This is a genomic window from Burkholderia reimsis (assembly GCF_003294055.1).
In the GTDB taxonomy this organism is placed as follows: Bacteria; Pseudomonadota; Gammaproteobacteria; order Burkholderiales; family Burkholderiaceae; genus Burkholderia; species Burkholderia cepacia.
This window is the reverse complement of the sequence record NZ_QMFZ01000054.1, coordinates 1-44,667: the sequence shown is the minus strand read 5'-3', so window position 1 is coordinate 44,667 and position 44,667 is coordinate 1. Positions and strand designations below refer to the sequence as shown.

The following is a 44,667-nucleotide window of genomic DNA, read 5'->3' as shown; positions in this document are numbered from 1 at the left end:
CTGCTTCGCCCTCTACTCGACTTCGCACGCGATGACGAAGGCGGGGGAACGGGGGAGGCGCCGGGCGGCAACCCGGCGCGAGCGCGGCGGGCCGGCGACACGCGCCGGCCGGGAAGACTTCAGCGGCCCGACGTGGTGGTCGTCGCGCCCGGCTCCTGGATGCCGAAGCAGCCGCGATAGGTCGCGTAGAACGAGCAGTACAGCATCGTGACGATGACGATCGTCAGCGGCATCATGATCGTCAGCGCATAGGCGCCGGCGCCGAGCGCCTGCAGCAGCAGCGACAGCGCGAGCGACGTGCCGAGCGCGACGCCGAACCACAGCGCGCCGTACACGACGAACGCGCCGCGATTGCGCCAGCAGCTGACGACGCTGAAGAACAGCGCCTTGGCGGGCGGCACGTCGTGCCACGCGACCAGCACCGGCGCGAACCAGAACAGCATCGCGACCGGCAGGTAGAGCAGCGTCGCGAACATCAGCGCGCCGAACGTGCCTTGCGCGGCGAGCGTTTCCGGCGTCGCGCTCGCTTCGTCGGCCGCGCCCATCATCACGTGGAACAGCGCGCCGCCGTCCACGAACGACGAGGCGGCGAACACGAGCACCATCGACGCGACGTAGATCACGCCGAGCACGAGCAGCCGCTGGGTCGCGACGGTGCCGTACGAGCGGAAGCCGTCGACGAGGATCGTCGGCATCACGGTCTTGCCGGCCACCGTGTCGCGGCATGCGGCCATGAAGCCGACCGCGATGCCGGGAATGAACACCAGCGGCAGCGCGGAGCCGATCACGGGCACCTGCGACACCAGCGTGATCGCCAGCAGGTACGTGAAGAACAGCGTGATGAACGCGAGCGGGTTCCGGCGGAACAGCCAGATGCCTTGGCGGAACCAGACATAGCCCGTTTTCGCGGGCACTTCGATCAGTTGCATGCGGTTTGGATCTCGGGAAGCGCGGGCGTATGCGCGATACGCTCGCGCAGGATGCGTTCGAAATGGCCGGGGTCGTGCGGCTTGAGCATCTCGGCCGCGCGCGGCAGGTAGAAGTCGTACAGGCGCGACACCCAGAAGCGGTACGCACCCGCGCGCAGCATGTCGCTCCAGTGGCGGCGCTCCTCGGCCGTGAACGGCCGCACGGTCTGGTACGCGCGCAGCAGCGCATCCGCGCGCGCGACGTCGAGCACGCCGGTCGCGAGGTCGACGCACCAGTCGTTGACCGTGACCGCGACGTCGAACAGCCACTTGTCGCAGCCCGCGAAATAGAAGTCGAAGAAGCCGCCGAGCCGCACGTCATGGCCGGTGTCGGGCGCCGCGTGCGCGAACAGCACGTTGTCGCGGAACAGGTCGCAATGGCACGGTCCGGCGGGCAGCGCCGCGTAATCGTCCGACGCGAAGAAGCTGGCCTGGTGCGCGAGTTCGCTATCCAGCAGCGCGCGCTGCGCGTCGGTGATGAACGGCGAGATCGCCGGCACGTTCTCCTGCCACCACGGCAGGCTACGCAGGTTCGGCTGGTTGCGCGGATAGTCGCGGCCGGCCAGGTGCATGCGTGCGAGCATCTGCCCGACCTCGATACAGTGTGCGACCCCCGGCGCGAGTTCCGCCGAGCCGTCGAGCTTCGTGACGATCGCGGCCGGCTTGCCGTGCAGCTCGCCGAACAGCGCGCCGTCGTCACGCGGGACCGGATCCGGCACCGGTACGCCGTGGCCGGCCAGATGGCGCATCAGGTCGAGGTAGAACGGCAGTTGCTGCGCCGTCAGCTTTTCGAAGATCGTGAGGACGTACTCGCCGCGCGTCGTCGTTAGGAAGAAATTGCTGTTTTCGATACCGGACGGAATGCCGCGGAACGCAAGCACGTCGCCCAGTTCGTAGTGGCGCATCCATTGCGCGAGATCGGAGTCGGAAACAGCTGTGAAAACGGCCATGCGGGATGCGTCAGGTCAGGGTGTCGGCACGCGGGCGGCGTGCGTCGCGACAGCAGGTGAAGGGAGGCGGCGCGCGGCGTTCGGTGCGGCGCGCCGCGGAATCAGTAGCGCAGGTTCAGCGACGGCAGGCGCGTGATCGGGATGCCCGCGTCGTGCGGCTTCGGCGACGTGTCGGGCGTCGAGCTCATCTGGTAGCGCGTGCCGAAGTTCGACTTCACGTCGATCTCGACCGGCTTGCCGCGATCGCGGTACTCGGTGACTTCGGTGCCGTTCTTGCTCTTTTCGTGGAAGCTCGGCGTGCGGCGGATGTCGGCGAAGTCGACTTTCGACGTGACTTCGGCGCCCGGCCGGTTGATCTTGCGGAGATCGGGCAGGCCGGCGGCCTCGTTGGCCTCGGCCCGTGCCTGCGCGTCGGCGTCAGGCGTGCCGCCGGCGGCGTAAGCGGCGCTGGCGGCGGCAAACGCGGCGGCAGCGACGACGAGAATGAGCGGCTTCATGATGAGTCTCCAGTGAACCCACCGATTTTAGCAAATACTGCGCACCATCCGGCCCTCGCGTGCGTGGGGGCAGCCACAAGGGCGACCGGGTTCCGTGGTAATGTCGTCGGATCAGACGAGGTGATGAAAATGAAGAACGATTTGAGCCGCCGGCACCGTGTGCTGACGCCCGAGAGCCCGTCGGTCGAGGCTTTCGACGATCCGATCGCCGCCGTCGCGCGGCTGTCCGCCATTTACGACACGAACACGGGTTTCCTGCGTGACGCATTCGCGCGCTATCGCCGCCACGAACCGATCACCGAGCACGTGCGCGCGTGCTACCCGTTCGTGCGGATCCGCACCGATGTCAACACGCACGTCGATTCGCGCCGCTCGTACGGATTCGTCGCGGGCCCCGGTGTGTTCGAGACGACGGTCACGCGCCCCGACCTCTTCGCGAACTACTATCGCGAGCAACTGCGCCTGCTGGCGAAGAACCACCATGTGAAGATCGAGATCGGCGTGTCGTCGCAGCCGATTCCGATCCATTTCGCGTTTCCCGAAGGCATCCATCTCGAGGGCGAGCTCGACCGCGACCGCCTGCTCGCGATGCGCGACATCTTCGATACGCCCGACCTGTCGTATCTCGACGATCGCATCGTCAACGGCACGTTCGAGCCGGCGCCGGGCGAGCCGCATCCGCTCGCGCTGTTCACGGCCGCGCGCGTCGACTTCTCGCTGCACCGGTTGCGCCACTACACGGCGACGTCGCCCACGCATTTCCAGAACTACGTGCTCTACACGAACTACCAGTTCTACATCGACGAGTTCGTGAAGCTGGGCCGCACGGTGATGACGGAGAGCGACGATCCCGAGGTGCGCGCGTATCGCAGCCAGTACAGCTCGTTCGTCGAGCCGGGTGACGTCGTGACCTACAACGCGAACCTCGGCAGCGAGCCGGCCGAGGGCGCCGCGCCGCCGCGCCTGCCGCAGATGCCCGCGTATCACCTGAAGCGCGCGGACGGCAGCGGGATCACGATGGTCAACATCGGCGTCGGCCCGTCGAACGCGAAGACGATCACCGATCACATCGCGGTGCTGCGTCCGCACGCATGGGTGATGCTCGGTCACTGCGCGGGGCTGCGCAATACGCAGCGTCTCGGCGACTACGTGCTCGCACACGGCTACGTGCGCGAGGATCACGTGCTGGACGCCGACCTGCCGCTGTGGGTGCCGATTCCGGCGCTCGCCGAAGTGCAGCTCGCGCTCGAGCGCGGGGTGGCCGATGTCACGCAGCTCGATGGCGTCGAACTGAAGCGCGTGATGCGCACGGGCACCGTCGCGAGCGTCGACAACCGCAACTGGGAGCTGCGCGATCATCGCGAACCCGTGCAGCGCCTGTCGCAGAGCCGCGCGATCGCGCTCGACATGGAAAGCGCGACGATCGCCGCGAACGGCTTCCGCTTCCGCGTGCCGTACGGCACGCTGCTCTGCGTGTCGGACAAGCCGCTGCACGGCGAGCTCAAGTTGCCGGGCATGGCCGACACGTTCTATCGCGGGCAGGTCGACCAGCATCTGCAGATCGGCGTGAAGGCGATGGAGATCCTGCGCACGAACGGGCTCGACAAGCTGCATAGCCGGAAACTGCGGAGCTTCGCGGAAGTGGCGTTCCAGTGATGTGAACGGCGGCCCCGGGTGCGGTGTGCGTCGCGATGTCAGGCGCAATCGCGAACCGGGGCATGACGGGCTTCAAGGCGGCAGGCGTGCACTTGTACCTCTCCGTCTCACCGTGCGTAGCCACTCGCGGTGGCCGCGTCGCGGCCTTAGTACTGGAACGCGATCATTTTCTGCAATTTGGAAGTTGTCCTATTGGTTGCCCTTGTCATCGAGAATATGCTCTCCTGCGTGGCGTTATTCGACGCCCGTACGAAGGAACGGCGAACAGTCGATCCGATCGATTCCTATCGAATTGAAAGAGGGCATACCTGATGAAAATCAATTTCTTGCTGGCTTCCCTGATGCTCACCACATCTCTGTCGGCAATGGCCAGAACCGCGGTGATCGGTCCGTCCAATCCCTGTGCACCCGTCGCAGTAATCGGCCCGTCCAACCCCTGCAAACCCGTCGCGGTGATTGGCCCCGGCCCTGTCAAAAAGTGTCCGTGCTACTGACCGAATAAGTGATTAAACGGGTGCGCTCGCCCTTGGGCGCATCTTGTCCGTGTATTGCTTTCTCGTGCCGTCCGGCACGCTGCCGTGCGTGTCGGACAAGCAACTGCGCGCCGGCGTCAGCGTACGGCTTTAGCGGCCGGTTCGAGCGATCCACTCCGAGCCGTTTCCAACATCGAATCTCGCACCGCATCGATAACCCGACCCGCATCCGCCTGTCGCTTGATCGCCAGCCGCCATTCCCCGAGCGCCCGCAGTTCGGCGCCGCCGAAATATTCCATGATGTCCGGCAGGCGGCGCACGACGCCGCGGCTGCCCCAGCAGCCGTCGTCGATTTCCGTTGGAAAGACCCACACGCGCGTCGCGACGGCATCGACCGGCAGGCCCTCCGCGCGCGCGACGGCAGCGGTCACGTCCGCGATCAGCCCGGCACGCGCGGCATCCGTGTACTGACCTTCGGGCACGGTCGGCACGATCCGGTAGATCGGCGCAGGCGCGACAGCCCCGGCGCGATACACGGCTGCCGGCCGATGGACGAAGATCCAGGTCACGTCCCGCGTGCGCGGATTGTCGGGATCGAGTCCCTCGTGACGGATCAGCGTTCCGGTCAGTTCTTCCATCAGTTGGGCTTCGGCCTGCGGTGCGAGCGCACCTTCGGGAATGTAGACGTCGATCATCGGCATGATGGTGTCCTGGTTCGGTGAGGATGGCGTCGCTCCGATGCCGGGCGACGTGAATCCAGTGTACGAACCGCATGCCGGCGCGCGGAGTGGCGAAACTGCCATTCGACGATGCCATTTCCGACACCGCACCCGACGACGGTTGCGCGCGCTTATCGCGTGAAGCGACGGCGATACTCGCCGGGGGAGATGCCGGTCTCGCGCTTGAACAGTTGCCGGAAGCCGCTGATGTCCATATAGCCGACGCGCTCGCAGACGGTGTCGATCGCGAGCGTCGTTTCCGCGAGCAGCCGCTTCGCGACTTCGATCCTGAGCGTCTGCAGATACCTGAGCGGCGGCGCGCCCACGGCGTCCCTGAAACGGCGATGGAGCGTGCGTTCGCTCATCGCGACGTGATCGCTCAGCCGGGCGAGGCTGAACGGCTCGCGCAGGTGCTTTTCCATCCAGCGTTGGGCGCGTGCAATGGCCGCATCGTCGTGCCCGTCATGCCCCATCCGGCCGAGATCGATGAATGAATCCTGCGACACGCGGTTCACGTCGATCAGCATGACCTTGGCGACGGCCGCGGCAAGGCGCGCGTTCGCGAGTTTGTCGACGACCCGCAACGCGAGATTCTGATACGACGTGATGGCGCCGCCGCACAATATGCCGTCCTGTTCGGTCAGGACGTCCGACGCGCGCAATGCCACGTCCGGATAGCGTACGCGGAAGCTCGATGCTTTCGACCAGTGCGTCGTGGCGACGCGGCCGTCGAGCAGCCCGGCTTCCGCGAGCAGGAACGCGCCCGTGCAGTACGTCGCGATCAGTGTGCCGCGCGCATGTTGCCGGCGCAGCGCGTCGAACAGCGGCGCGAGTGACGCGGGCCGGGCGAGCAGCCGCTCGAGATCGGCGACGAACGGAGCGGTGAGCCAGATCGCATCGGCGGTGCCGTGACCGTCGATCGTGCCGTCGACCGCGGCGGCCTGGCCGGAAGCCGTGCGCACCGGCTTGCCGTCGATCGATTCGATGCGCCAGCGAAACGGGGCCTGCGGCCGGCCGTTACGTAATGACGGGGCGAGATGATTGGCTGCCGTGAAGATGTCGGTCGGCGCGGCGATGCCAGACGCAAGGGCATGGTCGACAGCCCAGATCCGGATGAGTGGCATGGGTGGCGGGAATGGCCATGGACAGGGTCGATCCTACCATCGGTGCCACGCGGTCATGGAGGCGGTTGCAGGCGCGCGATGCGCCGGCTCGCGGCGTGCGCGGCAGTCGGGCTTTCCGCTCGCATCGTCGGTAGGGGGGCAGGGATGGCACGGAACGCGTCGCTGAAAGCGACAAGGCCGCCCGGCGCTGAAGCGCACGGGCGGCCTTGCCGGTCAGGCGAGTGCGTTGTGGCTCAGCACTCGCCCTTCTTCGCGTGCCCCGGCGGGCAGTGATAGCCGCGGCGATCCGGGCCGTGTTCGCGGTCGCGATAACGCTGGTGATCTTCCCATTCGCGGCGTTCCCAGTAGCGGTGGCCGTCCCAGTAGCGGTCGCCGTGCCAGCCGACGATGACCGCGGGTGCCGGGGCGACTACGACGGGTGCGGGCGCGACGACGACCGGTGCGGGCGTGCCGATGTTGACGTCGACGTTGACGGCGTGGGCGAGGCCGGACAGCGAAAGGCCGAGGCCGGCGAAGGCAAGGGCGATCAGCGAGCGTTGCATGTTCTTTTCCGTGATGTCGTTGTGAAAGGCCGGCGCGACGCGATGGAAGCGAGGGGGGATCGTTCCACCGGGGGAAACGCCGCACCGACACATGCAGTGTGCTGGTGCGCGACGGAAAACGCGAGGTGGGTTTGTTACGGCGGATTGGCGGCCGGCAGGGGCAGGGTACAGGCGCCGGGTCGCGTCATTTGACAATGGCGGCCCGCGTTTGCGGATGATTGCGCGCGTCGCGCGGCACCGGCCTCGCGAATTTGACATTCGACGGCGAACGGCGCGCCAGGCGCGATTAATGGCGCGTTACAAAGTGACACGCGGCAGGTGGCGGGATCGCCACGCCTGCCGCGCGGAAAGCGGGATGCCGGCCCTCGGGCCGGCGGTCTTCATCGACCGGTTACAGGTAGAACATCCGGTCTTCTTCGGGGCGCGGCGGATGGCCATCGTCGTCCGAACCTTCTTCCTCGCCGCTGTCCTCGTAGAACGCGAGCACGGCGTCGAGCACCTGGTCGGGATCGTCGATCACCTGCATCAGGTTCATGTCTTCCGGATTGATGAGGCCCATCGGGATCAGCTGGTCGCGGAACCATTGCAGCAGCCCCTTCCAGAACTCGCTGCCGACGAGGATGATCGGCACGAGGCGCGACTTCTTCGTCTGGATCAGCGTGAGCACTTCCGACAGCTCGTCGAGCGTGCCGAAGCCGCCCGGCATCACGATCACCGCATCCGAATTCTTCACGAACGTGACCTTGCGCGTGAAGAAGTGGCGGAAGCGCAGCGAGATGTCCTGGTAGTGGTTGCCGGCCTGTTCGTGCGGCAGCTCGATGTTCAGGCCGACCGACGGCGCCTTGCCGGCGTGCGCGCCCTTGTTCGCGGCTTCCATGATGCCGGGGCCGCCGCCGGAGATCACGGCGAAGCCTGCATCGGACAGCTTGCGCGCGATCTGCGCGGCCAGCTTGTAGTGCGGCGTATCGGGTTTGAGGCGGGCAGAACCGTAGATGCTGACGGCCGGGCGGATCTCCGACAGGTACTCGGTCGCCTCGATAAACTCTGCCATAATCGTGAACATCTGCCACGATGCGCGGGCCTTCTTGGCTGTCGCGCGCTCTTGATCTGCGAGCGAACGCAGACTCGGAATCACTTTTCTCTTGTTCATAATGCCTGAAGAACGAAATCTGGAAGGTAAGACCCTGCTATTGGTTGACGGTTCGAGCTATCTGTATCGGGCTTACCATGCGATGCCTGATTTGCGTGGCCCTGGCGGGGAGCCGACCGGAGCGCTCTACGGAATCATCAACATGCTGCGCCGTATGCGCAAGGAAGTCAGTGCAGAGTATAGCGCTTGCGTGTTCGATGCAAAGGGCAAGACGTTCCGTGACGACCTTTATGCCGACTATAAGGCAAACCGTCCGTCGATGCCGCCCGATCTTGCGTTGCAGGTCGAGCCGATCCACGGCGCCGTGCGTGCGCTCGGCTGGCCGCTGCTGATGGTCGAAGGCGTCGAGGCCGACGACGTGATCGGCACGCTCGCGCGCGAAGCCGAGCGGCACGGGATGAACGTGATCGTGTCGACGGGCGACAAGGATCTCGCACAGCTCGTGACCGACCGCGTCACGCTCGTCAACACGATGACCAACGAGACGCTCGATCGCGACGGCGTGATCGCGAAGTTCGGCGTACCGCCCGAGCGCATCATCGATTACCTCGCGCTGATCGGCGACACCGTCGACAACGTGCCGGGCGTCGAGAAGTGCGGGCCGAAGACAGCCGTGAAATGGCTGGCCCAATACGACAGCCTCGACGGCGTGATCGAGCATGCGGGCGACATCAAGGGCGTGGTGGGCGACAACCTGCGTCGCGCGCTCGACTTCCTGCCGCTCGGCCGCAAGCTCGTGACCGTCGAGACGGCCTGCGATCTCGCGCCGCACCTCGAATCGATCGAAGCGTCGTTGAAGACGGACGGCGAAGCCCGCGACCTGATGCGCGACATCTTCGCGCGCTATGGCTTCAAGACCTGGCTGCGCGAAGTCGACAGCGCGCCGCCCGAAGGCGGCGGCGCCGATGCGCCGGAAGGCGAGCCTGCACCGGTGGTGGCGGCCGACATCGTGCGCGAATACGACACGATCCAGACCTGGGAGCAGTTCGACGCGTGGTTCGCGAAGATCGATGCGGCCGCATTGACCGCGTTCGACACCGAGACGACTGCGCTCGACCCGATGCTCGCGCGGCTCGTCGGCCTGTCGTTTTCGGTCGAGCCGGGCAAGGCCGCGTACCTGCCGGTCGCACACCGCGGCCCCGACATGCCCGAGCAACTGCCGATCGACGAGGTGCTTGCGCGCCTGAAGCCGTGGCTCGAATCGGCCGATCGCAAGAAGGTCGGCCAGCACCTGAAATACGACGCGCAGGTGCTCGCGAACTACGACATCGAACTGAACGGCATCGAGCACGACACGCTGCTCGAATCGTACGTCGTCGAATCGCACCGCACGCACGACATGGACAGCCTCGCGCTGCGCCATCTGGGCGTCAAGACGATCAAGTACGAAGACGTGGCCGGCAAGGGCGCGAAGCAGATCGGTTTCGACGAAGTGGCGCTTGCGGAGGCCGCCGCATACGCGGCCGAAGATGCGGACATCACGCTGCAGCTGCATCACGCGCTGTATCCGCAGGTTGCACGCGAACCGGGCCTCGAGCGCGTGTATCGCGAGATCGAAATGCCCGTGTCGCTCGTGCTGCGCAAGATGGAACGCACGGGCGTGCTGATCGACGATGCGCGCCTGCAGGCGCAGAGCACCGAAATCGCGACGCGCCTGATCGAGCTCGAAGCGCAGGCGTACGAACTGGCCGGCGGCGAATTCAATCTCGGCTCGCCGAAGCAGATCGGGCAGATCTTCTTCGAGAAGCTGCAGCTGCCGGTCGTGAAAAAGACGCCGAGCGGCGCGCCGTCGACCGACGAGGAAGTGCTGCAGAAACTGGCCGAGGACTACCCGCTGCCGAAGCTGTTGCTCGAGCATCGCGGGCTGTCGAAGCTGAAGTCGACCTATACCGACAAGCTGCCGCGCATGGTGAATCCTTCGACGGGCCGCGTGCATACGAACTACGCGCAGGCCGTCGCGGTCACGGGCCGTCTCGCGTCGAACGACCCCAATCTTCAGAACATTCCGGTGCGCACGGCCGAGGGCCGGCGGATCCGCGAGGCGTTCATCGCGTCGCCGGGCCACCGGATCGTGTCGGCCGATTATTCGCAGATCGAACTGCGGATCATGGCGCATATCTCGGGCGACGCGTCGCTGCTGCGCGCGTTCTCGCAGGGCGAGGACATTCACCGCGCGACGGCCGCCGAGGTGTTCGGCGTGACGCCGCTGGAGGTCAATTCCGACCAGCGCCGGATCGCGAAGGTGATCAACTTCGGGCTCATCTACGGGATGAGCGCGTTCGGCCTCGCGTCGAACCTCGGCATTACGCGCGATGCGGCGAAGCTCTATATTGACCGCTATTTCGCCCGTTATCCGGGCGTCGCGCAGTACATGGAAGACACGCGCTCGGCGGCGAAGGAGAAGGGCTACGTCGAAACCGTTTTCGGTCGCCGCCTGTGGCTGCCCGAGATCAACGGCGGCAACGGCCCGCGCCGCCAGGCAGCCGAGCGCGCGGCAATCAACGCGCCGATGCAGGGCACGGCGGCCGACCTGATCAAGCTGTCGATGATCGCGGTGGACGACTGGCTCACGCGCGACAAGCTCGCGTCGCGGATGATCATGCAGGTGCACGATGAACTGGTGCTCGAGGTGCCCGACGAGGAACTGTCGCTGGTGCGCGAGAAACTCCCGGAAATGATGTGCGGCGTCGCGAAGCTCAAGGTGCCGCTCGTCGCCGAAGTGGGGGCCGGCGCGAACTGGGAAGAGGCACACTGACGCACCGCCACGCGGTTCCCGATTCCTGCGGCATATTGTTGCAGGGATGCTGAATATCGAGATGGTTTGCTTGTGGTCAACGCGCAAGCTCCCGGACAATGCATGTCATGGACACGGGGGCTTGCGCACCCCGCGTTCCCGGGGCGGTTGCATCGAAGTGCTTCGAACTGCACATCGATGATGTCCGAACCGGTTAATCCAACGGGTGGCGCGAATGCATCGCGTTCGCGCTGTCCGGCGGCAGCAGTGTCGAATCGCAAAGGGGGAACAGATGCATCGGATCATCATCGTAGGCGGAGGCGCGGGCGGCCTTGAACTGGCGACGCGGCTCGGCGACCGTTACGGCGCGCGCGGCAATCGTCCCGCGCGTGCGCTTGTCACGCTCGTCGACCGCAATCCGACCCACATCTGGAAACCGCTGCTGCATGAGGTCGCGGCCGGCAGCATGGATCCGTTCACGCAGGAGCTCGAATATGCGGCGCAGGCGCGCTGGCATGGCTTCGAATTCCAGCAGGGCGAGCTGACCGGGCTCGACCGCGCGGCGAAACGCTTGACGCTGTCACCCATCAACGACAGCGACGGCGAGGAACTGTTGCCGGCGCGCGAGCTGGAATACGACACGCTCGTGATCGCGATCGGCAGCACGACCCACTTCTTCGGCGTGCAGGGCGCGTCGGAAAACGCGATCGCGCTCGATACGGTCGGCGAGGCCGAGCGTTTCCGCAAGCGGCTGATCGCCGCGTGCATGCGTGCGGAACATCAGGCGCCAGCGCCGACCGCGCCGGGCGAGGCGGCCGAGCCGCGCATCCAGGTCGTGATCGTCGGTGGCGGCGCGACGGGCGTCGAGTTGTCCGCCGAGTTGCGCAACACCGCGCAGGTGTTGTCGGCCTACGGGCTGCACAAGCTCGACCCGCGGCACGACGTCGGCATCGTGCTGATCGAATCGGGGCCGCGAATTCTCCCGGCGTTGCCGGAGCGCGTGTCGTCGGCGACGGCCGAACTGCTCGAAAAGATCGGCGTGCGGCTGATGCTTGCCGAGCGCGTGACCGAGGTGGCGCCCGGCGCCGTTCATACGGCGAGCGGCAAGACGGTGCGCGCCGATCTGACGGTCTGGGCCGCGGGCATCAAGGCGCCGTCCGTGCTCGCCAATCTCGATGGCCTCCAGGTCAACAAGCTCGGCCAGCTTGACGTGCGCCGCACGCTGCAGACCTTTACCGACGACAACGTGTTCGCGCTCGGCGATTGTGCGGCATGCGCATGGCCCGGCAACGAGCGCAACGTGCCGCCGCGCGCGCAGGCTGCGCATCAGCAGGCGAGCTTCCTGCTGAAGGCAATCGGCTGTCGGCTCGACGGGCGCCCGCTGCCCGAATTCACCTATCGCGACCTCGGCTCGCTCGTGTCGCTCGGCCACTTCAGCGCGGTCGGCAACCTGATGGGTGGGCTGATCGGCGGCAACATGCTGATCGAAGGGCTGTTCGCGCGCTTCATGTACATGTCGCTGTACCGGATGCACATCGCCGCGCTGCACGGCTATCCGCGCATGATGCTCGACACGGTTGCGCACTGGCTGCGGCGCACGACGCTGCCGCGCGTCAAGTTGCACTGAGCGCGCGTTCGCGCGGGAAGCGGGCGGGGAGCGCACGTCGTGCGTCGTCCCTGCCCGTCTTTTTTTTGCGTGCTGCCGTGCCGGCATGTGGCGGGCAACATCGACCGCGTGTTTTCCGTTTCAATTCGCCACCATCCGATCGCGCGACGGCGATCGACATGCGGCTTGTTGCATCGCGATTCGATGGGGCGCCTGCGGTTTTTGCGCGGCGATCGACGTGTCGAAGCAACGCGCCGTAATCGAGTCTTACATATCCGACAGTTGACGTGACAACGGATTATTGGGCATCTTGTCCGGGTTTCCGTTTGCGGCGGGGTGCCAACCGCCGCGACATCCGCGCCGCATGCCGGCGCGATGCCACGTCATGCCGTATCCGCGATCGTGACGGCGGCGCCCAATCGAGGAGTGCATTCATGTTGAAACCCGAAGTCGACAGCCTGGTTCCCCACGTTCCGTTCTCGCGCCGCAAGTTCATGCAGGCCGCGCTGGGCGGTGCCTTCGCAGCGGCGGTGCTGCCCGTGTCGGCGCAAACGGTCACGACCGACAGCGAAGGGCTGGACGTCGACACCGTCGAGATCCGCTCGGGAGACGCGAGCGTGCCCGCGTATCGCGCGCAGCCGAAGGACAAGACGAACCTGCCGGTCGTCATCGTGATTCACGAGATTTTCGGCGTGCACGCGCACATCGCCGACGTCTGCCGCCGCTTCGCGAAGCTCGGTTATCTCGCCATCGCGCCCGACCTGTTCGTGCGGCAGGGCAATGCGGCGAAGTATCCGACGATCAAGGATCTGTCCGAGCACATCATCAGCAAGGTACCGGACCGGCAGGTGACCGAGGATCTCGATGCGACCGTCGCGTGGGCCGGCAAGAACGGCGGCGACCTGTCGCGTCTCGGCGTGGTCGGGTTCTGCTGGGGCGGCCGTCAGAGCTGGCTGTATGCCGAGCACAACCCGCACGTGCGTGCGGCCGTTGCATGGTACGGGTTCGTCGAAGGCAAGACCGACGAGATGACGCCGTTCAACCCGGTCGATCATGCATCGTTGCTGAAGGTGCCCGTGCTCGGGCTCTATGGCGAGAAGGACGCGAACATCACGCAGGCATCGCTCGCGGACATGCGCAAGGCGATTCAGGCGAGCGATTCGAAGCTCGCGCGCGAATCGGAGATCGTCGTGTATCCGGATGCCGGCCACGCGTTCTTTGCCGATTACCGGCCGAGCTATGTGAAGGCCGATGCGGAGGAGAGTTGGAAGCGCGCGATCGCGTGGTTCCACAAGTACGGCGTGATGTAAACGGCAAGCGGCGGCACATGCCGCCGCTGCGTTGTGGCCGCGCTTACGGTGTCGGGCCGGTTGCGATCGGTCGCGACGGATCGGCGCTCCATTCGCTCCACGAGCCCGGATACAGCGACGCGCCGTGCAGGCCCGCCACCTCCAGTGCAAGCGCATTGTGGCAGGCGGTGACGCCGGAGCCGCATTGCAGGATCACGCGGTTCGGTTCGGTGCCCGCCAGCACCGCGGAAAACGCTTCGCGCAGTTCATGGCCGGTCTTGAAGCGGCCGTCCGCGGCGAGGTTGTCCTTGAAGAAGCGGTTGCGCGCACCGGGGATGTGGCCGCCCACACGATCGATCGTTTCGTTTTCGCCGCGGTAGCGGTCGGGTGCGCGTGCATCGATCACGACGCGCGTGGGTGTGCTCACGTTGGCGAGCACGGCTGCCGCGTCGACCGTCGATTCGAGCGGCGCCGCCGCGCGGAAATCGCCGGCGGCCGGGTGCGGCACGTCTGGCGCCAGAGGCTGGCCGGCTGCTTCCCAGGCCTGCAGGCCGCCGTCGAGCACGGCGACCGAATCGTGGCCGAGCCAGCGCAGCAGCCACCACAGGCGCGCCGCATAGGCGCCGCCCTGCGCGTCGTACGCGACGACTTGCTGGCCCTGCTTGAGGCCTCGGCTCGCGAGCAGCGTGGCGAGTGCGTCGCGGGTCGGCAGCGGATGGCGGCCGTTGGTGCCCGTCTTGCGGCCCGACAGGTCGCGGTCGAGATGAAGATACTGTGCGCCGGGGATATGGCCGGCCGCATACGCGGCTTCGCCGGCGGCGGGATCGACGAGATCGAAGCGGCAATCGAACAGTGCGACGCTGCCGGGCGCCGCCGCCAGGCGCTCGGCGAGATTGGCGGCGGAAATGAGCGTGGTGTAGTGGGTGTGTGGCATGACGGCTCCCTGGAGTGCGAATGGCCTGACATTCCAAGTCTAAACAAAAAAAGACGGGCCGAAGCCCGTCTTTTCGTCTGCCGGATGCCGTGCGGCGTCAAAGCGCCGCACCGGCTGTCAGATGTCGCCGAGGTGGCGGCGCAGGAACTCGTGGAAGTGCTGCATGCCGTCTTCCATCGGGCTCTGGTACGGGCCGACCTGCGACTCGCCGCGTGCCATCAGCGCACGGCGGCCTGCGTCCATCCGCATCGCGATCTCGTCGTCCTCGACGGCCGTTTCCATATAGGCGGCGCGTTCCGCCTCGACGAATTCGCGTTCGAACAGCGCGATTTCCTCGGGGTAATAGAACTCGACGATGTTGGTCGTCTTTTGCGGGCCTTGCGGGATCAGCCACGACACGACGAGCACGTGCGGATACCACTCGATCATCAGGCCCGGGTAGTAGACCATCCAGATCGCGCCGAACTCCGGCGGCACGCCGTTGCGGAACTTGAGCACCTGCTCGTGCCATTTCTGGTAAGTCGCGCTGCCAGGTTTAGCGAGGGCGTTGTGCACGCCGACCGTCTGCACGCTGTACCAGTCGCCGAACTCCCACTTGAGGTCGTCGCACGACACGAAGCTGCCGAGGCCCGGATGGAACGGGACGACATGGTAATCCTCGAGGTAGACCTCGATGAACGTCTTCCAGTTGTAATCGCACTCGTGCACTTCGACGTGATCGAAGTGGTATTCGGAGAAGTCGAAGTGATGCTTCGTGCCGAGATGGGCGAGATCGCGCGCGACATTCCGGCCTTCGGCTTCGAACAGCAGCCCCTGCCAGTTCTGCAGCGGGCTCTTGCCGAGGTTCAGGCACGGCTTGTCGGGGAAGTGCGGCGCGCCGAGCAACTGGCCTTCCAGGTCGTACGTCCAGCGGTGTAGCGGGCACACGATGTTCTGCGTATGGCCGCGCCCGTTGAGCATGATCGCCTGCCGGTGGCGGCAGACGTTCGACAGCAGTTCGATCTGGTTCGCGGGGTTGCGGACCAGCACGCGACCTTCCTTCTCGGACGGCAGCGCAAAATAATCCCCCGCCTCGGGCACCATCAACTCGTGCCCGACGTAACGAGGTCCTTTCTTGAAGAGGGTTTCGATCTCGCGCTCGAGTAGCGCCTCATCGAAGTATGCAGTGACTGGAAGCTGGCTGTGGGCCGACTTCAACTGAAGCGCATCGCTCAGATTGGACATTCCCACTCCCGGTGTTAGCGTGAAAGCAGTGAACAACCCAACCATCGAAAAATCGATTTAGGGAAACGGGGAATTATACCCGGTTCGCCTCGCAAGGCTAGGATTAAGTGCCTGATTTGTGTCAATTTTTTGTCGGGCGACCGCCGAAAGGCGCACACTGTGCATCGTAGATGGGGCCGGAATTGTGCGCGGGCGCCCACGACGGCAGGTCGGAAAATTCTCTTTTGCCGTAGAATGTCCGACTTGTTTTGAAATTTGACACCCTCGTCCATGGCGAAAACCGCATCCCCAGGCGCCACGCCGCCCGGCAATGGCACCGAACCGTTGCCGGACAATTATGAGATGGCGCTCGCGGAGCTCGAGACGCTGGTTGCCCGGATGGAAGGCGGCGCGTTGAGCCTCGAGGATTCGCTGTCGGCGTATCGCCGCGGCGCGACCCTCGTTGCGTTTTGCCAACAGCAGCTTGAGAAAGTGGAACAGCAGGTTCGCGTGCTCGACGGCGCGACGCTGAAGCCGCTTTCGTCCGGAACGGCCGCCACGGACGGCGAAGACGACGATCTATGACATTCGAACAATGGATGCGGTCCGTGCTTGACCGTGTCGAGGACGCACTCGGCCACTATTTGCCCGCTGAAACCGCGGTGCCGGTGAAACTCCACGAGGCGATGCGCTATGCGGTCCTCGGCGGCGGCAAACGCGTTCGCCCGCTGCTGTGCCATGCAGCAGGCGAACTGACCGGCGCGACGGAAGCGGCGCGCAATGCGGCGGCGGCGGCACTGGAGATGATCCATGTCTACTCGCTCGTGCACGACGACATGCCGTGCATGGACGACGATGCACTGCGTCGCGGCAAGCCGACCGTGCACGTGCAGTACGACGAGCCGACGGCACTGCTGGTCGGCGACGCGCTGCAGTCGCAGGCGTTCGTTGCGCTGACCGACGCCGCTGCGCTGTCGCCGGTGCAGCAGGCCGCGCTCGTGCGCGAGCTGGCGCTGGCGAGCGGCTCGATCGGCATGGCCGGCGGGCAGGCGATCGACCTGGCGAGCGTCGGCCTCAAGCTGACGCGCGAGCAGCTCGAGACGATGCACCGGATGAAGACGGGCGCACTGCTGCGCGCGGCCGTGCGGATGGGCGCGCTGGCCGGCGAGACGCCGTCGGCGGAAACGATGGCGGCGCTCGATGTGTATGCAGGGGCCGTGGGTCTGGCCTTCCAGGTCGTCGACGACATTCTCGACGTCACGACCGATTCGGCGACGCTCGGCAAGACGGCCGGCAAGGATGCGGCGAACGACAAGCCGACCTACGTATCGATCCTCGGCCTCGAGGCGTCGCGCGAGCTCGCAGCACAGCTGCGCGCCGAAGCGCACGACGCGCTGAAACCGTTCGGCGCACGCGCTCAGCGTCTCGCCGAACTTGCCGACCTGGTAGTGAACCGGGTCAGCTGACGCGAAAGCCCGCCGCCGCGCACATGCTACGGTGCGTGCAACAGAATGCGGGCGCGTTTGATTTCCTACAATGGAACGACGATGTACGACTTGCTGAAAACCATCGACGACCCGGCGGACTTGCGCCGCCTCGATCGTCGCCAACTTCAACCGCTCGCGGATGAACTGCGCGCGTTCGTGCTCGACAGTGTGTCGAAGACGGGCGGCCATCTGTCGTCCAACCTCGGGACGGTCGAGCTGACGATCGCGTTGCACTACGTGTTCAACACGCCGAACGATCGCATCGTCTGGGACGTGGGGCACCAGACCTACCCGCACAAGATCCTGACGGGGCGTCGCGACCAGATGCATTCGCTGCGTCAGCAGGACGGCATCTCGGGTTTCCCGCGCCGTTCGGAGTCGGAATACGACACGTTCGGCACCGCGCACTCGAGCACGTCGATCTCGGCCGCGCTCGGCATGGCGATCGGCAGCCAGCTGAACGGCGACGACCGCTTCTCGATCGCCGTGATCGGCGACGGCGCGATGACCGCCGGCATGGCGTTCGAGGCGATGAACAACGCGGGCGTGTCGGAAGACGCGAAAGTGCTCGTGATCCTCAACGACAACGACATGTCGATCTCGCCGCCGGTCGGTGCGCTGAATCGCCATCTCGCACGCCTGATGTCGGGCCGCTTCTACGCGGCTGCGCGCGCGGGCGTCGAGCGCGTGCTGAGCGTTGCGCCGCCGGTGCTCGAACTCGCACGCAAGCTCGAGGAGCACGCGAAGGGCATGGTCGTGCCGGCCACGTTGTTCGAAGAGTTCGGCTTCAACTACATCGGCCCGATCGACGGTCACGATCTCGATTCGCTGATCCCGACGCTGCAGAACATCCGCGAACTGCGCGGCCCGCAGTTCCTGCACGTGGTGACGAAGAAAGGCCAGGGCTACAAGCTCGCCGAAGCCGATCCCGTGCTCTACCACGGCCCGGGCAAGTTCAATCCGGCCGAAGGCATCAAGCCGTCCGCCACGCCCGCGAAGAAGACGTACACGCAGGTGTTCGGCGAGTGGCTGTGCGATGAAGCCGAGCGCGACACGCGCGTCGTCGGCATCACGCCCGCGATGCGCGAAGGCTCGGGCATGGTCGAGTTCGAGAAGCGCTTCAAGGATCGCTACTACGACGTCGGCATCGCCGAGCAGCACGCGGTGACGTTCGCCGGCGGCCTCGCGACCGAAGGGCTCAAGCCGGTCGTCGCGATTTACTCGACGTTCCTGCAACGTGCGTACGATCAGCTGATCCACGACGTCGCGCTGCAGAACCTGCCGGTCGTGTTCGCGATCGACCGCGCGGGCCTCGTCGGCGCGGACGGCGCGACGCATGCGGGCGCGTACGATCTCGCGTTCATGCGCTGCATTCCGAACATGACGATCATGGCCGCATCCGACGAGAACGAATGCCGCCAGATGCTGCACACGGCGCTGCAACAGCCGAACCCGACCGCGGTGCGTTATCCGCGCGGCGCGGGTACGGGCGTGGCGACGGTGAAGGAGTTCACGGAGATCCCGCTCGGCAAGGGTGAAGTGCGTCGCCACACGTCGCAGCCGGAAGGCAAGCGCGTCGCGATCCTCGCGTTCGGCACGATGGTCGCACCGTCGCTTGCCGCCGCCGAGGAACTCGATGCAACCGTCGCGAACATGCGCTTCGTGAAGCCGGTCGACGCGGCGCTCGTGCGTGAACTCGCCGAGACGCACGACTACCTCGTCACGGTCGAGGAAGGCTGCGTGATGGGCGGCGCGGGCTCGGTCTGCGTGGAAGCCCTGATGGAGAGTGGGGTTATCCGACCCGTACTACAATTGGGCCTCCCTGACCTGTTCATCGATCACGGCGACCCCGCGAAGCTGCTGTCGCAATGCGGCCTCGACGGCGCGGGTATCGCGAAATCGATTCGCGAACGCTTTCTGAATCCGGCGGCCGATGTCGCCGGTCAGGCGAAGCGCGTCGCATAAGCTGGCGCCGCCTGCGGGCGGTGCCGGTGCGACTGGCGCGACCGGTCTTCATTGATGCGGAAAACATGGGCCTGCGGGCCCATGTTGCTTTTCCGGCTGCCGCATGACGCGGCGTGCGCGTCATCGAACGCGCGGCTTACAAGGATTGAACAAGATGAACCAGATGAATCCCGCCTTCGTGATGCCCGACGTGCAGAGCACGGTGGATACCCGCCAGATTCCGATTCAGCGCGTGGGCGTGAAGGCGGTCCGGCATCCGTTGACGGTGTGTACCGAAGGTGGCGACGTGCAGCCGACCGTCGGTGTCTGGAATCTCGACGTCCGCCTGCCGGCCGACCAGAAGGGTACGCACATGTCGCGCTTCGTCGCGCTGCTCGAAGAGAATCGCGCACCGCTGACGGTCGAGCGTTTTCGCGCGATGCTCGCGTCGATGCTCGAGAAGCTGGAAGCCGAGGCGGGCCGCATCGAGGTCACGTTCCCGTACTTCGTGAACAAGACGGCGCCGGTGTCGGGTGTGCAGAGCCTGCTCGACTATGAAGTGACGCTCGCGGGCGAAAGCCGCAACGGCGACACGCGCCTGTTCCTCAAGGTGCTCGTGCCGGTGACGAGCCTGTGCCCGTGCTCGAAGAAGATCTCGCAATACGGCGCGCACAACCAGCGCTCGCACGTGACGATCGACGCGGAGCTCGCGGCCGACCTGCCGGTCGAGGCGCTGATCCGCATCGCGGAGGAAGAAGCGTCGTGCGAGCTGTGGGGCCTGTTGAAGCGTCCGGACGAGAAGTTCGTCACCGAGCGCGCATACGAGAACCCGAAGTTCGTCGAGGATCTCGTGCGCGACGTCGCGCAGCGTCTCGACGCGGACGAGCGCGTGGTCGCGTATGTGCTCGAAGCCGAGAACTTCGAGTCGATCCACAATCACAGCGCGTATGCGCTGATCGAACGCGACAAGCGGCAGGCGGCATAACGCTGCGTCGTTTTGCCGCGCCGATGAAAAAGGCCGCTCGTATGAGCGGCCTTTTCGTTTGTCGGTGTGGCGTTGTGTCGCGGGGCGTCGCTCAGCGTGCGAGCGACGCGAGATCCCAGCGCGGCTTCACCGTGAAGGCGTAGTCGGCATTCGCCTGCTCGGGCCAGCGGTCGAGCCGCAATGCGCCCGCGAGCGCGATCATCGCGCCGTTGTCGGTGCAGAGCGCGAGGTCGGGGTAGTGCACGTCGAAACCGCGCTTGGTCGCGGCGGCCGACAGCGCGGCGCGCAACTGGCGGTTCGCGCCGACACCGCCCGCGACCACGAGGCGCTTGAGCTTCGTTTTCTTCAGCGCGGCGAGCGACTTCGCGACGAGCACGTCGACGGCCGCGTCGACGAAGCCGCGCGCGAGGTCGGCCGTTGCGCGTTCGAGCGCAACGCCCTCCAGCTTCGCCGCTTCGAACTTCTTCATCTGCGTGAGCACGGCCGTCTTCAGGCCGCTGAAGCTGAAGTCGAGATCGCCCGAATGCAGCATCGGGCGCGGCAGCACGACCGCACCCGGCGTGCCGGTTTCGGCGAGCTTCGAGACTTCCGGGCCGCCCGGGTAGCCGAGGCCGATCAGCTTGGCCGTCTTGTCGAACGCTTCGCCGGCCGCGTCGTCGAGTGTTTCGCCGAGCGTCTCGTACACGCCGACGTCGGTCACGCGCATCAGTTGCGTGTGGCCGCCCGACACCAGCAGGGCGACGAACGGGAACGGCGGCGGCTCGTCGACGAGCAGCGGCGACAGCAGGTGGCCTTCGAGGTGGTGGATGCCGACGGTCGGCTTGTTCCAGGCAAGCGCGAGCGCATTCGCGATGCTCGCGCCGACCAGCAGCGCGCCGGCGAGGCCGGGGCCCTGGGTGAACGCGATCGCGTCGATGTCGTCGCGGCGCGTGCCGCTTTGCGCCATCACTTCCTCGAGCAGCGGCAGCGCGCGGCGGATGTGGTCGCGCGACGCGAGCTCGGGCACGACGCCGCCGTACTCGCGGTGCATCGCGATCTGCGAATGGAGCGCGTGCGCGAGCAGGCCGCGCTGCGTGTCGTAGAGCGCGAGGCCGGTTTCGTCACAGGAGCTTTCGATGCCGAGAACGAGCATGGGTGCGGGCAGGGCGCGCCGTATCGAGCGCGCCGCAGGAAGGTCAACGTAACCGGAAATTATAGCAGGCGGGGGCAGGTCGCCGCCGCAGGCAGCCCCGGGCCGGAGGCCGGGCGGGTACAATCCGCGCCATGGAAACCTATGACATCGCCGTGATCGGCGCGGGCGCCGCCGGGATGATGAGCGCCGCGGTTGCCGGGCAGCTCGGCCGCCGCGTCGTGCTGATCGACCACGCGCCGCGGCTCGCCGAGAAGATCCGCATCTCGGGCGGCGGCCGCTGCAACTTCACGAATCTTTACGCGGGCCCCGACAACTATCTGTCGGCGAATCCGCATTTCGCGCGCTCGGCGCTGGCGCGCTATACGCCGCGCGACTTCCTCGGGCTGCTCAAGCGCCATCATGTGACCTGGCACGAAAAGCACAAGGGCCAGCTCTTTTGCGACCACGGCAGCGACGCGATCATCGACGTGCTGAAGCACGAGTGCGACGCGGGCGGCATCGCGTGGCGCAGGCCCGTCGTCGTCGACGCGGTGCGCCACGCGCCGGCCGACGGCTTCGCGCTCGACACGCAGCAGGCGGGGACGATCGGCGCGCGCGCGCTGATCATCGCGACCGGCGGCCTGTCGATTCCGAAAATCGGCGCGACCGACTTCGGTTACCGGCTCGCCAAGCAGTTCGGCCACAAGCTGATCGACACGCGGCCCGCGCTCGTGCCGCTGACGTTCGCGCAGCAGGACTGGGAGCCGTTCGCGGCGTTGTCCGGTGTATCGCTCGAAGTGCGCGTTTCGACCGGCGACAAGAAGCGCGGCGGAGAATTCGTCGAGGACCTGTTGCTGACCCATCGCGGCCTGTCCGGGCCAGGGATCCTGCAGATTTCGAGTTACTGGCAGCCGGGCGACCCGATCCGCGTCGACCTGTTGCCGCAACGCGATACGGTGGCCGACCTGCTCGACGCGAAGCGCACGTCGAAGCGCCAGATCGGTTCGCTGCTCGCGGACTGGGTGCCGTCGCGTCTCGCGCATGCGTGGCTCGACACGCATCGCGTCGCGGCCGACGCGCGGCTCGCGGACCTGCCCGACAAGACGTTGCGCCAGATCGGCGACGCGCTGTCCGGCTGGACGCTGACGCCGAACGGCACCGAGGGCTACAAGAAAGCCGAAGTGACGAAGGGCGGGGTCGATACGCGCGACCTGTCGTCGGCGACGATGATGAGCGCGCGTGTGCCGGGGCTGTTCTTCGTCGGCGAGGCGGTGGACGTGACGGGCTGGCTCGGCGGCTACAACTTCCAGTGGGCGTGGGCGTCCGGCACGGCGGCCGGGCAGGCTGCCGCGGAGTATTCGCGTGGCGCCTGACATGCCGGGCCGACGCCGTTTTGGCGGGACCAGGCCCCGTGCCTTTGGGCAATCGCTCTGCTATACTCGGTAGTCTTTCCCTGCAAACCTTTATTCGTGTCGGATCATGACGATCATTCGCGTTAAAGAGAACGAGCCGTTCGAAGTTGCAATGCGTCGCTTCAAGCGCACGATCGAGAAGAACGGGTTGTTGACCGAACTTCGCGCGCGCGAGTTTTACGAGAAGCCGACCGCGGAGCGCAAGCGCAAGAAGGCGGCAGCGGTGAAGCGTCATTACAAGCGTATCCGCAGCCAGACGCTGCCGAAGAAGCTGTACTGAACGATTGGGCGCCGCGCGGTTCGCTGAGCGGCGCACCGGCGACTCCGCGCGATCGGGCGATCGCGGAAGATCGAGCATGATCGTGCGACCGATCAGGCGAGCCGCCGATGCCGGATTCGAGCAACCCGCTTGAGACACAGTCCCAAGCGGGTTTTTGTGTTGACGCCCGTATGGCGGGCGTCGGATTCACGTTTCCTTCCCGGGTGAAAGATGAGTTTGAAAGAGCAGATCAGCGAAGACATGAAGGCCGCGATGCGCGCGAAGGAAAGCGAGCGCCTGGCAACGATTCGCCTGCTGATGGCCGCGATCAAGCAGCGCGAAGTCGACGATCAGATCACCCTCGACGACGCGGGCATCACGGCCGTGATCGACAAGATGATCAAGCAGCGCAAGGATTCGATCAGCCAGTTCCAGGCCGCCGGCCGTGACGACCTCGTCGCGAAGGAGCAGGCGGAACTGGTCGTGCTGAGCGGCTACATGCCCGAGCAGCTGTCGGAGGCCGAGGTGGCCGCCGAAGTCCAGGCCGCGGTTGCGCAGACGGGCGCGGCGGGCCCGCAGGACATGGGCAAGGTGATGGGTGTCCTGAAGGGCAAGCTCGCCGGCCGTGCCGACATGACGGCCATTTCCGCACTGGTCAAGGCCGCGCTTTCGAAGTAACACCTGTCTCCCCGGCGCACGCGGTGCGTGCGCCGGGGTGTCGTATTGTCTTTTTTCGCTCGATCCCACGGTGATTCCGCATTCGTTCCTGCAGGATTTGCTGAACCGCGTCGATATCGTCGACGTGGTGGGCCGGTACGTGCAGCTCAAGAAGGGCGGCGCCAACTTCATGGGGCTGTGCCCGTTCCATAACGAGAAAAGCCCGTCGTTTACGGTCAGTCCGACCAAGCAGTTCTATCATTGCTTCGGCTGCGGCGCGCACGGCACGGCGATCGGCTTCCTGATGGAACACGCGGGTCTCACGTTCCCGGAAGCCGTGCAGGAGCTCGCGCAGTCGGTCGGCCTGACCGTGCCGCACGAGCCATCGATGCGTGGCGGCGGTGGGGGTGGAGGCGGCGGTGACTATCCGGCGCCGGTGTCGAAATCGGTTGCGACCGCGCTGTCCGACGCAATGACCGCTGCGTGCGACTACTACCGCAAGCAGTTGCGCGGCGCGACCGTCGCGATCCAGTACCTGAAAAACCGGGGCCTGACCGGCGAGATCGCCGCGCGCTTCGGGCTCGGCTATGCGCCGGACGGCTGGCAGAACCTCGAGGCAGCATTCCCCGACTATCGCGACGAGTCGCTCGTCGAGTCGGGGCTCGTGATCGTCAGCGAGAAGACCGATGCGCAGGGCGTCGCGCGCCGCTACGACCGGTTCCGCGAGCGGATCATGTTCCCGATCCGCAATGTGAAGGGGCAGGTGATCGGCTTCGGCGGTCGCGTGCTCGGCAGCGGCGAGCCGAAGTACCTGAACTCGCCTGAAACCCCGTTGTTCAACAAGGGGAGCGAGCTGTACGGCCTGTTCGAGGCGCGGCTCGCGATTCGCGAGCGCAAGTACGTGCTGGTCGTCGAAGGCTACATGGACGTCGTCGCGCTTGCGCAGCTCGGGTTCCCGAATGCGGTCGCGACACTCGGTACCGCGTGTACGCCGATTCACGTGCAGAAGCTGCTGCGCCAGACTGATACGGTCATTTTCAGTTTCGACGGCGATTCGGCCGGGCGGCGGGCGGCCCGGCGCGCGCTCGAGGCATGCCTGCCGCATGCCGGCGACAACCGTACGATCCGGTTCCTGTTTTTGCCGGCCGAGCACGATCCGGACAGCTACGTGCGCGAATTCGGCGCGGATGCGTTCTCCGAACAGGTCGAGCGCGCGATGCCGCTGTCGCAATTTCTGCTGAACGAAGCAATTGCCGGCAAGGCGCTCGATCAGCCGGAAGGCCGCGCGAAGGCGTTGTTCGATGCGAAGCCGATGTTGCAGGCGCTGCCCGCGAACGCGTTGCGCGCGCAGATCATGCACATGTTCGCCGACCGCCTCGATATCCCGTTCGAAGAGGTCGCGGGGCTGTCCGACGTCGATACGCGGATCGCGGCACCGCCGCGCCAGGCGCCCGCACGCAGCGAGCGGCGCCGCGTGACGGACAGCGAAAAGCGTGCGTTGCGCACGCTGGTGATGCATCCGCGCATCGCGTCGCAGCTCGACGATGAACAGATTGCGACCCTGCGTGCGTTGCCGCGCATCGGCGAGCTGTTCGCGGAGGTCGTCGACCATGCCCGCGCGCTGGGCGACGGCGCGGAGTTCCGGCTGCTTTCCGATGTCCTGCGGACGTCCTCGAATGGAGCGACTTACGAGGAAATCTTCCGCGAAATTCTGGACTATGATGAAAACGTCCGCGATTTGCTGTTACAGAATCCGGAAGACGAGACGGTGCCCGAGCGGCAGCGTGAGCAGGAACGGATCGCGGGGGAGGAGTTGCAGGCCGCGGTGCTCAAGATGCGTTACGACGCCTGCTGCGACCGGCTTGACAGGCTGGCGCGGCAATCTACCTTCACACCCGAGGAATTGGCCGAATTGACGGAATTGAACCAGCAGCGAACCGACATGAAGCGTCGGCTCGGGCTGTAGGCGGCCGGGGAGCTTAGAGAGGGTTCCCCAGCGTGCTATAATATAAGGTTTCCAGCGGTTTGTTTTCCAAGCAAAGGCGAGAATCGCGATGGCAAAGACGACAGGCGGAAAGAAAGCAACAGGCAAGGGCTCGACGGAGCCGACCAAGAAGGTCACAGCGGCCAAGTCTGCTTCTTCCACCAGGACAACGTCTTCAGCCACGTCAGCCCCAGCAGGAAAAAAAACCGCGGCCGGCACTGCTCAGGCTGCGCCGGCGCCGGCAGCCAGAACACGGGCTGCCGCCAGACCCGACTCCGGGCCGGCCAAGCCGGCGGCGAAGCGGGCAAGTGCGAAAAGCGCAAGGGACACGACTGCCGCCGCGGACGAAACGGCAGTACGTACTACTCATGCACCCACGGTTCAACCGGCTGTCGTCCAGCAGCCGCGAGTCGATATAGCCGGTACGGCGAACTCCATGACCAAAAAGCTGAACGAAGTATCCGTCGAAGACGACGCAAATCAGAGCGACGAGCAGCCCGCAGCAGCAGCGGCTGCACCGGGCAAATCCAAGGTGCGCGACCGTCGCGCCAAGGAAAAGGCGCTGCTGAAGGAAGCGTTCGCGACGAGCACGCCGGGTACGGCCGAGGAGCTCGAAGAGCGCCGCGTGAAACTGCGCGCGCTGATCAAGCTCGGCAAGGAGCGCGGCTTCCTCACGTACGCCGAAATCAACGACCACCTGCCGGACAACTTCACCGAGACCGAAGCCCTCGAAGGCATCATCGGCACGTTCAACGACATGGGCGTGGCGGTCTACGAGCAGGCGCCGGACGCGGAAACGCTGCTCCTGAACGACAACGCGCCCGCCGCGTCGTCGGACGATGAAGTCGAAGAGGAAGCGGAAGTCGCGCTGTCCACCGTCGATTCGGAATTCGGCCGCACGACCGATCCGGTCCGGATGTACATGCGCGAAATGGGCACGGTCGAGCTGCTCACGCGTGAAGGCGAAATCGAGATCGCGAAGCGGATCGAGGACGGCCTGCGCCACATGGTGATGGCCATCTCCGCGTGCCCGACGACGATCGCCGACATCCTCGCGATGGCCGAACGCGTCGCGAACGAAGAGATCCGCGTCGACGAGCTCGTCGACGGCCTGCTCGATCCGAATGCTGCGGACGCCGCCGATACGGACGGCTTCTCCGCGAAGGAAGCGGAAGCCATCGAGAACGAGGACGAGGAAGCCGAAGAGGAAGAGGAAGAAGAGGAAGAGGAGGAAGATGACGGTGCCGCACAGGCATCGGCCAACGCCGCCCAGCTCGAAGCCCTCAAGCGTGCGTCGCTCGAGAAGTTCTCGCAGATCAGCGAGTGGTTCGACAAGATGCGCCGCGCGTTCGAGAAGGAAGGCTACAAGTCGAAGGCCTACCTGAAGGCGCAGGAAACGATCCAGACCGAACTGATGACGATCCGCTTCACCGCGCGTACCGTCGAACGCCTGTGCGACACGCTGCGTGCGCAGGTGGACGAAGTGCGTCAGGTCGAACGCCAGATCCTGCACATCGTCGTCGACAAGTGCGGCATGCCGCGTTCGGAATTCATCGCGCGCTTCCCGGGCAGCGAAACCGACCTCGACTGGGCCGAGAAGATCATGGCCGAAGGCCATTCGTACAGCGCGGTGCTGTCGCGTAACGTTCCGGCGATCCGCGAACAGCAGCAGCGCCTGCTCGACCTGCAGGCGCGTGTCGTGCTGCCGCTGAAGGACCTGAAGGAAACCAACCGCCAGATGGCGGCCGGCGAACTGAAGGCGCGCCAGGCGAAGCGTGAAATGACCGAGGCCAACCTGCGTCTCGTGATCTCGATCGCGAAGAAGTACACGAACCGCGGCCTGCAGTTCCTCGACCTGATCCAGGAAGGCAACATCGGCCTGATGAAGGCGGTGGACAAGTTCGAATACCGGCGCGGCTACAAGTTCTCGACCTATGCGACGTGGTGGATCCGCCAGGCCATCACGCGCTCGATCGCGGACCAGGCGCGCACGATCCGTATTCCGGTTCACATGATCGAGACGATCAACAAGATGAACCGCATCTCTCGGCAGATCCTGCAGGAAACCGGTCTCGAGCCGGATCCGGCAACGCTCGCCGAGAAGATGGAGATGCCGGAAGACAAGATCCGCAAGATCATGAAGATCGCGAAGGAGCCGATCTCGATGGAAACGCCGATCGGTGACGACGACGATTCCCATCTCGGCGACTTCATCGAGGACACCAACACGGTCGCGCCGGCGGATGCCGCGCTGCATGCGAGCATGCGCGACGTCGTGAAGGACGTGCTCGATTCGCTGACGCCGCGCGAGGCGAAGGTGCTGCGGATGCGCTTCGGTATCGAGATGAGCACCGATCACACGCTCGAGGAAGTCGGCAAGCAGTTCGACGTCACGCGTGAACGGATCCGTCAGATCGAGGCCAAGGCGCTGCGCAAGCTGCGTCACCCGAGCCGTTCCGACAAGCTGAAGTCGTTCCTCGAAGGGAACTGATTTCCAGCGTCTCTCCTGCGAACGCCGCCGGTATCCGCGTGATGCCGGTGGCGTTTGTCTCCTTTGTTGTTACAATGCCGGCCCGGCTTCTTTGCCGGGGCAGCGTGTGACACGCTTCGATTTTTTTCAGGGCTTGTAGCTCAGCGGTTAGAGCAGTCGACTCATAATCGATTGGTCGCGGGTTCGAACCCCGCCGGGCCCACCAGATTTCATGCGCGCGCTCGCGCCGCATGCCGAGAACCCGCGATGGCTTCATGCGTCGCGGGTTTTTCTTTGTATGGACGCGTGCCGCGATCAGGAAAGTACCGAGAGGGTGCCGCGCCGCTGTCAATCGAAGTATGCTGTAGCGCGGCCGTTCCACACGCGACACCGGGTACGGCCGAACGAAAACCAGGCAGCCCCGCGATCCGTCCGGCGGCGAGAACAAACAGACTTCGGCCGGGAGCGGGACGGCAATCATGACCATGCTGCGTTCGTGGGGTGCGATTCTTTCGTTGCTGGCGCTCGTCGCATGCGCGAGCCTGCCGCCGCAGGCCGATCGCGCGCCGACGCACGCGTACACCGATACGGACGACACGCGGCTGGGCGTCGCGTTCCAGCAGCAAGCCAGCGCCCATCCCGGGCAGGACGCGTTTCACCTGCTGACCGATCCGGTCGACGCGCTGGATGCACGCGTGTTGCTCGCCGATCGCGCGGACCGTTCGCTCGACCTTCAGTACTACATCTGGCACGACGACCTGACCGGGCACGAACTGGCCGACGCGATCATTCGCGCGGCGGATCGCGGCGTCCGCGTCCGTGCGCTGCTCGACGATCTCGGCACGAACGCGGACGACCGCAAGCTGCTCGAGATCAGTTCACACCCGAACATCGAGATCCGGCTGTTCAATCCGGTCGCCACGCGGCGGTTCAAGAAGATCGGCACGGTGTTCGAGTTCTCGCGCGTCAACCGGCGCATGCACAACAAGGCGATGATCGCGGACAACCAGGCGGCGATCGTCGGCGGCCGCAATATCGGCGACGAGTATTTCGGCGCATCGTCGATGCTGGAGTTCGGCGATCTCGATGTCGTCGTCCACGGCCCGGTCGTGAAGGACATCTCGACCGAATTCGACACGTTCTGGAATTCCCCGTACGCGTATCCGATCAGCGCGCTGGTCGGGCACGAGGCGGCACCCGGCGGGCTGGACCGCGAGCGCGAACGGTTGCGCGACTACCTGAGGGCCATGGAGGACAATCCGTACGTGCTCGAGGCCAGGCAGCGACTCGACCGGATCGTTCACGGGCAGGGCACGGAACTGTCGTGGGGGCGCGCAACGGTGCTGTACGACGATCCGTCGAAGATCGCGCGCGCGCCGAAGGACAGCGACGGGCATTTGATGCCGCAACTGCGGGCGCTCGCGTTGCAGCCCGAACATGACCTGCTTATCGTGTCGCCGTATTTCGTGCCGGGCAAGGATGTCGTCGAGCGGTTGCGCGCGCTCACGGCGCGCGGCGTGCGCGTCACGGTGCTGACCAACTCGCTCGCGTCGACCGACGTGGCGGCCGTGCATGCGGGCTACCGGCATTACCGGAGCGATCTCGTGGCAGCCGGCGTGCGGCTTTACGAACGGCGGCCGTCGGGCGACAAGAGCATCTCGAAGCAGGTCATCATCGGATCGTCGCGTGCGTCGCTGCATGCGAAGACCTACGTGTTCGACCACAAGAGCATTTTCATCGGTTCGATGAATCTCGATCCGCGTTCGCTGAACCTCAATACGGAGATCGGCGTTTACTGCGAGAGCCCGGCGATTGCGTCGCAGGTGGCGAACGATCTGGACGCGCGGCTCGATCGAATCGCGTGGCGCGTCGAGCCGAGGACCGATCCGGCAGGCAACGGACAGCTCAAGTGGATTCAGACCGATTCGGACGGGAAGGTCATCGAGCTCGATCACGAACCGGAAGTGTCGGCCGGGCGGCGGATGGAAGTCTGGTTTCTCGGGCTGTTTCCGCTGGAATCGCAACTGTGAGCGAGGATGCCGCGTGTGACGCTCAGCCACGCGTGCGGCTCTGCTCGTCGATGACGGCTGCGAGCTGCATCGTCGCGGTCTCGATCGTCGCATCGCTCAGCCCGGAGTATCCCAGCACGAAGCCGTTGTACGGCCGGCCGTCGCCGACCCGGTAGCTGCTCAGCGGCTGAAGCAGCAGGCCACGCGAGGCTGCGGCGCGGGCGACGTCGGTATCGCGCAGCGGGAGCGCGAGATCCGCCGACAGATGCATGCCGCCCGGGCTTTCCCGAACGCACAGCGCGGTGCCGAGGTGGCGGGCGAGTGCCGTTTCCAGGTTGTTCCGCCGCTCGGCATACAGCGTCCTCATCCTGCGCAGGTGCCGCGCAAAGAGGCCGGTGTCGATGAACTCGGCCATCGCGAGTTGATCGGCCGGGTGGCCGCGATGAACGAGTTCGCGCAGCGTCCGGGTGAAGCGTTCGACCAGAACCGGCGGAACCACCATGAAGCCGAGCCGAAGGGCAGGAAACATCGTCTTGCTGAAGGTGCCGAGATAGCAGACCGGTGCGTCGGCATGCAGGCCCTGGATCGCGGGCAGCGGCTCGCCGTCGTGGCGGAACTCGCTGTCGTAGTCGTCCTCGATGATCCACGCGCCGCACGCACGTGCGTGCTCGACGAGCGCCGCTCGTCGCCGGGGGCTCATCAGCGCGCCGAGCGGGTATTGATGCGACGGCGTCGTATAGATCAGCCGGGGCGGCCGGGTGCGCCACTGTTCGTCGGTGGGCGCCATCCCTTCGCGGTCGACCTCGATCGGCACGATATCGAGGCCGGTCGAGCGGAATGCGGTACGGGCGCCGTTGTAGCAGGGGTTCTCGAGCCAGCCTGGTTCGCCGGGATTCGCCAGCATGCGCGCGCACAGCTCGAGGCTGCCTTGCGTGCCGTCGGTGATGAATACCTGGCCTGTTTCGCAGCGCACGCCTCGTGAGACGCGAATGTAGGCCGCCACGGCACGCCGCAGTTCGGGCAGCCCTTCGACCGGACCGTATGCGAGCTGCGCGGGCTTGATGACTTTCCATGCGCGCTCGATGCAACGGCGCCATTGGGCAACGGGGAATTCATCGAGCGACGGAAGACCGGGAACGAACGGCAGCATGCGTTCGGGTTCGGGATCGGCGTTCTCCAGCCCGTGCACGCGCTCGGACAAGCGAACCGTGGCCGGCCCGCTCTCGAGCCCGGCGCTCGAACGGCCGCATCCGTCCCAGCGCGTGATCGTACCGTTGCGCGTGGCCGCCACGAAGCCTTCCTCGGCAAGGCGCTCGTACGCATAGACCGCCGAATTGCGCGCGATGCCCAACTCGGCCGCGAGCACGCGGGTCGACACGAGCCGTGTGCCGGACGGGATATGCCCTTCCAGCAGCATGTTGCGCAGGCTCCGGTAGAGGGCCTCCTGCTGGCTGTGGCGTGTCGTGCCCTCCTGTCTGGAAAGCGACGAGATGAGCAGCGCGAGATCCATGGGCTGGTTCCAGAATTTTTCGGTGAGCTGGTTCTTTTGAAGATTCGGCGCGCATCGTATCGTTCACGTTCTCGCGGTGCCGGCCGGTGCGCGGGGCCTTCCGGCGATCGTCCCCGATTACGGCACGCGCGTATTTTGATCGATTTGAAGCGCGACTGTCGACGCGGCGATCGATCGGTCGTTCAGGCGTGGAAGTCGCACGCGTTCAATCCGATTAACTTTGCAGTACAAATATATTCCGTGCGGATCATCGAGCCTTGCCGGAACGCGGGCCGCTCGATGTGCGCAAGGGCGCGCGAACAGGAAAACGAAACATGAAAGACCAGACCGTCATCGCTTCCACACCCCGCACCACCATTCGCCGCCTGCCGGAATTGGCGAATCGCGATCGCACGACGCTTCATCGCATCGTGGACGAAGCCTACGTCTGCCACATCGCGTTCGGTGCAGGCGAGGACACGCATTGCATCCCGACCGCGCACTGGAGACGGGGCGATGACCTCTATATTCACGGGTCCAACGGTAGCCGGATGATCAAGGCGCTGTCGGCGGGCGCGCCGGCCTCCGTCGCGATTACGTTGCTGGACGGGCTCGTGCTGGCCAGATCGGCCTTCAACCATTCGATGAATTATCGATCCGCGGTGATCTACGGGCGGTTCGACGTCGTGGCGGGCCGTGACGACAAGCTGGCGGCGCTGGATGCGTTGATGGACAAGATCGCACCCGGTCGCAAGCATGATGCGCGGCCCGGCAACGAGAAGGAAATCAATGCGACCAGCGTGCTGCGGATTGCGCTTGCGGAAGCGGCGGTGAAAGTCAGCGATTCGCTGCCTTCCGACAAGGATGAAGATCTCGCGCTTGCTGTCTGGACGGGAGTCCTGCCGCTGAAGACGACGCGCGGCGCACCGGTTCATGCCGACGGCAACATGCCGGTGCCGGACTACGTCCGGAACTGGGCCGAGTGAGTTGTGCGGCAAGGCCGCGCGGTTTCGCGGAAGGCGGCGGGGTACGGCGTTGGGGGCGTGCTCGCGTCGCGTGGCGGCACGACGCGCGTTTCGCCGGCAGGCAGCGTGAATACCGCGCTGCCGTGACGGGGTGCGTTTCACTCGGTGCGATGCTCATGCAAGGGTAATGAACATGAAAGTTGCGTGAGCAACTATTTCAAGGTCGGCTAGTGCGTCGTCGCACCGGATGCTCGCCCCGCGAGATCGCGCGGAACGCGAAAAAACCGCGACGGCCTGGCAGCCCTCGCGGGTTATTTGAACGACCACATCCGGTTCCAGACGTGCGCTCAGGAGCGCACGTCTGGAACCGGGGCAGTCATCGGTCCATCAGCGCGCGAAATCCGGCGTGCTCTGGATGAACGCGTTCAGCTTCGAGATGTTCACGCTGCCGAAGCCCGTCGTCGCGTCCCAGCCGGCCTTCGCCTTGTAGCCGTAGGTGCCGCTGCCGTTGTTGCCGGACGTGACATCGTGCAGCAGCGCCGCGTTGCTCGGGAAGTACTTGTAGAGGCTCGACGCGGGGAACCCGAGCGCATTGTTGTTCGCGGACTGCAGCCGCGCCCAGATGCCCGTGAAGATCGGCGCGGCGAGGCTCGTGCCGCCTTCGTTGTTCAGGTAGCCCGAGCCCCACAGCGTGTCGGACGTCTGGCCGTTCACGACGAGAATCGCGCCGGTGCGCAGGTCGGCATCGAAGCCGACGTCGGGCAGCGCGCGCTTGGTCGATCCCGTGAGGCTCGACGATTGCCACGACGGCGCGGCTTCGTACTTGCTGTATCCGCCGCCCGTCGACCACACGGTGCCCGGCTGCCAGCTCGGATCGTTCCAGACGATCTCGCTGTTGTAAGCGTTGGTCGACGTATTGGTGAACAGCGTCGTGCCGCCTACTGCGATCACGTAAGGCGACGTTGCCGGCTCGCTCACCGTGTAGGTCGAGCGCGACGGCGTGCCGCCCGCGCATTCATATGCACCGTGGTCGCCGGCGGATACCGAGAAGGTTTGCCCCTGCGCGATCGCCTGCTTGAAGATGGTGTCGTCGGTTGCCTGCGAGCCGGTGCTGTTCGCGGACGATTCGCACACGCCGAGCGACACGTTGATTACCTTCGCGACGTTGTCGGTCACGGCCTTGTTGTACGCGGCGGTGATCGCCGTGAGCGTCATCGACGGTGCGACGTAGAACACGACCTGCTTCACGCTGCCGCCGGCTGCGCCGACGATCGACTGGCTGTCGAGGTTCCATTCGACGGTGCCGTCTGTGTCGGTGTACGAACTGCCGGACGGGCCCGTCTTCACGATGCTGCTGCTGATCGTGCCGAGGCTGTTGTTTGCGGCGAACGTGTTGAGGTCGCTCACCGTCTGCGACAGGTCGCCTTCGGAGATGATGCCGACGGTGGTCTGCGAGGCCGTCGGCGTACCGTTGCCGCCGTAGATCGACGAGAACTCGGTCGGGTTGTGCGGCACCGCCGATGCGCCGGCCGGAATCGTCAGGTTACTGGTGTTGCCTTGCGGCTTGCTACCCGCGCCCGTGTGCATCAGTTCGACGTTCTGCAGGCCCAGCACCGCGCCCACGACGCCGCCGATCGCGTTCGGCACCTGCGCGGCGTCGGTATTCGCATAGACGCTGCGGCCGTTGCGCGTGAAGCGCTTGAGCGTCGTGCGGAACGCGGACTTGATGGTCGCCGCGGTGCCGGACGCGGACACCAGCAGGCGGTTCGGTGCGACCACGATGTTCACGAAGCCTTCCTTGCGCAGGTGCGCGACGACCGAGGCGACCTGCTGGTCGGTCGGTGCATATTGCGCGGCGAACTGCGCCGGCGTGAGGAACTGCCGGTAGTGCGGCGAGCCGGGCGTATGCAGGTCGTGCAGGTATTGGTCGAGCTGTGCTTCGTTGCGCAGGTTCAGTCCGAGCACGATGTCCACCGATTCGCCGGGTGCCATCTCGATGGCTGCCGTGGCAGCGGCGGCCGTGCTGGCGGCAGGCGCGCCGGCTGTACCGGCTTCGCTCTGCTGCACGAGCGGCAGGAAGCCCTTGGTGCGCGTTTCCGTCCAGCCGGCCGCGGGCGCGGCGTGGACGGTCGCGATGCCAAACGATGCGGCTGCCGCGGCGGCGAAGGCGAGCTTGATGAAGCGATTGTGCTTTTGATTCTTGTCTGCAACCTGATTCATTTGAATTACCCCTCCGGTTGAACATCGAACGGCACGAACAACAACGGTCGACAGCGGTGCGGATCGTGCACCGCCGATTTCTGTCGCATGCGTGCGGATGGCGCGGACGCGACAGGGCCTTTCGCCCGATCCGGAAAGGTGTTTTTTCTCGGGGGGCGAAATTCGGAAAATGCGGTAGCGAGAGGGCTGCGTCGCGATACGGCGCAGTCGCGCGGACTGGGCGCGGGCGGGATTGCTAGAGCAACAGTTTCGTTATCCTGCTCATTTGATTCGATCCTTCGGCCCGCTGCCGGATGGCAGTCGTCCAATGAAATGCATCGGGATGTCGCATGGCCGGCGCGCGAACGATACGGCCGGCGGCTGGCACTTCGGTGCGGCGGAAACGAAAAAAACGTGGAGCGGAAGCGATTGCGCAGTGAGCAATTTGTCAGATTGCTTGCATCGGACGGTATCAAGAACGAAAGCGAGGTGTCAAACTTTTTTTGGTTATATGAAACAAATTTAAAGCGAATAAATGCAATGTTTTTGAAAATATTGGCAGTAATTTGTAATATTCGACGCCAACGAAGAAAGTAATGCTGAATGCGGTTCGCCGATCGTTTCCGGTTCGATGCGTAATTGGCGCGACTGCGTCGACCGTGTTCGAGGCGCGACTCGAATCGCCGAGGCGAGATATCGACGCCGATCTCGGCAGTGAATGGGGCGCGCCTTTCGTCGACCGGTACGGAATCGGGCAGCCCGATCCGGGCCGGATCGCTTTCTACCGGCTGCTCGACGAGTTTTTCTGATTCATCGGGTGGTCACGGGCGGCGCGCGAAACGGTTTTTCTGTCCCGCGCGTCGCCGTGGTCGATGCGGTTGCAGCCGCGACAAACCCGGCCGCACGGCACCGCTCGACTCACCGTCAACCCGCGCCCGTCTGCCACCCGAGCCCGAGGCTCTTCTGCACCGACACGTAGTCCTTGATCAGTTCGGCCTGCCCGGCAATCACGTTCTGTTGCGCGGAAAGCGCTTCGCGCTGCGTATCGAGCAGGTCGATCATCGATGCGACGCCCGCGCGATAGCGTTCATCCATCAGCGATCGCGAATGCACGGCGGAGGTTTGAACCCTGGTGAGCGCAACGACGTGCTCGCGCTGGTGTCCGTAGCGCTGCAATGCCGTGTTGGCATCCTGCAACGCACCGAGCACCGCCTTCTGATAGTTCGCTTCCGCTTCGTCGCGCGATGCTTCGGCCGCGCGCACCGCGCCACGCGTGCGCCCGAAGTCGAGAATGTTCCATTGCAGATACGGCGCGCCGACCCACGTGAAGTTCTGCTTGCGGAGCAGGTGGCCCGGGTCCGTCGCGCTGAAGCCGAGATCGCCGAGCAGCGTCACCTTCGGGAAGTAATCGGCGACATGCTCGCCGATCTGCGCATTGCTCGATGCGAGCCGGCGCTCGGCCGCGCGAATGTCGGGGCGCTGCTTCAGCAGCGTGGCCGGATCGCCGATCGCGACGCTGCCGGGCAGCGTCGGCAGCGGCGCGGCCGGTGTCGTCAGCGTCGCGTCGAGCGCACCCGGCGCGCGCCCCGTCAGGATCGCGAGCCGGTCGAGCGATTCCGTCACCTGCGCGTCGAGCGGGATCAGCGAGGCTCGCGTGTTCTCGACCTGTGTCGTCAGGCGTTCGATGTCGGTATCGGCCGCGACGCCGCGCGCGCGGCGCTGCTGCGTGAGTTCGAGCATCTTCTGCTGCAACTCGGCGGTGCGTCGCGACAGCGCAAGCCGCTGCTGCTGATCGCGGAGGTCGACATACGCGTTCGCGACTTCTGCCGCGATCGACACCTGCGTGTCGGCGAGATCGGCGTCGACGGCTTCTGCTTGCGCGGACGCGGCTTCGACCGCCCGGCGCGTACCGCCGAACAGGTCGATTTCCCAGGTTGCGTCGAAGCCTGCCGAATAGAGCTGCAGCGGACCCGAGCCGCCCAGCGACGGCGATGCACTGCCCGACTGGTTCGAGCCGTTCGACGGCAGCAGCGAACCGAGCGCGCCGACATCCGGCTCGCGCATGCGGATGGCGGCGACGGTGGCGGACGATTTCGGCAACTGCGCCGCGCGCTGTTGCGAGAGCTGCGCGCGCGATGCGCGCAAGCGTGCCTGCGCAGCGTGCAGATCGGGGTTGTACGCGAGCGCCGCAGTGATCAGGTCGTCGAGCTGGCGATCGTCGAGCGCGTGCCACCACGCGCTCGGCGCGGGCGCGGCGGTGTCGACACCGGAGGCCGGCGCGCGCACGAAGATCGGCGCATCCGGTGTGGCGGGCGCGCCGCGGTAGTCGGGGCCGACCGTGCAGCCGGCGAGCAGGCACGCGGCCGCACACAGCGTGAGCACGGGGCGGCGGGGCAGGAAGAAGGGTTTCATCGCGTAAGACGGTTCAGTGGCCGGACGACATCGCCTGCGGCCCGCGCGGCGTTCTCAGCAGCAGCGCGAGCGGCACGCAGGCGAGCAGTGCAAGGCCCAGCAGATAGAAGGTTTCGGAATAGGTCATCACGACGGCCTGGACCTGGATCTGCTGCGCCAGCTGTCCAAGCGCGCGCATGTTCGAATACGCGAGATCGCCGGTGTGTGCGAACCAGTTGGCCGCGTAGGCCGACAGCCGGTCTTGCCCGATCAGCGAGTTCGCCGTCACCGATTCGCGCAGCGCGGCCGTATGGAAGGTCGTGCGCCGGTCGATCACGGTGCCGATGATCGCGAGCCCGATCGAGCCGCCGAGGTTGCGTGCCATGTTGTAGAGCCCGGCTGCGTCGCCGGAGTCTTCGCGTGCGACGGCCGCCATCGATGCCTGGTTGAGCGGCATCATCGCGAGCATCTGCGCGACGCCGCGAATCAGTTGCGACCAGACGAAGTCGTGGCCGACGCTCTGCGCGGTCAGGCTGATGTCGAGCATGCAGCTCAGGCAGAACAGCAGCAGCCCGGAGATCACGAGGATGCGGAAATCGACCTTGCCGAGCAGGCGCGGCAGGATCGGCATCACGAGAAAGGCCGGCAGCCCCGACAGCAGCATGATTGCGCCCGCCTGTTCCGCGTTGTAGCCGGCGACGATCGCGAGGAACTGCGGCAGCAGGTAGGACACGCCGTACAGGCCGGCACCGACCGCGGACACGATCACGATCACGCTCGCGTAGCGCGGGTTGCGCATCAGCGACAGCCGCATGATCGGCCGCTTCGCGAAGCGTTGCGACAGCGCGATCAGGATCATTCCGGCGAGCGACACCAGGCTCAATGTGACGATCATCTGCGATTCGAACCAGCGTTCGCGCTGGCCTTCCTCGAGCACGACGGTGAGCGAGCTCAGCCCGATCGCGAGGCCGGCGATCCCGAGCCAGTCCGCGTTGAAGAACGTGCTCCATTGCGGACGGTCGGACGGCAGCCCGAACCACAGCAGCCCCATCAACAGCAGGCACACCGGCAGGTTCAGGAAAAAGCACCAGCTCCAGTTCACGTTTTCCGCGAGCCAGCCGCCGAGCACCGGGCCGAACAGCGGCCCGAGCAGCACGATCAGGCCGAACAGCGTCATGCCGACCGGCAACTGCGACAGCGGCAGCCGCGTGCGGATGATGGTCTGCGCGGTCGGGATCAGCGCGCCGCCGGTGAAGCCCTGGCCGATCCGGCCGGCGATCATCATCGGCAGCGAATGCGACCAGCCGCACATCATCGAGAACGCGATGAACAGCGCGGAATTCGTCAGCAGGAAATTGCGCAGCCCGAACACGCGCGTGAGCCACGCGGCGAGCGGGATCATCACGATCTCCGACATCAGGTAGCCGGTCGAGATCCACGTGCCTTCGGTGCCGGTCGCGCCGATTTCACCCTGGATCTGCGGCAGCGCGGAATTCGTGATCGAGATGTCGAGCGTCGCCATCAGCGCGCCGAGCGCGCCGGCCGCGACCGCGATCCAGTCGGTCACGCTCGCACGGCCTTCATGCGGCGGCGCGGGCATCGTGGCGGACGGTTCAGCCATGATGCGACTCGTCGCGGGCCGAGCGCGTATCGACGTCGACCGTCACCGACAGCCCCGGCAGCAGCATGCGCTGCGCGCGGGCGTTCGCGGCGAGGCGGATGCGCACCGGCACGCGCTGGACGATCTTCGTGAAGTTGCCGGTCGCATTCTCGGGCGGCAGGAGGGCGAACTGCGCGCCGGTGCCGGGTGCGAAGCTGTCGACGACGCCGGACAGCGCACCGTCCGGCAATGCGTCGACGTGCAGTTCGACCGGCTGGCCGATACGCATGTTGCCGATCTGCGTTTCCTTGAAGTTCGCGACGAGGTAGATCGAATCGACGGGCACCACGGTCAGCAGGCGCGTGCCGGGCTGCACGTATTGACCGACGCGCACCGTGCGATCGCCGACGCGGCCGGCGAGGGTGCTGCGCACGATCGTGTTGTCGAGGTCGAGCTGGGCCTGTGCGGCACTGGCCTGCGCGGCTTCGAGCTGCGCGCGCGCCTGCTGGAGCTGGGCGGTGAACGACGCGATCTGCGTGCGTGCGGCCGCGATCGACGCATTGTTCGCGGCGAGCGTTGCGACCGCCTGATCGCGCGTGCTCTTCAGGTCTGCCACACGTTCGTGCGTCTCCGCACCGGTCGCCGCGAGTGGCGCATAACGCGCGTATTCGTCGCCGGCGTGCTGCGCATTGATCCGCGACACCTTCGCCTGCGCGTCGGCCTGTTCGAGATTCGCACGCTGCTGGCTGATGTCGGCCTCGGCGCGTGCGATATCCGCGCGGCGCGCATCGACGGTCGCAAGCGATTGCGCGAGCGCAACCTGGTACTGGCGGACGTCGAGTCGCACGAGCGGATCGCCGGCCTTCACGGCCTGGTTGTCGCGGACATACACATCGGTCACGTAGCCGGCGACCTTCGGCGCGGCAGTCATGCTGTCCGCCTGCAGGTACGCGTCGTTGGTACTTTCGATGAAACGGCCGACCGTCCACCAACGGCCGAGCCAGACGGCGCCGCCGATCGCCGCGAGCACGGCGACGACGAGCAGGATGCGCCGTTTCGATCCGTTTCCGGATTTGCCTGCCGAGCCGCTTCCGTTTCGCGGCGTTGTTCCGTTTTCCTGACGATCTGCTTGCTGTGGCGGGTCTTGCGGCGTCGACATTCCGGTGTCCAATTTATTCCAAGTGGAAGAATTATTCCAGTTGATAAAATTGTGTCAAGTAGAATATCGATCGATCGAATGACGGGGAAGGCATGAACGAAGCGAAGAAGCTGCGCCGGACGTCGGCGGGCGGCTACGCCCGCGGCGACGAAACGCGCCAGCGGATCATCGAGGCGGCGATCGAACTGTTCGGCGAGCGCGGGTTCGCGGGTGCATCGACACGCGAGATCGCCGCGATGGCCGGCGTGAACGCGCCGGCGCTCCAGTATTACTTCGAGAACAAGGAAGGCGTGTACCGCGCGTGCGTCGAGGCGATCGCGGAGAACGGCAGGGAAGTGTTCGCACCGTCGGTCGGCCATGCGAGGGCGATGCTCGATGCGGACGCGGATGTCGACGTGCTGATCGACGCGTTCATCGGGCTGCTGCGCGCGCTGTCGGACCGGATGTTCACCGCGCCGAAGACGATGAACCAGCGGATGTTCTTCGCACGCGAGCAAGGCGGCCAGGAGCCGGCGAGCGCGAGCGAGATCCTGATGAAGCGCATGCGCAAGCCGCTCAACGACGTGAGCGCCGAACTGATCGGCCGTATTTCGGGCCGGCCGGCCAACGATCCCGTCACCCGATTGCGCGCGCTGAGCCTGTTCGGGCAGATCACGGTGTTCCACATCGCGCAGCGTTCGGCGCTGCAGTTGCTCGAATGGGAGGCGTTCGAGGGCGAGCGCGCGGCATTGCTGATCGACACGATCGCCGACCAGACACGCGTGCTGCTCGAGCAATGGCATGCGCAGCGCGACGTATCGGCTGCCGATCCGGAAGCCGGCGCGAAGCGCGGGCAGGGCGCGGCGGCGAAACGTGCGGCCAAGGCGAAGGCGGGGGCATCGGCGCCCGCCGCGACAAGCACGCGGCGCGTGAACAAGCCCGCCTCGCGTTGAGCACGGGGCGGCATCGCCCCCGGCCGGTCAACCCGGCTTGCGCCCCGGTTCGGCGGGCGACGGCGGCCGGGCCGGTTCTGCAGCATGGCCGTTGCCGCTGTTGTCACCGTCGCCGCCATTGTCGCCATTGCCGCCGTTTTCGCCTTCGACGACAGGCCGCGATCCGTCCGCATAGGCGACGACGCTGCGCTGCGGATTGGCGATACGGATGCCGCGTTCGCGGAACGTCTCCGCGATCCGCCGGTTGAATTCACGCTGCACGCTCCAGCGCGTCGCGTCCGTGCATTGCATCTGCCCGGCCAGCGCGAGTGCCGCGCCGTCGACCTGGTCGATCCCCCAGTAGCTGAAGTCCGACAGGATGCCGTCGCGGTATTTCGGATCGTCGCGCAACGCCGCGCCGATCTCCTTCAGCGTCGCGATCGCGCGATCGATATCCTCGCCGTAGGCAATACTGATCTTGACGGCGGCGTTGCCGAGCCCGCGATTCGTGTTGTTGACGGTCGTCACGGAGCTGAACGGGATCGTGTACAGCGACCCGTCGCCCGCGCGCAGCCGCACGGTGCGGATCGACAGGTACTCGACCGTACCCGACACGCCGGCGAGCGTGACCCAGTCGCCGACCTGCATCGCGTTTTCCATCAGCAGGAAGATCCCGGTGATGAAATCCTGCACGAGCTTCTGCGAACCGAAACCGAGCGCGACACCGAAGATGCTCGCGCCGGCAAGCAGCGGGCCGACGTTCACGCCGAGCTGGCTGAGGCCCGTCAGCACGACGACGAGCGCGATCATCACGAACAGCAGCGAGCGCAACATCGGCAGCAGCGTGCGCAGTCGCGCCGCGCGCACGAGATTGCCTTCGCGTGTCCATCGTTGAAGGCGGCGCTCGATCGCGATGTTCGCGGCTTCCCACACGAGGAGCGCGACGATGGCCGCGATCGCGATCGTCACCAGCGCCGACGCGAGGCGGTGGCCGATGGTGCCGGTTTCGAACGCGCGGAAGATCGGCACGCCCCAGATCTGCAGCAGCAACACGACGGTCACGATGCCGATCGCGCCCGACACGATCTGGCGCAGCAGCGGGTAGTAGCGGTACGCGTGCAGGTGGACGAGCGTGCGGTCTTCGTCGCGGCCCTGGAACAGCCGCGCGAGCGCGCCGAACACGACGATCGAGACCATCCGCATACCGATCATCACGGCGATCGAGCGGCCGCCGAGCGTGATCAGCACGCGATAGCCGTTGTGGACGTCGAGCGCCCACACGAACCACAGCGCCATCACGATGAATACCGACACGGGGGCCCACGCGTCCGCGAGCGCGTTCGCGACCATCTCGAAGGACGCACGGTCGTCGCCGGCCGCGCGAATCCGCGCGGCGACCGGCTGGCGGCACCGCAGGATCAGCGCCGACACCATCAGGTGCCCGACGAGCGCGACGGCTTTCAGCAGGGCGACATGACCGGCCTCGCTGAGCCCGAAGCTCGCGGCGATTTCGACAGCGGCCGTGCAGGCGCCGACCACGATCACGATCCGCGCGATCGAGCGTTGCGCGAAATCGGCCCACGCATCGCTGATGTGCAGCAACCGCAATTGCCGCGCATCGGGCTGGAAGAACAGCCGGCTGACGATCGTGACGAGCCGGCAGATCACGTAGATGTCGATCAGCGCTTCGAGCGCGGATTCGATCGGGGTGCCCGTCTCTCCGATCGCGGACATCGTCAGGCTCGCGACACCGACGAACACGAGCAGCGGCACGGCCCGCAACGCAAGGCTGACGAGCGCGCGCGGCATCCGGTGCAGCAGCGTGGTGTGGCGGCGCGCGTGGCCTCGGCCTGGTGACGACGCGGGGGCGGTGTCGGGTGCATTGGCGGGATCGGCGGCGTCGGGTTTGGCGGGGGTGTCCGGCGGTGCGTCGTCGTCATCGGGCGTGGCGGAGTCCGGCGCGGTGCGGCGCGACGTGTCGGCACGCCGTGCGGCCACCGCGGCCAGCGCGCGTCGCAACAGCCGCTTTGCCAACCATTCGACGAAGAGCGCGGGCACGAGCACGGCGACGATGATCCAGAACGCGTGCGCGAGATCCGCGCGCTCGTCGGCTCGCACCAGCCTGTCGTGCCACCAGCTTCCGACCGAGCCGACATCGAGCAGCGAGTGCAGCGACTCCTTCAGCGCGCCGCCGATTTCGGTGGCCCAGCGCGATCCCTGCCGGACGAGCATCGACGCGAGCCCGTTCGACGTGAGCGCGCCCGGGGCCGCGGCAGCCGATGCGCCGCTGGCCGCCGCCGCATTGCTTGCAACGACCGCGGGTGCGCTCAGCGCGCCGACGGCCGCGATCGCACGCAGCGTCGTTTCGACCTGCGCACGATCGCGGGGATTTTCGAGCACGTCGAGTGCCTGCCGAGCCTGTTGCGGCGTCAGCGCGGGCGCGGTGCCGGAAGCGGCCGACGCGGCGGCCGGGGCGGGAGCGGCCGCGTGAGCGGCCGTGACGACGGCGGCAAGCAGCCAGCCGAGGAGGATATGTCGCATGGAGTGGGCATGCGGGCGCGCATCGGCGCGCGGCCCGCCGGGCTGAACGATGGACGGGAAGTTAACATGATCGCGCCCGGAACCGAATAGTTCCGTCGACGATCATTCGAATCGGGCATGCACGACGCGGCGCGGCCGTTCGCGGCGCGTTTCCGCAGTCATGTGGCTGACGCAGGGAAGGTGAGGCGACTCGATTGCCGGCGTGTAAGGCGCGCGTAATGCCCGCTTGCAGGCAACGGCGAGCGCCGCGCGCATCGCGCCGAATTCATCCGGAATCCTGCCAAATCACGCTTCCCCGTCGTGAAAAACCGGCAGGACGTGTTCCGCGATTTCTTCGATGACGTCGCGCACGGGCCGGTCGGAGCCCGGATTCAGCGTGACGTGATGCGTGCCTGCCGCGCGCATGTTCCGCAGGATGTCGATCAATGCGCGGCGTCCGGTTGCATAACCGAGCGGCAATGCGGTGGCCGGCGCATCGGGATCCGCGACGAGGTCGACGCGCATCGACACGCCGAACGCGCGAAAGGCCGGCGACGCGAGCCTTTCAACCGCCGCGCGCCACATCGAATAGCGTGCGCGTTGCGTGTCCGGATCGCGGTGATACGTCATCCAGCCGATCGAGTGACGCGCGATCCAGTCGACGCTTTGCCCGCCCGAGCCGACCGCCAGCATCGGCACCGCGTCGGCGCCGCGAGGCAGCAGCGTGAAGTCGGGCGCATCGGGCGGCGCCTCGTCGGGCAGCACGCGCGATGGCACGCCGAGCGCGGCCGCGACGACGTCCCAGTGCGCGCGGTACCGGTCGCGGCGCGTTTCCGCGTCGACACCGAACGCCGCATATTCGGGCGGCCGGTCGCCGGAGCCGAGCCCGAGGATGAAGCGTCCGCCCGACAGCGTCGCGACCGACAGCGCGCCTTTCGCGATATGCAGCGGATGGCGCAGCGGCAGCACGATCGCGCCGCTGGCGAGTGTAATCCGGCGCGTGCGTGACGCCAGTGCGCCGAGCAGGACCCACGGGTCGAGGTGGCCGACCGGGTCGGGATAGTCGGCGCTGTTCAGCGGCACGTCGCGAATCCACAGCGCGCGAAAGCCGAGCGTGTCGGCCAGCGCCGCGAGTTCGAGTTGCTCGTCGAAGTCGGCGACGACATGGCCGGTGCGAAGCAGCGGCAACGTGAGGCCGATCGACAGCTGCCCGGCCGAAAAGACGCGATGCGCGACGTCGGGGCGGGCAGGGGCGGGCGTGGTCATGTCG

32 protein-coding genes, 1 tRNA gene and 2 pseudogenes are annotated in these 44,667 nt (G+C 66.1%); 18 read left to right on the top strand and 17 right to left on the bottom strand.

From position 1 onward, the window contains the following. Positions 1–119: 119 nt before the first annotated feature. The 3 genes from DPV79_RS37415 to DPV79_RS37405 all read right to left on the bottom strand — a co-directional run bounded on the left by DPV79_RS37415 (position 120) and on the right by DPV79_RS37405 (position 2,415). Entirely contained in the window at positions 120–929 is an 810-nt protein-coding gene (locus DPV79_RS37415) for a BPSS1780 family membrane protein (protein WP_021160836.1), read from the bottom strand. Next, complete coding sequence (locus DPV79_RS37410; RefSeq protein WP_113047777.1) at positions 920–1,918, bottom strand: homoserine kinase; 999 nt, start codon at positions 1,916–1,918, stop codon at positions 920–922. Before DPV79_RS37410 ends, DPV79_RS37415 begins: the two co-directional genes overlap by 10 nt. 101 nt (positions 1,919–2,019) lie before the next feature. Beyond that, positions 2,020–2,415: a hypothetical protein gene (locus tag DPV79_RS37405; protein ID WP_021160838.1), complete on the bottom strand. Its 396-nt coding sequence runs from the start codon at positions 2,413–2,415 to the stop codon at positions 2,020–2,022. A 129-nt stretch (positions 2,416–2,544) separates the two neighbouring features. Here DPV79_RS37405 and DPV79_RS37400 point away from each other — a divergent pair, with 129 nt between their 5' ends. Beyond that, the gene (locus DPV79_RS37400) at positions 2,545–4,071 is read left to right on the top strand and encodes an AMP nucleosidase (RefSeq protein WP_060309694.1); all 1,527 of its coding nucleotides are present in this window, start codon (positions 2,545–2,547) and stop codon (positions 4,069–4,071) included. A 610-nt stretch (positions 4,072–4,681) separates the two neighbouring features. Here DPV79_RS37400 and DPV79_RS37390 read toward each other — a convergent pair. From DPV79_RS37390 to DPV79_RS37375, 4 genes are all read right to left on the bottom strand, one after another. Further along, complete coding sequence (locus DPV79_RS37390) at positions 4,682–5,245, bottom strand: tautomerase family protein (protein ID WP_048022169.1); 564 nt, start codon at positions 5,243–5,245, stop codon at positions 4,682–4,684. Between the two features lie 149 nt (positions 5,246–5,394). Beyond that, positions 5,395–6,387 (bottom strand): GlxA family transcriptional regulator, encoded by a 993-nt coding sequence (locus tag DPV79_RS37385; protein WP_059554645.1) that lies wholly within the window; start codon positions 6,385–6,387, stop codon positions 5,395–5,397. A 233-nt stretch (positions 6,388–6,620) separates the two neighbouring features. Then, positions 6,621–6,929, bottom strand: coding sequence for a hypothetical protein (locus tag DPV79_RS37380; RefSeq protein ID WP_021160843.1), 309 nt, complete (start codon positions 6,927–6,929; stop codon positions 6,621–6,623). Between the two features lie 391 nt (positions 6,930–7,320). Beyond that, a complete protein-coding gene (locus DPV79_RS37375; protein WP_048022163.1) occupies positions 7,321–8,079 on the bottom strand; it encodes an LOG family protein in 759 nt (252 codons plus the stop codon). A gap of 1 nt (position 8,080) precedes the next feature. Here DPV79_RS37375 and polA point away from each other — a divergent pair, with 1 nt between their 5' ends. The 3 genes from polA (at position 8,081) to DPV79_RS37360 (ending at position 13,729) form a co-directional block, all read left to right on the top strand. Beyond that, a complete protein-coding gene (polA, locus tag DPV79_RS37370; RefSeq protein WP_113047776.1) occupies positions 8,081–10,834 on the top strand; it encodes a DNA polymerase I in 2,754 nt (917 codons plus the stop codon). A 271-nt stretch (positions 10,835–11,105) separates the two neighbouring features. Continuing rightward, the gene (locus tag DPV79_RS37365; protein ID WP_042975832.1) at positions 11,106–12,440 is read left to right on the top strand and encodes an NAD(P)/FAD-dependent oxidoreductase; all 1,335 of its coding nucleotides are present in this window, start codon (positions 11,106–11,108) and stop codon (positions 12,438–12,440) included. Between the two features lie 413 nt (positions 12,441–12,853). Next, entirely contained in the window at positions 12,854–13,729 is an 876-nt protein-coding gene (locus tag DPV79_RS37360) for a dienelactone hydrolase family protein (RefSeq protein WP_021160848.1), read from the top strand. 43 nt (positions 13,730–13,772) lie between these two features. Here DPV79_RS37360 and DPV79_RS37355 read toward each other — a convergent pair whose 3' ends face one another. Then, positions 13,773–14,642, bottom strand: coding sequence for a sulfurtransferase (locus tag DPV79_RS37355; RefSeq protein WP_113047775.1), 870 nt, complete (start codon positions 14,640–14,642; stop codon positions 13,773–13,775). Positions 14,643–14,759: 117 nt separating this feature from the next. Next, a complete protein-coding gene (locus DPV79_RS37350; protein WP_113047774.1) occupies positions 14,760–15,866 on the bottom strand; it encodes an aromatic ring-hydroxylating oxygenase subunit alpha in 1,107 nt (368 codons plus the stop codon). Between the two features lie 270 nt (positions 15,867–16,136). Here DPV79_RS37350 and DPV79_RS37345 point away from each other — a divergent pair, with 270 nt between their 5' ends. The 4 genes from DPV79_RS37345 to folE2 all read left to right on the top strand — a co-directional run bounded on the left by DPV79_RS37345 (position 16,137) and on the right by folE2 (position 20,261). Continuing rightward, entirely contained in the window at positions 16,137–16,430 is a 294-nt protein-coding gene (locus DPV79_RS37345) for an exodeoxyribonuclease VII small subunit (protein ID WP_059684416.1), read from the top strand. Beyond that, a complete protein-coding gene (locus DPV79_RS37340) occupies positions 16,427–17,311 on the top strand; it encodes a polyprenyl synthetase family protein (RefSeq protein WP_042975833.1) in 885 nt (294 codons plus the stop codon). The genes DPV79_RS37345 and DPV79_RS37340 overlap by 4 nt, the downstream gene beginning before the upstream one ends. Positions 17,312–17,392: 81 nt before the next feature. Beyond that, complete coding sequence (dxs, locus tag DPV79_RS37335) at positions 17,393–19,297, top strand: 1-deoxy-D-xylulose-5-phosphate synthase (RefSeq protein ID WP_113047773.1); 1,905 nt, start codon at positions 17,393–17,395, stop codon at positions 19,295–19,297. Between the two features lie 154 nt (positions 19,298–19,451). Beyond that, positions 19,452–20,261 carry a GTP cyclohydrolase FolE2 gene (gene folE2, locus DPV79_RS37330; protein ID WP_021160853.1) on the top strand — a complete coding sequence of 270 codons (810 nt, stop codon included), beginning with the start codon at positions 19,452–19,454 and terminating at the stop codon, positions 20,259–20,261. Between the two features lie 91 nt (positions 20,262–20,352). On the opposite strand, the gene tsaD is transcribed toward folE2, so the two are convergent. Further along, positions 20,353–21,393, bottom strand: coding sequence for a tRNA (adenosine(37)-N6)-threonylcarbamoyltransferase complex transferase subunit TsaD (tsaD, locus tag DPV79_RS37325; RefSeq protein WP_113047772.1), 1,041 nt, complete (start codon positions 21,391–21,393; stop codon positions 20,353–20,355). A 101-nt stretch (positions 21,394–21,494) separates the two neighbouring features. Between tsaD and DPV79_RS37320 the strand changes: the two are divergent. The 7 genes and pseudogenes from DPV79_RS37320 to DPV79_RS37290 form a co-directional block, all read left to right on the top strand. After that, positions 21,495–22,745 (top strand): annotated as a pseudogene (locus DPV79_RS37320) (BaiN/RdsA family NAD(P)/FAD-dependent oxidoreductase); the annotation flags it as partial. A gap of 106 nt (positions 22,746–22,851) precedes the next feature. Beyond that, positions 22,852–23,064, top strand: a complete 213-nt coding sequence (gene rpsU, locus DPV79_RS37315; RefSeq protein ID WP_006479415.1) for a 30S ribosomal protein S21 — start codon at positions 22,852–22,854, stop codon at positions 23,062–23,064. A 210-nt stretch (positions 23,065–23,274) separates the two neighbouring features. Beyond that, positions 23,275–23,721: a GatB/YqeY domain-containing protein gene (locus DPV79_RS37310; RefSeq protein WP_021160855.1), complete on the top strand. Its 447-nt coding sequence runs from the start codon at positions 23,275–23,277 to the stop codon at positions 23,719–23,721. Positions 23,722–23,791: 70 nt separating this feature from the next. Next, a complete protein-coding gene (gene dnaG, locus DPV79_RS37305; protein WP_042975837.1) occupies positions 23,792–25,666 on the top strand; it encodes a DNA primase in 1,875 nt (624 codons plus the stop codon). Positions 25,667–25,754: 88 nt separating this feature from the next. Further along, complete coding sequence (gene rpoD / locus DPV79_RS37300; RefSeq protein ID WP_113047771.1) at positions 25,755–28,175, top strand: RNA polymerase sigma factor RpoD; 2,421 nt, start codon at positions 25,755–25,757, stop codon at positions 28,173–28,175. Between the two features lie 129 nt (positions 28,176–28,304). Beyond that, positions 28,305–28,380: transfer RNA gene (locus DPV79_RS37295), tRNA-Ile, on the top strand. A 253-nt stretch (positions 28,381–28,633) separates the two neighbouring features. Then, positions 28,634–30,184: a phospholipase D family protein gene (locus tag DPV79_RS37290; RefSeq protein ID WP_113047770.1), complete on the top strand. Its 1,551-nt coding sequence runs from the start codon at positions 28,634–28,636 to the stop codon at positions 30,182–30,184. Between the two features lie 22 nt (positions 30,185–30,206). On the opposite strand, the gene pdxR is transcribed toward DPV79_RS37290, so the two are convergent. Beyond that, positions 30,207–31,673 carry a MocR-like pyridoxine biosynthesis transcription factor PdxR gene (gene pdxR, locus DPV79_RS37285; protein ID WP_113047769.1) on the bottom strand — a complete coding sequence of 489 codons (1,467 nt, stop codon included), beginning with the start codon at positions 31,671–31,673 and terminating at the stop codon, positions 30,207–30,209. A 314-nt stretch (positions 31,674–31,987) separates the two neighbouring features. Between pdxR and DPV79_RS37280 the strand changes: the two genes are divergently transcribed. Then, the gene (locus DPV79_RS37280) at positions 31,988–32,638 is read left to right on the top strand and encodes a pyridoxamine 5'-phosphate oxidase family protein (RefSeq protein WP_059621868.1); all 651 of its coding nucleotides are present in this window, start codon (positions 31,988–31,990) and stop codon (positions 32,636–32,638) included. A gap of 366 nt (positions 32,639–33,004) precedes the next feature. Here the strand turns inward: DPV79_RS37280 and DPV79_RS37275 are convergent, their stop codons facing one another. Next, positions 33,005–34,837 (bottom strand): S53 family peptidase, encoded by a 1,833-nt coding sequence (locus DPV79_RS37275; protein WP_059684404.1) that lies wholly within the window; start codon positions 34,835–34,837, stop codon positions 33,005–33,007. A gap of 668 nt (positions 34,838–35,505) precedes the next feature. Between DPV79_RS37275 and DPV79_RS37265 the strand changes: the two are divergent. Beyond that, positions 35,506–35,625, top strand: a pseudogene (locus DPV79_RS37265) (APH(3') family aminoglycoside O-phosphotransferase); the annotation flags it as partial. Positions 35,626–35,740: 115 nt separating this feature from the next. On the opposite strand, the gene DPV79_RS37260 reads toward DPV79_RS37265, so the two are convergent. The 3 genes from DPV79_RS37260 to DPV79_RS37250 are packed head-to-tail and all read right to left on the bottom strand — an operon-like array spanning position 35,741 to position 39,966. Continuing rightward, positions 35,741–37,228, bottom strand: a complete 1,488-nt coding sequence (locus tag DPV79_RS37260) for an efflux transporter outer membrane subunit (protein WP_113047768.1) — start codon at positions 37,226–37,228, stop codon at positions 35,741–35,743. 13 nt (positions 37,229–37,241) lie between these two features. Continuing rightward, positions 37,242–38,828: an MDR family MFS transporter gene (locus DPV79_RS37255; protein WP_113047767.1), complete on the bottom strand. Its 1,587-nt coding sequence runs from the start codon at positions 38,826–38,828 to the stop codon at positions 37,242–37,244. Then, positions 38,821–39,966, bottom strand: a complete 1,146-nt coding sequence (locus DPV79_RS37250) for an HlyD family secretion protein (RefSeq protein ID WP_059649093.1) — start codon at positions 39,964–39,966, stop codon at positions 38,821–38,823. Before DPV79_RS37250 ends, DPV79_RS37255 begins: the two co-directional genes overlap by 8 nt. Positions 39,967–40,058: 92 nt before the next feature. Between DPV79_RS37250 and DPV79_RS37245 the strand changes: the two genes are divergently transcribed. Then, a complete protein-coding gene (locus DPV79_RS37245; RefSeq protein ID WP_059484073.1) occupies positions 40,059–40,898 on the top strand; it encodes a CerR family C-terminal domain-containing protein in 840 nt (279 codons plus the stop codon). 27 nt (positions 40,899–40,925) lie between these two features. Here DPV79_RS37245 and DPV79_RS37240 read toward each other — a convergent pair whose 3' ends face one another. Continuing rightward, positions 40,926–43,418, bottom strand: coding sequence for a mechanosensitive ion channel family protein (locus DPV79_RS37240; RefSeq protein WP_113047766.1), 2,493 nt, complete (start codon positions 43,416–43,418; stop codon positions 40,926–40,928). Positions 43,419–43,703: 285 nt separating this feature from the next. Further along, on the bottom strand, positions 43,704–44,663 hold the full coding sequence (locus DPV79_RS37235) for an LLM class oxidoreductase (RefSeq protein ID WP_113047778.1): 960 nt from the start codon (positions 44,661–44,663) through the stop codon (positions 43,704–43,706). Positions 44,664–44,667: the final 4 nt, after the last annotated feature.

Coding starts and splice junctions, on each gene's coding strand:
- DPV79_RS37415 (WP_021160836.1), bottom strand. CDS start 929: ATGCAACTGATCGAAGTGCCCGCGAAAACGGGCTATGTCTGGTTCCGC.
- DPV79_RS37410 (WP_113047777.1), bottom strand. CDS start 1,918: ATGGCCGTTTTCACAGCTGTTTCCGACTCCGATCTCGCGCAATGGATG.
- DPV79_RS37405 (WP_021160838.1), bottom strand. CDS start 2,415: ATGAAGCCGCTCATTCTCGTCGTCGCTGCCGCCGCGTTTGCCGCCGCC.
- DPV79_RS37400 (WP_060309694.1), top strand. CDS start 2,545: ATGAAGAACGATTTGAGCCGCCGGCACCGTGTGCTGACGCCCGAGAGC.
- DPV79_RS37390 (WP_048022169.1), bottom strand. CDS start 5,245: ATGCCGATGATCGACGTCTACATTCCCGAAGGTGCGCTCGCACCGCAG.
- DPV79_RS37385 (WP_059554645.1), bottom strand. CDS start 6,387: ATGCCACTCATCCGGATCTGGGCTGTCGACCATGCCCTTGCGTCTGGC.
- DPV79_RS37380 (WP_021160843.1), bottom strand. CDS start 6,929: ATGCAACGCTCGCTGATCGCCCTTGCCTTCGCCGGCCTCGGCCTTTCG.
- DPV79_RS37375 (WP_048022163.1), bottom strand. CDS start 8,079: ATGAACAAGAGAAAAGTGATTCCGAGTCTGCGTTCGCTCGCAGATCAA.
- polA (WP_113047776.1), top strand. CDS start 8,081: ATGCCTGAAGAACGAAATCTGGAAGGTAAGACCCTGCTATTGGTTGAC.
- DPV79_RS37365 (WP_042975832.1), top strand. CDS start 11,106: ATGCATCGGATCATCATCGTAGGCGGAGGCGCGGGCGGCCTTGAACTG.
- DPV79_RS37360 (WP_021160848.1), top strand. CDS start 12,854: ATGTTGAAACCCGAAGTCGACAGCCTGGTTCCCCACGTTCCGTTCTCG.
- DPV79_RS37355 (WP_113047775.1), bottom strand. CDS start 14,642: ATGCCACACACCCACTACACCACGCTCATTTCCGCCGCCAATCTCGCC.
- DPV79_RS37350 (WP_113047774.1), bottom strand. CDS start 15,866: ATGTCCAATCTGAGCGATGCGCTTCAGTTGAAGTCGGCCCACAGCCAG.
- DPV79_RS37345 (WP_059684416.1), top strand. CDS start 16,137: ATGGCGAAAACCGCATCCCCAGGCGCCACGCCGCCCGGCAATGGCACC.
- DPV79_RS37340 (WP_042975833.1), top strand. CDS start 16,427: ATGACATTCGAACAATGGATGCGGTCCGTGCTTGACCGTGTCGAGGAC.
- dxs (WP_113047773.1), top strand. CDS start 17,393: ATGTACGACTTGCTGAAAACCATCGACGACCCGGCGGACTTGCGCCGC.
- folE2 (WP_021160853.1), top strand. CDS start 19,452: ATGAACCAGATGAATCCCGCCTTCGTGATGCCCGACGTGCAGAGCACG.
- tsaD (WP_113047772.1), bottom strand. CDS start 21,393: ATGCTCGTTCTCGGCATCGAAAGCTCCTGTGACGAAACCGGCCTCGCG.
- rpsU (WP_006479415.1), top strand. CDS start 22,852: ATGACGATCATTCGCGTTAAAGAGAACGAGCCGTTCGAAGTTGCAATG.
- DPV79_RS37310 (WP_021160855.1), top strand. CDS start 23,275: ATGAGTTTGAAAGAGCAGATCAGCGAAGACATGAAGGCCGCGATGCGC.
- rpoD (WP_113047771.1), top strand. CDS start 25,755: ATGGCAAAGACGACAGGCGGAAAGAAAGCAACAGGCAAGGGCTCGACG.
- DPV79_RS37290 (WP_113047770.1), top strand. CDS start 28,634: ATGACCATGCTGCGTTCGTGGGGTGCGATTCTTTCGTTGCTGGCGCTC.
- pdxR (WP_113047769.1), bottom strand. CDS start 31,673: ATGGATCTCGCGCTGCTCATCTCGTCGCTTTCCAGACAGGAGGGCACG.
- DPV79_RS37280 (WP_059621868.1), top strand. CDS start 31,988: ATGAAAGACCAGACCGTCATCGCTTCCACACCCCGCACCACCATTCGC.
- DPV79_RS37275 (WP_059684404.1), bottom strand. CDS start 34,837: ATGAATCAGGTTGCAGACAAGAATCAAAAGCACAATCGCTTCATCAAG.
- DPV79_RS37260 (WP_113047768.1), bottom strand. CDS start 37,228: ATGAAACCCTTCTTCCTGCCCCGCCGCCCCGTGCTCACGCTGTGTGCG.
- DPV79_RS37255 (WP_113047767.1), bottom strand. CDS start 38,828: ATGGCTGAACCGTCCGCCACGATGCCCGCGCCGCCGCATGAAGGCCGT.
- DPV79_RS37250 (WP_059649093.1), bottom strand. CDS start 39,966: ATGTCGACGCCGCAAGACCCGCCACAGCAAGCAGATCGTCAGGAAAAC.
- DPV79_RS37245 (WP_059484073.1), top strand. CDS start 40,059: ATGAACGAAGCGAAGAAGCTGCGCCGGACGTCGGCGGGCGGCTACGCC.
- DPV79_RS37240 (WP_113047766.1), bottom strand. CDS start 43,418: ATGCGACATATCCTCCTCGGCTGGCTGCTTGCCGCCGTCGTCACGGCC.
- DPV79_RS37235 (WP_113047778.1), bottom strand. CDS start 44,663: ATGACCACGCCCGCCCCTGCCCGCCCCGACGTCGCGCATCGCGTCTTT.